Here is a 56763-nt window from a genome sequence, read left to right as displayed (position 1 = left end):
ACCTGACGTCGGAGGGCACGCTGCCTCGCGTCGACCTGTCGGCGATCGCCGTCACCGACACGGCCGCGGCGCTTGCCGACCTGGGCAGTGCCGCTCGCGACCGTCTGCCCGACCGTGTCGTCGGCATCACCGGGTCGGTGGGGAAGACCTCGACGAAGGACCTGCTCGCCGGGGTCCTCGCCACGACCTACCGGACGACCGCCAGCGAGAAGTCGTTCAACAACGAGCTGGGCCTGCCGCTGACGCTGGTGAACGCCGCCGAGAACACCGAGGCCGTCGTCGTCGAAATGGGCGCCCGCGGGGTCGGGCACATCGACCTGCTGTGCGAGATCGCCCGTCCGACCGTCGGCATCATCACCCGCGTCGAGGGGGTCCACCTCGAGCTGTTCGGCAACATCGAAGCCGTGGCAAGTGCCAAGGGTGAACTCGTCGAGGCGCTCCCGGTCGACGGTCTCGCGGTGCTCAACGCCGACCACAAACACGTCGCCGCGATGGCGGACCGCACCGACGCCGCTGTGCTGACTTTTGGACTCTCCCCGACCGCGGACGTGCACGCCTCCGACGTCATCCTCGACGAGCAGCTGCGCGCGTCGTTCCGCCTGCACAGCCCGTGGGGTGAGGTCGATGTGCGCCTCGGTGCGCGCGGCGAACACCAGGTGCCCAACGCCCTCGCGGCGGCCACGGCGGCCGGGTGGCTCGGGGTTTCCGTCGAGAAGATCGCCGACGGGCTGCTCAACGCGTCGTTGAGCGGGCTGCGGATGGACCTGGTGACCACCACCGACGGGGTGACGATTCTCAACGACGCCTACAACGCCAACCCGACCTCGATGTCGGCGGCGCTGCAGTCGCTCGCCGCGCTCGACGCCGGACGGCGGATCGCGGTGCTCGGCACGATGGCCGAGCTGGGGCACGACTCCGCCGAGCAACACGCCGCGATCGCCGCGCAGGCCCACGACCTCGGCATCGAGTTGATCGCGGTCGACGAACCCAGCTACGGCCCGACCGCCACCCACGTCGTCGGCGTCGACGGTGCGCTCACCGCCCTCGGCGACCTCGCCAAGGGCGACGCGGTGCTGGTCAAGGGCAGCCGGGTCGCCGCACTCGAACGGGTCGCCAACGCACTGCTCGCCTGACGCACCCGAACCTCGCCGACAGCACCCTAAAACCCGCCGACGGCACCCGGAATCTCGGCGACGGCACCACGACCTCGATGCTCTCGGCGAGAAATTGGCTGCTCTCGCCGCGAAACCGGGTGCTCTCGGTGAGAAACCGGGTGCTCTCGGCGAGAAACCGGGTGCCTCGGCGGACTACTGCCGGGCTGCGTTGGCGACGATGATGTCGTGCACGAACTGCGCGAGTCCCTCGGCGACATCCTCGTAGTGCTTGGTGAACCGAGCGTCCGCGAGGTACATCTCGGCGAGGTTGGTGTGCATTTCGTACCCGCAGTCGTAGAAGCGGGCGATCGACGCCCGGTGCTCCTCCGCCAGCACGTTCGCCTCCGAAGATCCCGGTGTCACACCCGCCCGCAGGGCGTCGGCGAACTTCGCCTCGAGCGCGTCGTTCTCGGCCTTGATGCGCTGCCAGTCGTCCTTGTCGAACCCCGCGGTGCGGTCCTGACTCTGCTGCCACGCCTTGGTGTCGCCCCAGCGTTCCTCGGCTTCGGCGGCGTACTCCTCGCCCTTCCAGTCCTGGCCGAAGATCTCGGCCTGCTCCTCGGCGGTGAGCTGGATGCCTTTCTTCTTGGCGTTCATCATCTCCTCCACAGCTGCGACCATCCGGTGCAGACGACCGATCCGCTCGATCAGCAATTCGTGCTGATCACGAAGATGCGCGATCGCATCCACTCGCGGATCGTCGAGCAGGGTCGCGATCTGCTCGAGAGAAAAGCCCAGTTCGCGGTAGGTGAGAACCTGATGCAACCGTTCGACGTCGGCGTCGTCGTAGACTCGATACCCCGCCGAGGTGCGTCCGGACGGGACAACAAGGCCGATCCGGTCGTAGTGGTGCAGGGTCCGCACGCTGATCCCGACCAACCCGGCCACGTCCCCGACGGTCCGTCCGTGTGCCACCTGGTGCCTTCCCTCGTTCACACCGGTCACTGTGCTCCCTGACGTCGCGTCAGGGTCAAGCACTCACGGCGCCAGCCCGAACTCCTGACCGTCCTTGCTGCAGGTGGCCAGGACGCCCGGTGTCTCCGACGGCCCGCAGTCCCATCCCGACACCGTCTGCGGCCGCCCGGTCGCGATCATCGGCCCGTACTCCGCAGCGATCTGCTCGGCGGTGTCGCAGGTCAGGTCTCCGGCCAGGATCAGGATGCGCAGCGCCCCGTCGGGGCCCGGGGTCTTACCGCACTCGGTCTGTCCGGTCGCCTCGTCGGCCACCGAGGTCGTCGGTGACGCCGGCTTCGGTCCGCCGATGACGGACGCGCTCGGGTTCTCCGACACCGCGGCCACACCGCTCGCCGCCGACGACGACGAGGACGACGGTGCCTCCGCCTCGCTACCGCACCCGGCGAGGGCGAACCCATAGCATCCGACGACGGCGGCGACCACGATCCGATTCAGGCTGCGCGACATGGTGATCACCGTACCGGGTTTGGGTTGCGCGGCCGCGACCTGCGAAGATGCACCGGTGAGTTCCAGCAAGACCCCTCTGACACCCGACCACTCGTACACCGTGGGCACGCCGCTGCCCGGCACGATGGGGCGCACCGGCGTCATCGAGACGCCGCACGGACGCATCCACACCCCCGCGTTCGTCCCGGTCGGCACCAAGGCGACGGTCAAGACGGTGCTGCCGGAGTCGGTCGCGGCGCTCGGTGCGCAGGCCGTGCTGGCCAACGCATATCACCTCTATCTACAGCCGGGGCCGGAGATCATCGACGAGGCCGGCGGGCTCGGCGCATTCATGAACTGGCCCGGCCCGACCTACACCGATAGCGGTGGATTCCAGGTGATGTCGCTGGGGGCGGGGTTCAAGAAGGTCATCTCCATGGACGTCGCCGGTGAACAGGATGACGAGATCACCGCCGACGGCAAGGAACGTCTGTCCGCAGTGGACGACGACGGCGTCACGTTCAAATCGCATCTGGACGGCTCGGCGCATCGGTTCACTCCCGAGGTGTCGATGCAGATCCAGCATCAACTCGGCGCCGACATCATCTTCGCCTTCGACGAGCTCACCACCCTGATGAATACCCGTACCTACCAGGAGAATTCGCTCGAACGCACTCGGTTGTGGGCGATTCGCTGTCTGGCCGAACACAATCGGCTGTCCACCGAACGAGTCCATCGGCCGCCGCAGTCGCTGTGGGGCGTCATCCAGGGCGCCCAGTACGAGGACCTGCGTCGCAAGGCGGCACGCGACCTCGTCGCGATGAGCAACCGCGACCAGGCCGAGGGCGGACGGGGATTCGGTGGCTACGGCATCGGCGGCGCGCTCACCAAGGACGACCTCGGCACCATTGTCGGCTGGGTCAACGAGGAACTTCCCGAGGACACCGCCAAACACCTCCTCGGCATCAGCGAACCCGACGACATCTTCACCGCGATCGAGAACGGCGCGGACACCTTCGACTGTGTCTCGCCCACCCGGGTGGCCCGCAACGGCGCCATCTACTCCCTCGACGGGCGTTACAACATCACGAATGCGCGCTACCGTAAGGACTTTCGTCCGCTCGATCCGGAGATCGAGAACTACACATCCCAATACAGCCGGGCCTACCTCCATCATTTGTTCAAGGCGAAGGAGGGCCTGGCCGCGACATTGGCCACGCTGCACAACGTCTCGTTCATCGTGACGCTCGTCGACCGGGCCCGCCAGGCCATCGAGGACGGCAACTACGTCGAGTATCGTGACGAGTTCCTCGCCCGCTACTACGCGGGAGTACGTGCCTGACATAGGTGGCGGCGTCTGGCGAGACCCAGGGGAGGAACCCTACGTGCCGGCGCCGAGCCGCTGCTGCGCCCAGGACCAGTCGATCCGTTCCTGTTCGAGCCGGACGCGTTCTCCGAGTACGTCGCTCACGAGGTCGGCGTAGAGGTCGCGCTCAGCAGGCGTCAGCCGGGTCAGGCCCGACGACGTCGGCCGATCTTCGGTGACCCACCGATCCCGATGCGCGTCAAGGGTGGTCCGATCCATCAGCACCGACTCGGTCTGCGGAAGCCAGGCCCGCAGCCGATCCAGGATCGCGAAGCCGTGGGTGTCGAGGTCACCCCAATAGTGGAGCGGCACGTCGGCCAGCCAGGGGAGCCGTCCGATGCGATCCACTTCGAACCCCTTGCCCCACAGCACCATACCGTCATCGGGGATGTCGACACTCAGGTAGGTGATCTCGTTTTCGATGACGAGCGCGGAGTGCGGCCGTAGATCGAATTGCGCGAGTTCGTCTGCGCGAACCGAGATCTCGGTGAGCGGTGTCGGCAAACCCAGCGACGATGACGGGCGTAGCCGCACGAACTCGGGCTTGCCGTGCAACCCCAGCCCGGAGAGAAACCCGGACGCGGTCGACGGCACCCCGAGCATTGCCGCGAGCACCGACCGATGACGTTCGGCGAACTTGGTGTCGACTCCGGGCGCGCTGATCTCACGCAGATACCGATCCGATCGCCGATGCGCGTCCAGCCACGTGTAGGCGGCGATCAGACGAGGCATCTCCGGAGCCAATTCGATTGCACGCAGCGGATTGTCGACGACCCAGTTGCGTATGGCAGGTCGGGTGGCGGCCAGGTCGAGAACCTCCTCGAATCGACGGACGGACGGACCCACCCCCAGTAGCGTCCACGCCTGCTCGAACGACGACACCACCGCCCGCGTGGGGAGCCGGTTGCGTCCGACCTGACGGCCCCCGACGGTCTGCCACTGAAGTGTGTAGCGCCGGTCGTCACGACGGCCCGCGTCGAGCGCGGTCACCCAGTCGCGTGCGGCGCCGAGGTCCTCACCTATTTGTGACGGTGTCGGTCCGCGTAGCGGAACCTCGATGGGTTCGAGAGCGGAGCCGGTCGCGTAGGCGCGCAACAGCGATCCGTCCTCCCATCGGCGCCGTACCTTCGTAGTGACGTCGTCGGGAACAGTCCAGCGTCGACTCACTTCAGGCGTCCGTCGCGACGCGACCGGTACTCCTCGATCGTCATCGTCTGCAGCCGCGAGAACGTACCGGTGGGGTTGTCGACGAACCCGATCGCCTTCACATACGGTTCGATGACGTGCACCTTCTGCAACGGTGTCACGATGAGCAGTTGTAGACCGAGCTTGGCGAAAAGGTCAAGCGCATAGCGGGTCGACACGTCTGATCCTCGTCCGAACGCCTCGTCGATCACCGCGAACCGGAAGTCGCGGGATTTCTCCACACCCCATTCCAGCCCGAACTGATAGGCCAGGGACGCCGCCAGGATCGTGTAGGCCAGCTTCTCCTTCTGCCCGCCGGACTTGCCGTCGGAATCGCTGTAGTGCTCCCACTCGACGCCGGTGTCGACGTCCCGCTCGGACGCGGAGAACACGAACCAGTTGCGCACATCGGTCACCCGGCGCGTCCAGTTCTTGTCGGAGTCGGCATGCCCATCGCGGCCGCGGAACCGTTCGATGATCCGCTTCACGTCCAGGAAGCGCTGCTCGGAGTACTGATCGCCGTCGACGGCGAGGCTGTCGTTGGTCAGGTTGCGCAGATCGGCGCGGAACTGTGCCACATCCTGATTCGTGGTGGATTCCCGCTCGAGCCGGATGTAGCGGCCCGGGTTGTAGGGCACCGCACCCAACGCCTCGTTGATGCGCGCGACGCGTTCGTCGATCGAGGCGGCCTGCCGGTTGAGCCAGTTGTTGAACCCGGCGAGTTCCTGGATGGCGTTCTTGTTCAGTTGCTCCTTGAACTCGAGCTCGAAGCGCGGCAGGTCGTCGGTGGCGACACGTTCGCGGAACATCACGAAATCGGCCCGTGCGTCGACGTGGGCGTCCATGTCGGCCCGCAGGTCCGGCCAACGCCGCAGCACGTCGGCCATGTACTGGGCCAGACTCTGCCCGAAACCACCGAGTTCCCGTGTGAGCCGCTCGATCCGTTGATGAAGGGTCGATGACAGCGAGTTCTCGGCTGCCGCGCAATCGGTCGCCCGCGTCGGCAACGTCCCGGTGAGACGTTGTGTCAGTGCGGCATACGATGCACGAGCGGTGGCGAGATCTGCATCGGAGTGTTGCGCGATGAACTCGTCGTCGCGCTTCTTGAGTTGTTCGGCCTGATTCGCCTCCGCAGCCGTGGTGGCAAGCTTGCCGGTGAGATCGTCGATCACCTCTGCCGCCGCGGCGGAGAGTTCGGCATTGCGTTCCAGCGCGGTCGTGATCTCCTGCAGGCGTGAGGAACCCGACTCCAGCCGGACGCGTTCGGCCTCGTACTCGTCGGCACGGCGCTGGGCCTCCTCGACGTCCAGATCGGCCCACGAGTGGAAGCCGTCGAGGCGGGCGAGCGCCTCGCGCCGGGTCTGCAGGGCGTCCCGTTCCTCCGACAGCGCGGCCACATCGGCTGCCGCGACTGCGCGGTGTCGGTCGAGATCGTCGAGATCCTCACGCAGCGCGGCGATCTTGCGTTCATTCGCCCAGCCCAGCACCCACCGTCGGGGATCGTCGACGCGGTGTCGGTCGTCCTTCTCGTGCCGCCCACCAGAGCGCACCTGACCCTCGCGGGTGACGGCCCGCTTCGCGGCCCGGAACTCCTCGAGCGTCACCGCGCACTGGTGATCGGCGCGCTTGATCAGTTCGTCGCGCAGATAGTCCTCGAACGGACCCTCTTTGATCTCCAGACAGTCGGCCAGCACCATGACGCCGGAGTCCTGTCGCTGCAACGGAACCCGACGTGCCGGCACCCGTTCGTACACGAGTTTCGCGCCGACCGTCCGGCCACCGGCCCCGTGAAACGTGAGCCGACGACCATTGACCCACTGCGTGACGGCCTCGTAATGCTGCTGCGGCACAAACAGCGACAGCGCGAACCCACGCAGCACCCGTTCGGCCGCGCCCCGCCACTGTGCATGGTCCTCGTCGACGTCGAGAAGCTCGCCCGCGTAGGGCAGGTCCTCGTGTGTGAGACCCAGATCGGTGCAGAGCTGATCGCGCAGCTGCACCTGGTCGGGCGGCAGGTTGCTCGTACGGTTCTGCAGGTCGTCGAGTTCGGCGCGGATGGCGTCACACCGTCGGGCCGCTTCCTTCTCACGCCCGATGGCATCGGCCGTCGACGAGTCGAGCGTGCGCTTCGCGTCGTCCAGCCGCGGCCGTTCATCGGTGATGAGTCCACGTAACGCGGTGAACTGCTCACCGGTGGTGACCGGATCGAATGCGGCGTCGGCCACGGTTGCGTCGAACAGGGTTCGGCCGTGGCGGCGTTTGGCGACATCGTCACGGGCAGCGGCCGCGAGCCGTTCGAGTTCGCCCACCCGATCACCGCCGGCCCGGGCGCGCTCCTCGATCAGGGACTCGCGTTCGCGGCTCAGATTCCGTTGTCGGGCTTTGGCGTCGTCCTGCTCGCGCAGCAGCCGTTCGCCCTCGGCGGTCAGGGTGGTGATCTCGTCGGCGAGCAGGCCCGACCGATGCTCGGCGATGAACAACCGCACCGCCGCTCGCTGCAGGTCGAGCGCGTCACGTTCGGCCAGCGCGGCATCGTATTTCGCGGTCGTCGAGACGATCGGATCGAGCGCCTCGAGCTGTTCGCGGGCACGTTTGACCGCGTCGTAGGCCTTGGTGAGGTCGTCGAAGTGGGCGATGATGTCGCGGACCCGGTCGGTGGCGTCGCTGGGCTCGAGCATGTGCCCGCGGACGAAGTCGTTGAGGTTGCCGACCGACTTCATCGACACGGTCTGATGCAGCAGTTCCAGGGCCTGCTCGGACCGGATACCGAGCAGACGCCGGAGCGATGTCGAGTACTTGGGGAACTCGTCGACGACGTCCGCGCCGCCGGCGCGCAGTCGTTTGCGCAGGTCACGCAGATCGGAACCGAAGTCGGCGAAGTCGGATGCGATGGCGAGCTGTTTGGTCGCGGTGACGTAGAACCGGTACGGCTGCCCGGCGCTGTCACGCTGCTGGAAGACCTGCGCCAAGGTGACGGTCTCGTCGTAGCCGGGGTTGTTGAAGACTCCGAGGATCACCGAGTAGGTGCTGCGATCCTGACGCAGACCCTTGGCGCGTGATCGTCCGGTCGCCTCCTGACGTTCGGACTTGTAGTGACCCTCGACGTAGGAACGCAGGGTGCGTTCCTTGGCTTCGGCGCCCGCGGCCTTGTTGTAGGCGATCTTGTGCGCGGGCATCAGCAGGGTCGTCACGGCGTCGACCAGGGTGGACTTGCCCGATCCGATATCGCCGGTCAGCAACGTGGTGTCGGTGTTCGGCGTCAGGCGCCACACCTGGCGGTCGAAGGTGCCCCAGTTCAGGACCTCGACGTGCTGGAGCCGGAAACCGGCTCCGCCGCCTGCGGTTCCGAGTTCGACCGACGAGAACAATCCCTCACTCATCGGTGGCCACCGCCCCGGCGTATTCCCGTAGCTTGCCGGCGAAGTCCGACAGGGTCTGCGCGTCGATGTAGGCCTTGATGATGCGCCGGACCTCCCACTGATCGGTCTGTCCGCGCAGTTGCCGCAGGAATCCCAGCTCGACGGCCTTCTTGATCGTCGACTCGGCCTGGTCGACGAGCCGGGCCTCGTTGGTCGAATCGGCGTGGAAAAGCCGGAGCATCTCCACGATCTGGTCGGTCGACAGGACGAGTCGTCCTTCGCCGCCGGTGATCTCGAACTCCAGCAGCCGTTTGCGCAGCAGGACCAGCAGCAGACTGACGTTGTAGGTGAGCGCGCGGCGACGCACCAGCCGCGGAAGGGGTTCGTCGCCTTCGGATTCCGGGCGCGACCGCAGGTAGGCGTAGCCCTCGGAGTCGTCGACGACCACGTCGACGCCGATGGTGGCGAAGTGATCGCGCACGCCTGCTCCGGACCGCTCGAGCGTGGCCCAGGTGTCCTCGTCGGACTCGCGATACACCACACCCTGCATCAGCCGGATGATCGCGCTCGCTATGGCTCGTTCGTCGGTCATCGTCGTCTCACCGTGACTCTCGGTAGCCGGGCCCGCTTGGTGGTGTCCGGGTCGTCGGGGTCGGGGTATTCCAGCAGCATCTCGTCGGTGTCGTCGATGTCCACGCTGACGTCGTCGTCGCCGAGCGCGAGGTAGCCGACGATCTCGGCCGCACCCTGCTCGATCGGGTACATGGTGACCACGTCGGACAGCAGCGCCGACGACCTCTCCGGGAGGATGTTGCGGATGTTGGCGGCCAGCCGGGCCTGGTCGACGAAGGTCTGGGTGAACAGGAGGTCGGCATCGACCTGTTCGGTCGCGTCGTCGACCCTGCTCTCGACGGTCACCACGGCGGGCTGCTGGTAGAGCGGCCGTTCGAACGGCAGGCTGATCTCGATGCCGGGTTGGTCCACTTCGAGGCCGAACCCGGGTTCCTCGCCGCGTATTTCGAGGGCGGTGCTCTCCACCGAGCGGACGAGGTCGAGGACGCGTCGGTTCTCCAACCACACCTGGTCGTCGAGGAACTGGCGGAGTTGCTCCGAGATCTGCCGGACCGTGCGTTGGGTGCGGTCGGCGGCCTCCGACCAGTCGTGGTGGATGCCGCGGATACGTCGGTCGGCGTCCACGATGTCGAGCGACGACACTTTGGCCAGCAGATCCGACAGTTCGGTTTGCCTGGCGTCGGACAGCAGGAACTCGTAGAAGGACTGGAAGCTACGGCCCTGGTCGGAGCCGGCGATCTCCGAGCGGCTGCCCACCAGCTCGGCGAGAAGCTCACCCTTCGGACCGTCCCAGGACGCGATCTTCTCCCGGGCGGTCCGGTCGAGGAGACGGAAGTTGTCCTCGACCTCCCGAAAGTCGGAGAGCAGGTCCCGTGCGGTCGATGCCAGCTGCTGATAGCGGTCACGGACGCCGGTCGAATCGAGCACCGCGACGTCACCCGACTCGACGGCGGCGATCTCGGCATCGATCTCGGCACGGCGGCGCCGCAACTCGGCCAATCGGATCTCCGGGTCGGCCTCGGTGCCGTGCACGATCTGTCTGAGCAGTTCGACGACGGTGTGGAGCCGCGACTCGGTGCCGACGAACGACCGTCCCTGCAGGGAGACGACAAACGCGTAGGCCTTCTCGAACGCGGGCGTCACCTCGTAGTGGACCTCGTCGTCGCCGGGTGGGTAGAAGCGGCGCAGGAAGCCGGCCTCGGTCGCCGACCAGTCCTCGAGGTAGGCGCGCGGCTCCTTCGGAAACCTGGCCTGCCCGTCCTCGGTCGGTACGGCGATGTTGAGGTCGTAGAGCAGGTCGTCCAACGCCGTGGCCAGGTCACTGGCCGAAGTCGCGCCGCGATTGCCCTCGACAAAGAAGTTACCGAGAAAGGCCAGGATGAGCGGGGAGTTGTGGGCACGCAGGAGCCGCCACGCGGGATGCCGCTCCCACAGGCTGCCGAACGCGTCGAAATCCACGGGTCAAGGGTAGGCAACAGCCCTGACAGAAACACGTAACCCCCAGGTGTCGAACCGGGTGTTGTGCTGCCGCTCGCGGAGCTGGTGGCGGGTTGACGCGCATTGTGCCCGGCTGCGACCGATCTGTGGCGAACTCGACAGAATCCCGTGTCCACTCTGGCGATGTATGTTCAATTCATATATCACCAATATGGAGGTTGCTGGGCTCTGCTTCCGCTCCCCAACCGTCCCACCGCCGAACGTCCGGCTATCCCCACGGAACTCGGCGACCACGTCGTCGCCGCAGCGGACCGTGACATCGTAGATCCCGTTGCGTCCGAACCGCCCTCGCGCCACGGACTCCGCGACGAGGACATCTCCCTCGCGCGTCGGCCGCAGGAAGCGAACGCTGAGGACGCCGTCACCGTTCTTGGATCGCGCCACCGCGCCGACAACAGTTCCGGTCTCGCGGTACTCGTCGCCCAGGCCGACGGCCACGGTCTGGAGAACCTCGTGGACCTCGGTCTCGTAGGTTCCGCCCTTGATCGGGGACACCTTGCTCACCGGCGCCTTCGCCTCGGCGATCTGCAGCGCGGTGACCACCTGGTCGAGTCGGCCGGTCAGTTCGGTGTGCTGCTTCGTCAACTGTTCGGTGAGCGACTCCTGGCGCTTGGCCAGGTCGGCCGAGCGCTTGGCCATCGGTGATGCTGGGTCGTTCGGGTCTAACTGCTTGGCGGCCTGCGTCAAGAGTTCAGTGGTGTTCGCCGCGGATCGTTTGTCCAGATTGGCTGCGAACTGTTCGAGGAGCGGTGCAAAGCGGTCGATCACCTCCGGATTGGCACCGCCGAAGTGACGCTTGAGCTCAGCCTCGCTCTCCCGACGCATCTTGTCGATCGACTCCGTCAGTGACTTCCGCGTCGCCTCGTCGGCTTCCCGGAACGCCTTCTGCGCATCGGCGGCGCCTTGGTCACGGCTTCCGACGCCGCCTTCACCCTGCGGTCGGTGAGTGCGGCCGCCTCTGCGGTCGACGTCGTGGCCTTGTCGCCGAGTTCGGTGATCATGCGCTCCAACGCCCCGGGACTCCTGCGGCCTGGCCGGTCGGTTGCAGGCAGCCGATCCCCGGCCGCCACGACCGTAGGAGGCCGACATGACCGAAGGCCATCGCTGAAATCCTCGGCGCCCTCGACGACAAGATCGCGGCGAATGACGAAGTGATCACGCGAAGTCAAGAATTGGCTGCATTGACTTGGCTCCGAGCAGCTCAGGACAGCGGCACGCGATTGCGTGCCGCTGTCCAGCCTCGCTCGCTTCGTTGATGGGCGTGCCTATACGAAGGGTGCGGCAGGGACTGGTCGCGTGGTCATCAGGATCGCAGAGCTCAATTCCGGTATCGGCGGTTCAACGGTCTACAACGACATCGAAGCTCCTGACGACAACGTGGCGAGGCCTGGAGACCTCTTATTCGCGTGGTCTGGATCGCTGACGGTCGCGCGGTGGCACCGGCCGGAGGCGATCATCAATCAGCACATCTTCAAGGTCGTCCCGGTCGACGGTAGGCCACAGTGGCTGGTTGAGCATGCTCTGCGAGACAAACTGGCCGAGTTTCGGGCCGTGGCAGCGGACAAGGCGACCACGATGGGACACATCCAGCGCCGACATCTCAATGAACCCGTCTCGATTCCAGGAGGCGCCGAGGCCAGGTTGATCGGACCGCAGCTGGAAGCGCTGACCGACCAGGTCGCTTCCTTTGAGTCAGAGAACCTTGTTCTCGCGCAAACCCGCGACCAGTTCCTCCCGCTGCTCATGTCCGCCAAGGTGACGTCAAGGACGTCGAGAACGAGGTCGGCGGGATGGTCTGACGCCCCAGAATCGCCAAACCAGTCAGAGTGTCAGAGTCGCGTGTCAGAGTGTCAGAGTCGGAGGAGGTGAGATGAACACAGTCGATCTCGTCGCACGTTTGCGCAGGTTGGGGACCGACCTCGCCCAGGTGGAGGTCAAGTCGGCGGCGGGTGGCCTGCCCAAGGACGTCGTCGAGTCACTCAGCGCTTTCGCCAACGGCGACGGCGGAGTCCTGCTCCTCGGGCTGTCAGAGGCGGATGGATTCACCCTGGCTCCTGGCTTCGATGCCAAGTCGACTCGTGACGCACTGGCCACTGCCTGCGCCGACCAGATGGAGCCACCGCTGCGACCCTCGATCGACATCGAGGAGTTCGAGGGGGCACTCATCGTCCGGGCAGACATCGATGAGATCGACCCGGTGGACAAGCCGTGTTACGTCAAGACGCGCGGCCACCATCAGGGGTCCTTCATCCGTAGCGGTGACGGTGATCGGTTGCTCTCCGCGTACGAGGTCGCTCAGCTGCTCGCCAACCGTACGCAGCCAAAGCATGACCTCGAACCGATCACCGATGCCACCGTGGATGATTTGGACGCTGACCTCGTCGACCGATTGATCCGGCGGGCGCGGGACCGGCATCCCAGAACCTTTCGCAACCTAAAAACTGAGGAAGCGCTTGCGCGACTCAACGTCCTCACCCACGTCGACAGGCAGTATGTGCCGACACTCGCCGGCATCATCTCGTTGGGCAGCTACCCGCAGCAGTTCCTTCCACAACTCTTCGTCGCGGTGGTCGTGTCACCTGGGACGGAGATCGGGGACCAGGCACCCGACGGAGTGCGATTCCTCGACAACGTGACCGCGGACGGACCGATCCCCGACATGGTGGCCACGGTGGAGGAAACCTTGCGGCGCAACATGCGTAAGGCGGCGGTAGTCAAAGGCCTGTACCGGGAGGACCGCTACGACTATCCGCTCGATGTGATCCGGGAGCTTGTCGTCAACGCCATCATGCACCGGGATTACAGCCCGGCGTCGCGAGGTATGCACGTGCAGATCGAGCTGTACCTCGACCGGCTCGTCGTCAACAGCCCAGGTGGACTGTTCGGTGATGTATCAGCTCGGTCACTCGGTACATCGGAACAGCGTTCGTCGTCGCGCAACGCGGCACTGGCAAAACTGCTCGCAGACATTCCCGTCGATGCGCACAGCAACGAGTCCATCGGAGAGAACCGGGGCAGCGGCCTACCGAATGCGATGCGGTCACTACGGCAGGCGGGTATGAGTCCGGCGCGGTTCGACGTCAGCCCCGGCCACGTGCGGGTCACGGTGCCTGGACATGCACTTCTGGGCGTGGATGTGACCGAATGGATCAGCGATCTGGGCGAAGCCGACCTGACCTCGACCCAGGACCTCGCATTGGCCATGGCGCGGGTGACGGGAAGGGTTACCAACGCGATGCTGCAAGCATGGGGTGTCGACCGCCTTGCGGCCGGCGCTGCGCTCCGTGACCTGGTCGACCGCGACCTGTTGGTCGGGACAGGTGGGAAGCGCTACGCCAGCTATCAATTGGGGGATCGCGCATTCGCGATGGCCGACCGGCCCGCTGTGGCGAGCTCCGGCGATACGTCTGCGACTGGCACCGAAGGGATAGCCGCCGATCTCGACGCCGTCGAACAAGCCATCGCCGCGGGGCACGTCACTGCGCGTGCCATCGAGGTCGCATTGGGCATGAACTATCGCGCCGTACTCCGCCGCCTTGCCAAACTCATCGACGCGGGCCGTGTCCAACGAATCGGGCAACGGCACAGCAGTCGCCAGACATACCGACTCACGAAGAGGGACACCAAATGAGCACCTTTACCGAAGCTGACTGGGAAACCTTGGCGCTGGAATGGCTGGGTGACCAGGAATGGCGGCCACTGACCGGTACCGACATCGCACCCGGAGCCGACAACGGCCGCACCGCATGGGACGACCGAACTTGCCCATCCATACTCGAACTTCTTCATAGAACTGGGCCGTCGGCCGAAGCTCCTCCAGTGTCGACTTCCCGTCGGCACGTGCCCACGCTCGCGCAAGATTTCCTGCCAGTGTTCGGTAACGCGAGCCGAGTGTCTCCTCGCCCTCGTCCACCTGATTTCCCGTAGTCTCAGGCGATCTCAGGTAGTCGGTCAGCCCGACCGCCGCTCTCATCCAGCCTCGATCGGACTCCTTCACCTTTGCGCGCCAGTCGTTGACGGACACGCCCGGCACCTCGCCGACGCGCTACCGAACCAAGCGGCTGCTGGTGGAGTACAAATATCCCCCGGACAAGCAGCCGGCAGCCATCACCACTGTGTTTGAGCAGATGGAGATGATGGCCCCACGGTTCGCCGAAGAGAACAGGCAGGTGGGTGCTGATGCCTGAGTAGTGGATCGACGAGCCCAACCGTATGGACTCCACCACGTTCGCCCGCATCACCGCACAACTGCACGAGAGTCATCGGGTGTTGCCGAAGCTGCAGGCCGAGGGGTGGGATTGCGAGGCTCCGCTACCGCTCCCCAACCGCCCGACCACCGAATGTCCGGCTGTCCCCACGGAACTCGGCGACCACGTCGTCGCCGCAGCGGACCGTGACATCGTAGATCCCGTTGCGTCCGAACCGCCCTCGCTCTACGGACTCCGCGACGAGAACATCTCCCTCGCGCGTCGGCCGCAGGAAGCGGATGTCCGCGCGGGCGGCCACCGCCGCATCCGCGTGACTGTTGCAGGCCAGCGCGAAGGCGGTGTCGGCGAGGATGAAGACGTACCCGCCGTGCGTGATCCCGTGTCCGTTGACCATCAGTTCGGTGATACGCATGGATGCCCGCGCGTACCCGGGGCCGAGTTCGTCGAGGGTGATGCCGAGGTTCTTGGAGGCGACATCATCGGCGAACATCTTCCGCGAAATCGGATGATCGTCGATGTCGGCAGGGGCCGAGGCGGTTTCGGTCATGACAGCACCGAGGTCTCGTCCTGGGTGAACATGGTGACACCGCCGGAGGCGAAGGTCGGCACATCGGCCGCGGCGGCCTTCATTTCCGCCGAGCGCAGGCCCGCCTTCAGTGCGGCGGCGTCGGCGAAGTAGAGGCTGGCGATCGCGTAGTACGGCGGCGGTGAGCCGTCGAGCGAGGCGACCTTGCCCCAGGTGAAGTCGACGAGTCCGGGCACGGCCTTCGCCAACGGGATGTGCACCCGCTCGTAGTGGTCGTCGAACACCTCGGGATCGTCGGGCTGCCCGTAGCAGACACTGACACGAAATGCCATGTGAATCAGTCCTCCTCGGCCTTGGCGACAAGCGTCAGCACGTCGTAGGTGGCGACCGGGTCGTCGTTCTGGTTGGTGACCACCGCATCCCAGCGCACCTCGCCGTAGTCGGCACTCTGCCGCGGCGTGATCTGCTTGGCGGTCAGCGTCACGGTGAGACTGTCGTCGGCTTTCACCGGGGTGAGGAACCGCAGTCCGTCGACACCGAAGTTGGCCAGCACGGGCCCGGGTGCGGGGTCGACGAAGAGGCCGGCCGCCAGGGAGACCACGAGGTATCCGTGCGCCACGATTCCGCCGAACAGCGGATTGGCCGCTGCCGCTTCCGGATCGGTGTGCGCATAGAAGGTGTCGCCGGTGAACTCGGCGAAGTGGTCGATGTCGGCGCGGGTCACCTGACGGGGCCCACCGACGATGGTGTCGCCGAGCACGAGCTCGGCCAGGTTCTTGCGGAACGGGTGCACATCGCCCTGGACCCGATCGGCACCGGTCACCCAGCGTCGTCCGACGCTGGTCAGCACGTTCGGCGTGCCCTGAACGGCTGTGCGCTGCATGTGATGCAGGACGCCGCGGATACCACCGAGTTCCTCGCCGCCACCGGCTCGGCCGGGACCGCCGTGGACGAGGACGGGCAACGGCGAGCCGTGGCCGGTCGACTCCCGCGCATCTTCGTTGTTGAGTACCAGAACTCGACCGTGATACGGGGCGAGGCCGCGGACCACCTCACCGGCGAGTTCGGCGTCCTTGGTGACCAGTGACGCGACCAGGCTGCCCTTGCCGCGGGCCGCCAACTCGACGGCGTCGGCGGCATCGCGGTAGCCGATCACCGTCGACACCGGCCCGAATGCCTCGATGTCGTGGGGTTCGGGTGCGGTCTTGTCGTCGGCGCGCAGCAGGATGGGGGACAGGAACGCACCCTTGGTGGCATCGGCACCGACGACATCGACATGGTCGGGGTCGCCGAACACGATGCTCGCCGATTTCGTCAGCCCGCGTAGGGATTTGAGGACCTCGTCACGCTGCTCGATGCTGGCGAGGGCGCCCATGCGGACGCCGTCGGATGCGGGATCGCCGACGGTGATCGTCGACAGCCGCGCCGACGCGGCGGCGATCACGTCGTCGACGAGGGGTTCCGGGACGAACGCGCGCCGGATGGCGGTGCACTTCTGTCCGGCCTTCACGGTCATCTCGGTGACCAGTTGCTTGACGTAGAGGTCGAATTCCGGGGCCTCGATCGTGACGTCGGTGCCCAGGATGGACGCGTTGAGGGAGTCGGCCTCGGCGGTGAAATGGAGTCCGGAGGTGACGACCTGCGGGTGGGCGCGGAGTCGGGCGGCGGTCTCGGCCGATCCGGTGAACGCCACCGAGTCCTGGCCGTCGAGGTGGTCGAGGAGGTCTCCGGCACTGCCGCACAGCAATTGGACGGACCCCTCGGGGAGGATGCCGCTTTCGATGATCCGGCGGAACACCAGCTCGGTGAGATAGGCCGTCTGGCTGGCGGGCTTCACGATGGACGGGACGCCGGCGATGAACGCCGGTGCCAGCTTCTCCAGGAAGCCCCAGACCGGGAAGTTGAAGGCGTTGATCTGTACGGCGACACCGCGTCGCGATGTGTAGATGTGCTGGCCGAGGAACGTGCCCTTCTTGCCGAGCTGCTCTGTCGGTCCGTCGAGATAGACGGTGTCGTTGGGGAGTTCGCGGCGGGCCTTGCTCGAGTAGGACAGGATCGTCCCGAATCCGCCGTCGATGTCCACCGCCGAGTCCCGCGTCGTCGCACCGGTGTGCCGCGACACCTCGTAGAACTCCTCCTTGCCGGCCATCAGGGTCATGCCCAGCTGCTTGAGGAGGGCGGCGCGCTCGTGGAAGGTGAGCGCGGCAAGGGCGGGAACGCCGACCGTTCTCGCGTACTCGACCATGCCCGCACGGTCGAGACCGGTGGCCGAGATCCGCGCGACCTCGTGGCCGTCCACGGCACTGGCCAGTGGCGTGCCCTCGTCCGCCGCGGTGAACCAGCGGCCCTCGGTGAAGCTCTGCAGCAAATTGGTCACGATCGCCTCCGTGTACCCGTCGAATCCCGATACCGTCTATTCGGTCGGTAATTACGATCGCCTGAGCCGGCCCCGATTGTCAAGGCTCGAGTCGGGGCTAGGTGCGCCGGAGGCCGTCGAAGGTCATCGAGATGACCGTGTCGGCGAGGTCGTCGGCCGTGATTCCGGCCCGCGGCCGATACCACTCGATGAGCGAGTTGACGGTGCCGAACAGCAGGCGCGCGACCAGGTCGGGGTCGAGGTCGGGGGCCAGGTCGCCCTCCTCGGCGGCTGCGGCGACCAGGCTGCTGACGAACGTGTCGAACTCGCGTCGACGGGCCAGGGCGCGTCGTTCGACCGCGGTGTTGCCGCGCACCCGCAGTAGCAGGGTTACATAGGGGAGTTCGGCGACCAGGATCTCGACACTACGTCTGACCAGGTATTCCAGTCGGTCGATGTAGCGGCCCTCGGTGGCGCCGGCCTCGGTGGTGACGGCGAACAGGGCGTTGAGTGCGCGGTTGAGTGCGAGCTCGAGCAGTTCTTGTTTTCCGGACACGTGGTGGTAGATCGACGACTTGCTCAGGCCGAGTCGTTCGGCGAGGACGTCCATGCTGGTGCCGTCGTACCCCTTGTCGTTGAAGACTTTGACGGCGACGGCGAGCAGCGAGTCGAGGTCGTATCCGGGACGTCCGGGGCGCCCGGTCCGCCGGATCGCGGGGGTTCTCGTCATGGGTTCATCTTTGCAGTCGTGTCCCGGGCCGTGCAGGGTCGTTCGGCTCATCTCTTGCCAACCGACCAAAGAGTCGGTTATTAATAGAGCGTGATGGCAAACACCACCTGTGTGGACGAGCGCGACGACCGCTACGTCGTGTGGCTCGACCGACCCGAACAACGCAACGCGATCAACGCGGCGATGATCCGTGAACTCCACGACGTCTGCACCCGGATCGAATGTGCGCCCAAGCCGGTGCTCTTGACCGGCCGTGGCGATCACTTCGCCGGGGGCGCCGACATCACCGAACTGCTGGAGCGGGGTCGCGACGAGGCGCTCGCCGGGATCAACCGCACCCTCTTCGACCGGATCGCCGCCCTGCCTGTGCCGACCGTCGCGGCAGTGTCCGGCTACGCCCTCGGCGGCGGAGCGGAGCTGTCCTATGCCTGCGACATTCGCATCGTCACGCCGACCGCGATGTTCGGCAATCCGGAACCGGGCCTCGGCATCCTCGCCGCGGCCGGCGCCACCTATCGTCTGCCGGCCCTGGTGGGCCAGTCGGTGGCCAAGCAGGTGTTGCTCGCCGGCCGCACGCTCGACGCAGACACCGCGCTCCGGACCGGACTCGCGATGTCGGTGGTCGACGACGCGGTGGCCGAGGCCCACACCGTCATCGACCGCATCACCCGGCAATCGCCGCTGGCGCTGCGCCTCATGAAGCGGATCGTCGACGAGCCCGGGGCCCATCCCTGGGTGGACGACATCGCGCAGGCCGTGCTGTTCGAGACCGACGACAAACGAGAGCGGATGACCGCCTTCCTGGAGAGGAAACGATGACGACAATCCCACGAGCAGTCGCGGTGATCGGCGGCGGACGGATGGGAGCGGGGATCGCGCAGGTCTTCGCCACCCTGGGGTCGGCAGTGACGATCGCGGAGAGCCATGATCCACAAGCCGCGCACACTCGAGTCGCGGACGGCCTGTCCCGTGCCCACGAACGCGGCAAGCTCGGCGGCGCCGATCCGGCGGAGATCCTCGGTCGCGTGACGGTGGTGCCGTCCGTCGACGCGCTTGCGGGCGACCTCGACCTCGTCGTGGAGGCGGTTCCCGAGGACCCCGCGCTGAAGGCCGAGGTACTCGCGGCCGCGGAGAAGGTGGCCGGCGGGGCGACCGTGCTCGCGTCGAACACCAGCTCGCTGTCCATCACCGAGCTCGGTGCTGTGCTGAGTGATCCGAGCAGGTTCGTCGGCATGCACTTCTTCAATCCGGTGCCGGCGTCCTCGCTGGTGGAGATCGTCCGCGCACCCGCAACGACCGACGACACGGTGACCACCGTCCGCTCCTGGGTGACGCAACTGGGCAAGTCCGAGGTTCTCGTCAACGACGCCCCCGGCTTCGCCACCAGCCGCCTCGGCGTCTGCCTCGGGCTGGAGGCCATCCGCATGGTGGAAGAAGGTGTCGCGGCTCCGGCCGACATCGACCGCGCCATGGAACTGGGCTACCGCCACCCCATGGGACCGCTCCGTTCGACCGACCTGGTCGGCCTCGATGTGCGGCTCGCCATCGCCGAACATCTCGCCGAGACCCTCGGCGACCGCTTCGCACCACCGAAACTACTGCGCGACAAAGTCTCCCGTGGCGAGCTGGGACGCAAGGCCGGGCGCGGATTCTACGACTGGAAGGACGCTTCATCATGACCGTCACCATCGCCGTCGCCGACGGCCTCGCCACCCTCACGCTGGCTCGACCGAAGGCGCACAACGCGCTCGACGTGGCCACCAAGGTCGCCTTCGTCGACGCCGTCGCCTCGATCGCCGACGACGCATCGGTCCGGGCCGTGCTGCTCACCGCCGAGGGCAAAAACTTCTGTGTGGGTCAGGACCTCGGCGAACACGTCGCGGCGCTCGAAGCGGACCCGACCACCGCCATGTCGACGGTCGCCGAGCACTACAACCCCCTCATCCGGGCGCTGGCGTCGCTGTCGGTGCCGGTTGTCGTCGCGGTGCGTGGCGCGTGCGTCGGTGCCGGTTTCGGCATCGCACTCGCCGGGGACATCCGGGTCATCGGCGAACACGCCTCCTTCGGGACCGCGTTCACCGGCATCGGTCTGGCCAGCGACTCCGGACTCAGCCATGCGCTGGTGGCCGCGCTCGGCCCGAGTCGAGCGGCGGGACTCATGCTGTTCGGCGACAAGGTGACCGCCGCCGAGGCGGCCGACTGGGGATTGGTCCATCGGGTGGTTCCCGACGACGAGGTCGAGTCGACCGCACGCGAGCTGGCCCTCCGGCTCGCGGCCGGGCCCACGCTGGCGTTCGCGCGGGTCAAGTCGCTCATCGCGGCGTCGTCCGCGGGTCTCGACGCCGCGCTCGACCGCGAAGCCGCCGTGCAGTCCGAGTTGGGTGCGACCGTCGACCACAAGGCCGCGGTCAGCGCCTTCCTGGCGAAACGGAAGCCCACGTTCCTCGGGCGCTGATCCGGCGCATTTGCCTCTTGCATTGCGAGCGGTTTCAGCAGATACTAATTACCAACCGATCATTCGGTATTGAAAGTAGGGTATATGACCACGTCAAGTGCCATAAGCGCCGATGCGGGTGACCTTCCGTCTCAGTTCGACGAGACCATCGCGAGCGACCAGCGCATCGAACCGCGCGACTGGATGCCCGAGGGGTACCGCAAGACTTTGATCCGGCAGATCGCCCAGCACGCGCACTCCGAGATCATCGGCATGCAGCCAGAAGGCAACTGGCTGACCCGCGCGCCGTCGCTGCGGCGCAAGGCGATCCTGATGGCCAAGGTCCAGGACGAGGCCGGCCACGGGCTCTATCTGTACTCGGCGGCCGAGACCCTCGGCGCCGGCCGGGCCGACCTTACCGAGCGGCTCATCGAAGGACGGCAGAAGTACTCGTCGATCTTCAACTACCCCACCCTCACCTATGCCGACGTCGGCACCATCGGGTGGCTCGTCGACGGCGCCGCGATCTGCAATCAGGTTCCGCTGTGCCGCAGCTCGTTCGGCCCCTACGCGCGGGCGATGATCCGGGTCTGTAAGGAGGAGTCCTTCCATCAGCGGCAGGGCTACGAGCTGCTCACCACCATGATGCGCGGCACCAGCGAGCAACGCGAGATGGTGCAGGAATCGGTCAACCGGTGGTGGTGGCCCGCGCTGATGATGTTCGGCCCGCCGGACGACAAGTCGCCCAACACCGAGCAGTCCATGGCGTGGGGGATCAAGCGTCACACCAACGACGAGCTGCGGCAACGATTTGTCGACATGAGCGTCCCGCAGGCCGCGGCACTCGGGGTCACCTTCCCCGATCCGGATCTGGTCTGGAATGCCGACCGGGGCCACTACGACTTCGGCGATCCGGACTGGAGCGAGTTCATGGCCGTGGTCAAGGGCAACGGGGCGATGAACGTCGAACGCGTCGAAAGGCGCCGCGCAGCACATGAGAACGGGACATGGGTCCGCGACGCCGCCGCCGCGTTCGCGGCCCGCGGCCAGGAGGAGCAACGATGAGTGAAGTCAAGGCCGAGTGGCCACTGTACGAGGTGTTCGTCCGAGGCAAGCGCGGACTCAACCACGTCCACGTCGGATCGCTGCATGCAGCCGACGACGAGATGGCCCTGCGCCACGCCCGCGACGTGTACACCCGTCGCAACGAGGGCGTGAGCATCTGGGTCGCCAAGTCGGAGAACATCGTCGCGACCAGCCCGTCGGAGAAGGACCCGTTCTTCGCGCCGAGCGGCGACAAGGTCTACCGCCACCCCACGTTCTACGACATCCCCGACAACGTCCCCCACATGTGAGTACGAGGCCATGACTGATCACGACAACGCCTATCACGGACTGGCCGACGAGGAGAACCACGGACAGTGGGCCTTCGGGACCAGCTTCGATGATCCGCTGGCCGGCGTGGACACCACGGTCCCCGACGACGTGGATCTCGCCGCTCTCGGCACTTACTGCCTGATGCTCGGCGACGACGCCCTCATCAGCGCTCAGCGGCTGGCCGAGTGGAACACCCATGCACCCGAACTGGAAGAGGAGGTCGCGCTGGCGAACGTCGGCCTCGACCTGCTCGGCCAGGCGCGGTTGCTGCTGGCCCGCGCGGCCGCCGCCGATGCCACACTGGTTCCGTTCATCTCGGAGACCTCACCCGTTCCCGCCGAAGATGCACTGGCCTTCTTCCGGGACGAGCAGGACTTCCGGAGCGTGCGGCTCACCGAACTCGAGAACGGCGACTTCGCCACGACGATGGTCCGGCTGATGATCTTCTCGACGTGGCGGCTGGCCGTGTTCGACCGTCTGCGCACCTCCCGCGATCCGGTGCTCGCCGCCGTGGCCGACAAGGGCATCAAGGAACTGACCTATCACCGCGACTACGCCGCCCGCTGGGTCGTCACGTTGGGCTGTGGCACAACAGAATCCCGACGTCGCCTGAACGACGCGCTGGCCCGGGTGTGGCCGTACGTGGCCGAACTGTTCGAGCCGACCGCCGAGGAACTCGTGCTCGCGCAGGCCGGAGTCGGCGTGGACCCCCGCGACGTCCGTGCGGAGTTCGACGACGTCCTTGCGCAGATCCTGCACGCCGCGGAGACCGAGATCCCCGCCGGACCTCATATCGGGCGAGTGGGCGGACGCGCCGGACGCACCGGACTGCACACCGAGTGGATGGGTTTCATCCTTGCCGAGATGCAGAGCGTCGCGCGTGCTCATCCGGAAGGCGTGTGGTGAGATGACCGCCGCGACACAGCTTTCGCCACGTGAACTGGTGGGTTCGATTCTCGATCCGGAGATGCCGATGGTCACCCTCGCCGACCTGGGCATCATCCGCGACGTCGCCGACGACGACACCGGCGCGGTGATCGTCACCATCACCCCCACCTACTCTGGATGTCCGGCGATGGGGACCATCCGCGACGACATCACGGCCACGCTGAACGGGTCCGGATATCACGACGTCGAGATCCGCACCTCCCTGCAGCCGGCCTGGAGCACGGACTGGATCACCGACGAGGGTCGCCGCAAGCTCGTCGCGGCGGGCTACTCGCCGCCCGGTGCGGTACCGCGCCGGGCCTCGGGGCCGATCCCGCTGACCCTGACCGCACGTCCGCGCATCGTCGCGTGCCCGCAGTGCGGTTCCGAACGGACGCAACTGGTCTCGGAGTTCGGCGCCACGCTGTGCAAGGCGCATTACCGGTGCACCGCCTGCGGTGAGCCCTTCGACCACGTCAAGGAGATCTGACAGATGACCCCCAGCAGCCCCGCGGTCGTCGAGACGACGGCAACACCCGTGCGCACGTCGTCGCGCAACCGCGAGTTCCATCCGCTGACCGTTGCCGACGTCGAGTCGCTCTGCGACGACGCGGTCGCCGTCCGGTTCGACATTCCCGAGAATCTCACCGGCACTTTTGCTTTCCGGCCGGGCCAGTCGTTGACCCTGCGCCGCAAGGTGAACGGCGTCGAGCAGCGGCGCACCTACTCGATCTGCGCTCCGGTGGGTTCCTCGCCCCGGGTCGGTGTCCGCGAGGTCAACGGCGGACTGTTCTCCACGTGGCTCGTGCGTGATGTCCGCGCCGGCGATCGCATCGAGGTCCAGCCTCCCTCCGGGTCGTTTCACGCCGACCCCGAAACCGGCGGACGTCACCTGCTGATCGCGGCCGGGTCGGGGATCACCCCGATGCTGTCGATCGCGGCCTCGATGCTCGCCAACCCCGACGCCGAGGTCACTCTCATCTACGCGAACCGACGTACCCAGTCGGTGATGTTCGCCGAGGAGATCGCGGATCTCAAAGACGAGTACGGCTCGCGTCTCGACGTGATCCATATCCTGTCGCGGGAACCGCGCGAGGTGGAACTGTTCAGTGGCCGCCTCGATCGTGCACGACTCGACGAGATCCTCGACGACGTCGTCCCCACCGACGACATCGACCACTTCTGGCTCTGCGGGCCGCTCGGCATGGTCGAGGTCGCCGAGGAGTCCCTCCGCGTCCGCGGGGTCGGTTCCGACCGCATCCACCACGAACTGTTCTACGTCGAAGCGACCCCGCCACCGCTGGATCGTCACCGCGAACCCGGCACCACCGGACCGACCAGCGAGGTCACCCTGGTCCTGGACGGACGGTCGGTGACCGGCGCACTGTCACGCGACGAATCGATTCTCGACGCGGGTGAGGACCTGCGGTCCGACCTCCCGTTCGCCTGCAAGGGCGGCGTCTGCGGAACCTGCCGCGCCAAGGTCGTCTGCGGCGAGGTCGACATGCGCCGCAACTACGCGCTCGAAGAATCCGAAGTAGCCGACGGATTCGTCCTCACCTGCCAGACCTTCCCCCTCAGCGACGACGTGACCGTCGACTTCGACGCCTGACCCCGACCGACCTCCTGGAGCCCTCATGACCAGCATTCTGTCCTCCCAGTCCGAAGAGTCCGACACCGCCGACATCGAGTTCGCATCGCATGATCGCATCGCAGACCTGCAGTTGCGGCGCCTCCAATGGTCACTGCAGCATGCCTACGACAACGTTCCGCACTATCGGAAGTCCTTCGACGACAAGGGCGTCCACCCGAGTGACCTGAAGAGCCTCGCGGACCTCGCGCTCTTCCCGTTCACCGCGAAGAAGGACCTGCGGGACAACTATCCGTTCGGGATGTTCGCGGTGCCCCAGAACCAAGTGTCCCGGATCCACGCCTCGTCTGGGACGACGGGCCGCCCGACGGTGGTCGGCTATACGACGGGCGACCTGAACAACTGGGCCGATCTGGTCGCCCGGAGCCTGCGCGCCGGTGGCGTCCGGCCGGGCGACAAGGTGCACGTGGCCTACGGGTACGGGCTGTTCACCGGTGGGCTCGGCGCCCACTACGGCGCAGAACGTCTGGGCTGCACTGTGATCCCGATGTCGGGCGGCATGACCGAGCGCCAGATCCAGCTCATCGAGGACTTCGAGCCCGACGCCATCATGGTGACGCCGTCCTACATGCTGACCATCGTCGACGCGATGATCAACAAGGGCATCGACCCTTCGACCACGTCGCTGCGCACCGGTATCTTCGGTGCCGAACCGTGGACCGAACAGATGCGCCGCGAGATCGAGCAGCAGCTGAACATGGACGCCGTCGACATCTACGGCCTGTCCGAGGTGATGGGTCCGGGTGTCGCGCAGGAATGTGTGGAAACCAAAGACGGACTGCACATCTGGGAAGATCACTTCTACCCCGAGATCATCGATCCGATGACCGGTGAGGTGCTGGAAGACGGTGAGGAGGGCGAGCTCGTCTTCACCTCGCTCACCAAGGAGGCGATGCCGATCATCCGCTACCGGACGCGGGATCTGACGCGACTGCTGCCGGGTACGGCACGCACGATGCGGCGGATGCAGAAGGTGACCGGACGCACCGACGACATGATCATTCTGCGCGGGGTCAACCTGTTCCCGACGCAGATCGAGGAACTCATCCTCACCGAGCCCGCGCTGTCGCCGCAGTTCCAGTGTGTGCTGGACCGGCCAGGCCGGATGGACACGCTGACGGTGCGCGTGGAACCGCGCCCGGACGTGACCGGTGACCAGCACACGGCGGCGATGGAATCGCTGCAGAAGCTCATCAAGAACCGGATCGGCGTCAGCGTCACCGTGGAGATCGCCGAACCGGGCACTCTGCAGCGATCGACCGGCAAGGCGAAGCGATTGGTGGACAACCGGCCGAAGAACTGACGTGACACCGACCATCGGGCAGGACCTCGCCGGCGCTGCGCCGTCGAGGTTCTGCTTGCGTGACGTCGGGTTCGACGTGTGGCGCGACGCCATCTCCGACACGTTCGTCCCGCTCGACGCGATACCGACATCCGGTCGTATCGGCGCGTTCCGCGGGACGCTGTCGAGCACGGGCGTCGGCGAACTCCAACTCTCCGAGGTCGCCGGGCAGCACGTACATGTCCGCCGGTCCACCTCGACGATCAGACGGGCCGACCCCGGAGTCATCAAGGTCGGCGTACAGGTTCGCGGGGGATCGACGGTCCGCCAACGTGATCGCGACGCGGTGCTCGGCCCGGGCGACATCGCTGTGTATGACACGAGCGAGCGCTACGAACTTGCCTTTGACGACACCTTCGCGATGCTCGTCGCGGTCATCCCGCGTGCATCGCTGCGTGTATCGGATACGGAACTGCACGACGGCACGGCGCGCAGGATCAGCTCGACGACGGGCGTCGGGGCATTGCTCGCGCCGATGCTGAGCACGCTCCGTGACCAGGCGGTGGCCGCAGCAGATGGATGTGCCACCCCGCTGGTGGCAGACGCCGTGGCGGATCTGGTGAGTGCCGCGCTGCGCGCCTCGGCTCCCGACGACCCCCTCGGCGCGGGGGAGACGGTGCTGTTGTCTGCGCGGTCCTACATCGAGAGCCACCTCGGCGATCCCACGCTCTCGCCGGCATCGGTGTCGGCCCGGCACCACGTGTCGGTGCGCTATCTGCAGAAACTCTTCGCCCACGACGGCCACACCGTCGCGGGCTTCATTCGTCATCGGCGGCTGGAGAGATGCCGTCGCGACCTCGCCGACCCTGCCCAGCAGCATCGCAGTGTCGGATCTATTTGTACCGCAAACGGTTTGGTCGACGCCGCACACTTCTCCAGGATCTTCAAGAACGCCTACGGCGTGACACCGCGCCAGTACCGGGACGAGTCGTCCCAGTTCGTCCCCCGGGTCTCGTCACGTCCTCCGCCTGCACGTGGAGAGTCTGGCGATACCCGGGGGACGAACAGTGGCGACCTCAGTACATGATCACGCCGCGCACGTTCTCCGCGTTGCGCATCGCCTCGTACCCGTCGTTCACCTGGTCGAGAGTATATGTGCGGGTGATCATCTCGTCGAGCTTGAGATGCCCCTCCATGTAGAGCCGGAGCAGGTGGGGGATGTCGAAGCGGATGTTGGCGTTTCCGAACCACGCACCCTTGAGTGTCTTCCGCATGGCTGTCAGGTCGAACAGGCTCATCGAGACATCGGTGGACGTGATGTCGCCGACCGAGACCTGCACGCACACACCGCCCTTGGCCACCAGGCTCATCGCCGGAGCGATCAGCTTGCCGTCGGCGACGTCGACGGTGATCAACACCTTGTCGGCGAGCTGGCCCCAGGTGATCTCCTGCAGCAGGGCCAGCGCCTCGTCGATCGTGGCGACGGCGTGCGTGGCGCCGAACACCTTGGCCTTTTCGCGTTTGAACGGCGACGGATCGACGAGGACGACGTGGCGTGCGCCGGCAAGTGCTGCACCCTGCACGGCACCGCAGCCGACTCCACCCATGCCCAGCACCACGACCGTCTCACCGGCCGACACCTCTGCGGCGTACACCGCGGAGCCCCATCCGGTCGTCACACCGCAGCCGACGAGTGCGGCCTTGTCGAGCGGGATGTCCTTGGTCAACTTGACGCACGACGCCTCGTTGACGACGGTGACCGGGGCGAAGGTACCGAGCAGACACATCAGTCCGGCGTCCTGGCCGTTCACATGGTGGCGCGCAGTGCCATCGGAGAGCTGTACCCCGGCAAGCAGATTGGCGCCCAGATCGCAGATGCTCGACTTGCCGGTCGCACACGACGGACACCGGCCGCAGGCCGGGATGAATCCGAGCGCCACATGGTCGCCGACCTCGACGGTCGTGACACCCGGCCCGATCTCGGTGACCACACCGGCGCCTTCGTGACCGCCGATGTACGGGTACATCCCGACCGGCACGCTGCCGTCGCGGACATGCTCGTCGGAATGGCACATGCCGGAGGCGGCGAGTTCGACCTTCACCTCGCCGTACTTCGGGGCGTCTAGGACGAGCTCCTCGATCTGCCACGGCTGACCGGGTTCCCACAGTACTGCTGCTTGAGTCTTCATGATGCGCTTTCCCTTTCGATCAGTGGTCAGAGGACGACGGTGACGACTCTTTCTTCGGTGTTGGCGACGATGCCGGCCCAGCCCAGCTCCCGGCCGACGCCGCTGGTCTTCATGCCGCCCCAGGGCAATGCGGGATCGATTGCGGCCCAGCCGTTGACCCATACGGCACCGGCGCGCACCTTGGACGCGAGCGAGTGTGCGTAGGAGACGTCGCGGGTCCAGATGCTCGCCGCGAGGCCGTAGTCGGTGTCGTTGGCGATGCGGATGGCATCGTCGACGTCGTCGAACGGGATGACCGTTCCGACGGGCCCGAAGATCTCTTCGCGGGCGATGGTCATCTCGTTGGTGGCGTCGGCGAAGATGGTCGGCTGGACGAAGAACCCCGTATCCGAACCCTTCTCGCCGCCCGCGACCAGTCGTGCACCCTCGCGGGTGCCGGTGGCGATGTAGTCGAGCACGGTGGCCTGCTGCTTGGCGTTGACCAACGCACCCATCGTGGTGGCCGGGTCCAGAGGGTCACCCAGCACCTGCGCGCTCGCCGCTGCTGCCAGACCGTCGACGACCTGGTCGTAGACCGACCTATGGACCAGGACTCGGGTACCGGCAGCGCACACCTCACCTTGATTGAAGAACAGGCCCATCGCGGTCCCGTTGACGGCGGCCTCGACATCGGCGTCGGCGAGGATGATCTGTGGTGACTTGCCGCCGAGTTCCAGCGTGGTCCGTTTGAACGTCTCGGCCGCCGCCTTGGCGATGTGCCGGCCGACCCGGGGGCTGCCGGTGAAGCTGATCTTGTCGACGTCCGGGTGTGTGACCAGAGCCTCGCCTGCGACGTCACCCAGTCCCGGGACGATGTTCACGACGCCGTCCGGCAGACCGGCCTCCTGCAGCAGCCGACCGAGGTGCAGGATCGACAGTGGCGCGTCCTCCGGCGGCTTGACCACGACGGTGTTCCCGGCGGCCAGTGCGGGCGCCAGCTTCCAGGCGGTGATCATCAGCGGCGTGTTCCACGGGATGATGGCGCCGATGACGCCGACCGGTTCCCGCACGGTGTAGGAGTGCGTGGGCTGCCCGAAGTAGCCGGCGGTGGGGATCGTCTGGCCGGTGATCTTGTCGGCCCAACCGGCGAAGTGCCGGAAGGTCGCTGCCGCATTGGGGATGTCGAGCATCGTGGGCTGGCCCACGGGCTTGCCGATGTCGAGGGCCTCGAGGCGCGCGAGCAGATCGCCGTCACGTTCGATGAGGTCGGCGACCCTGTTGAGGATCTTGCCGCGCACCACGCCGGGGGTGGCCGCCCAGTCGCCGGAGAGTGCCCTCCGCGCCGAGCGGACGGCGTCATCGATGTCCGCCGCGCTCGCGGCGGCGACCTCGGTGAGCAGTTCCTGGGTGGCCGGGTTGAGATCGGTGAAGACGCCGCCCTGATCGGCGGCTCGCCACCGTCCGTCGATGAGAAGTTCGGTCGCCGTCGATTCGGGCAGTGCCGCAGCGGCTCTCGTCTCGTCAATCGCTGTCATGGTTCTCCTTGCCTGGTCTGTGCAGACCGGTCACCGCCTCTCGGCTGTGACCGCTGCCACAAGTCTCGGCAACGAGCGGTGCGGATACTTGCACGAATGCGCATGGATTCTTGTCGGATCGCGCACGGCATGCCGATGCGCCGAACGCGGGCGAGGCGTTCGGCGCATCGGCATCGGCGCTACGCGGTTGTCCCGCCGTCTGCGGTGAGAATTGCCCCGTTGACGAACGACGCGTCTGCGGACATCAACCAGTCGACCGCCGCAGCGACCTCATCGGGTGTTCTGTAGCGGCCGAGGGGCGAGCACGCGGCGACGTGGGAGAGGGCTTCGGGTACGGCACGGCGTCCTCGAAGCTGGGATGGTCGTCGCGTCAGTCCACGCCTCGGGCCGTAAGACGTTGTGCTGTATCGAAAGCTCGCTTGGTCTCGTGGCGGATGTCGTCGGAACCCCCCGGTTCCTGCCAGTGCCAGAGTGCGGTCGAGAGGCATGACACGGTGAGCGATGCGAGCAGCATGTGGTCGAATTCCGGCTTGTCGCGACCATCCTCGACGCAGAACGCACGTGCCACGGCGTGCTCCCATTTGAGCCGCATCCGTAGGCTTCTGGCTTCGAGTTCACGTGTCGTCATGACCAGGCGCGTCAACCGTTGTGCGTCGGAATTGGCCTCGACGAGAAAGCTCTGTGCGAACATGGCCACCGGTTCGGCCACTGCGCCCAGTGTCTGCGATCTGTCTGATCGCTCCTGGACGAAGCGGGCCAGCTCAACGGCGGCAGCTTCGTCGTTGGCGAATAGGACATCTTCTTTTGACCGGAAGTGTCTGAAGAAGGTGGCACTCGAGCACCCGGCCAAACGCGTGATCTGCTCGACGGTTGTCGCGTGGTAACCCTGGGATTCGAAGAGCTCCAGAGATGCTGTCTCGATATCTCGGCGAGTTCGCGCCCGGTTTTTGTCGCGTTGCGACATCGGCTGCGTCGATGACGGACCTCTCATAGTGAGAGATCCTATCAGAATGAGAGAATCTCTCGAAATGCCATGCCCGCACTGCCACGGTCGTACGCGGTGTTCATCATCATGCCTTGGCGTACGGCGGGACGCCCCGATTCGGCACTTGTGAGAGAGTCTCTCGTAATGATATGTTCTCTCATGTCGAGCACGGCCTGATCGCCACTTGATCGAAACAGCCCGCGAGCTCAGCACCCCGATCCCGATTTCCGTTTCAGCCGAAGAATGAGGAGAACCGCGATGGCACTGATTGAGAACACGGTGGGCACCCTGCCCTACCTGATGACCGACTTCGACCAGCATTCGTACGAGGCGACCGACGCCTTCACGCGTTTCATGCCCACGAACAAGCTGCACACCGCAGTACGTCCGGTGCACGTGCCGGGTTACGACCGCAAGGTGCTGCTGGCCAACGACAAGATCGTCACCGCGCTCGAGAACGACCTCGATGAGGCGTACGTGCCGGGCTCCTTGGTTGAGATGCTCAAGCAGCGTGCATCGGGTGAGGCAACGGACTCCGGCCGGTTCTATGAGCCGATCCAGCCCGAATACCGCGACCGCGAGAAGCGGCTGATTCAGCTCGCCGAGCAGCAGATCGAGAAAGCGATCATGTATCCCGGCGGGTGGGCCCTCCTGGCCGAGGCGTACCTGGATGGCATCGATCCGCTGTACGACAACATCGAATCCTTCAACAAGTGGATCGACGAGGACTGGGGATTCGCCTATAAGGACACCATCTACGCGCCGGCGATGATCTCGATGCGTGATCTCGACCGTGCCTGCGAGGAACTGGATCGCGTACTGGACAAGGGCGCTCGGTTCGTCGTCCTGCCCGCCGGGCCCGCCTACGGGCGCTCACCCGGTGATCCGTACTTCGACCCGTTCTGGGCTCGCATCAACGAAGCAAGAGCTGTTGTGTGTTATCACATTTCGGAGTTCTACTATCAGGCCAACGTGTCCGCCGACTGGGGCTGGGGCCTGGTCCCACCGTTCCAGTTCTCGGCGTGGCAGTGGCAGAACGCGTATGGGGAACGGCCGATCACCGACACCCTGTCCGCGCTGATCTTCGACAATCTGTTCGGGCGGTTCCCGAACATCAAGGTCCTTGTCAGTGAATTCGGTTCCGAATGGGTTCCGCACTTCATCCGTCATATGGACAAGAGTCGTGGCATGGCCCGCAACGGCAAATGGCTCGGCGGTCAGCTCTCCGAGCGTCCGAGTGAGATCTTCAAGAAGCACGTCCGCGTGGTTCCCTACCCGGAGGACGATACGACCGCGCTCGTTGAAAAGCTCGGTTCGACCGAGACCCTGCTGATGGGTTCGGACTGGCCACACGCGGAGGGTTTGCGTGAACCTGCCGACTTCTACACCCGGGTCGAGGGCCTGGGCGAGGAGAAGCGTCGACTGTTCCTGCGGGAGAACGGACTTGATTTGATCGCGGGTCGGTGACCCGAGGTAGCCGTCGCGCCGGCGGTGGATCACCCCGGCTCGACGGTGGCCTCACGGACGGTGCGACCGACCGATGGCTCGGTGAGCGTGATGTCGGTTTCCAGGAATGTCACACCTGCCCCCGCCGGATGCACACGGATACGATGCGCCGCAAGCAGTGCCAGTTCCGGGATGGACTCAACCATCGTCGATACGCGCAGGAGGACGTCGACGAGGGCGTCGACGTCGACGGCCGGCCGATCGGCTGCGCCGTTCAGAACCGGATAACTTCGCAGGGATTGCACCATCAGGTGTGCATCGCGATCGGTGAGGGGAGTGATCCGATACACGACGTCTCCGAACAGTCGTGCATAGTGGTCGGCTGATCCGAGTGCGAGAACGGGTCCGAATATCGGATCGTCCAACACGCGTAGCGTCATGTCCTGGCCGGAAGGATCGTCAGACAGTGTTCGAATCCCGAAGCAAGACAGCAGTTTGTGTACCTGAGCTGCTGACAGGGGTCCAGGTCCGAAGGCTCGTACGAGAATTCGCGCCTCGGCTACCAATATGTTGGGCGGGACGCGGATCACACCTCCGGGTAGGCGCAGCCAATTGCCGTAGGAGACAGCATGACCGAGTGCGGTCGCGGCTGATTCGGGGAACCGATACGTCGGAATCGCGCGCGTGGCATCGATGCGTAATTCGTCGATGATGCCCTCGCGGGACAGGAAGCTTGCCAACACCGGCTTGGTGGGCATCGCAGAGCACTCGTCGACCAGGGCTTGGGCGATCGGGGCCGATTGTTCCACCAGCGGCGGGATGAACAGGACGATCACGGCGTCGACGCCGCGATCGCTGAGCAAAGCGCGGAGTGCCGTACCGTAGTCGCCGTTCGTTGCGTCGGGTGTGAGATCCACCGGATTGGCGGTCGGGTGGTGTCCGGTCTGTGACAACGCGTGGAGGGTTTCCGATTGCAGTTCGGCGAGAACGAGTCCCGCGGCCCGGCATGCCCCGGCGGCGAGCGCGCCGGGACCCTCCGCGTTGGTCAGAATCGCGATACGCGGTCCGGGTGGCACGGGCTGGTGGGCGAGCATGAGGGCGGTGTCGAACATCTCCTGCATGGTTCGAGTGCGGATGACGCCGGCCTGCGTGAACAGCGCGCCCAGCACAGCGTCGGATTCGGTCGGGGCGCCAGAGGGTGAAACGCGTGTTCCGGTTGTCTGAAAGGTTCCGGGGTGGACCGCGATCACCGGCTTTCTCACGGCCAGCCGGCGGGCCGCCCTGGCAAACTTGCGTGGGTTGCCGAACGTGTCCAGGTGGAGGAGCACGACGCCGGTGCTGCGGTCGGTTTCCCACCACTGCAGCAGGTCATTCGGGGAGACATCGAGTGAGTCGCCCAAGGATACGAACCCGCTGAATCCGAGACCCAGCCGACGTGCGTGATCGAGGACTGCGAGGCCGAGGGGGCCGGATTGGCTGGCCATCGACACCCGGCCGCGTGTGGGAATGGCGGGTGAGAAGGTGGCAACCAGGTTCACGTCGCTGCGAAGGCTGATGACGCCCATACAGTTCGGCCCGACCAGCCGCATGCCATGGCCTCGCGCATAGCGCAGCATTTCGGTCCCGCGGTCGCCCCCTGAACCGTCCATTTCGGTGCTGACCACGATGACCGCGTCGACATTGACAGATGCGCACTCCTCGAGGACCTGTGGCACAGCCGCCGAGGGTACGGTCACGACCGCGAGATCGAGGTCGTCCAGGCCGCTGACGCTGGGCACAGCCGGGATGCCATCCACCTCGGTGGCGTGCGGATTCACCGCGTGGAGAGTTCCCTGAAAGCCTCCGTCCCGCAGGTTGCGGATGACAGCGTTGCCCACCGTTCGCTCTTTGCGACTCGCCCCGACGACGGCGACCGATCGCGGTGCGAAGACGGGGTGCAGCGATGAGCGAATCGCGGTCCGCTGACGGCGTTCGGAACGGGCGAGGACCTGTCGACGTGGATCGACCGCGAGTTCGGCATGCTGGATTTCGGAATCGTCTCCGAACTCGACCAGGTAACCCGAGCTCTGCAGCGTTCGGATCATCGGCAGATTCTCAGCCAGGACGTCGGCCTCGAACACCTCGATGCCGCGGTCGCGGGCTGCGGCGGCGAGGTGTTCGAGGAGCAGGCCGCCGAGACCCATGCCCTGGTACGCGTCCTCGACCGTGAACGCGATGTCCGCGCGGTCGATCTCGGTCGGTGAGCGTGCATAGTCGGCCATACCGATGACGTTGTCGTCGAGCATCGCCAGCAGGACGACTCGCGAGATGTGATCAGCGTTGACGAACGTCTCGGTGGCCTCCCGGTTCATCGTGAACACCGGCCCGAGCGTCCGCATCGCCACACTGCGACGCGAGAGGCGTCCGTAGAACTGGAGCACCGTCTCCACGTCGTCAGAAGTGGCCGGCCTGATGAGAATGGACCGTCCGTCGCGGAGAAGGCCAGGGCGCTCCAGTTCATGTGGGTAGTCGGCCATGATGGAGAGATTACTGATTGCCGATTCTCGACATCGATTCTTCGCGGTGTCCGGCCTGTCCGGTCCGCGTCGCGGTTGGGCACGAACCACCGCCGGCCGCCATCGCGATGAGTTGCGTGTCAGGCCACCTCGCGCCGGGCCTGCATCTGCGACCACTCGGCGACGCGCTGCCACAGTAGCCGGCGGGTCGGTGCGAAGTTGTGCATGTGGGCCATCCGCGGCGCGATGAAGACCGACACATCGCTGCTGTTGATGAATGCTGTGGGTTCGCGCCGTGCATCGGGCATCACGTCGCGCTCACCGCCCGCCACCAGGACCGGCACCTCGATCCGAGCCGCATCGGGTGTCAGAAAGGCCGGCGACATCATTGCGACCGCGTAGGTGGGAGTGGTGGCGCTGCCGAAGACGGGCGCCTCCTGCCGCGCCGGATAACCGCCCTTCATGTCCTCGGCGACCACATCCTCGGGTTCCTCGGGCCAGTGGAAGGGGTACAGGAAGTCCGGGATGCGGTCGGACGTCAGCCTGATCGACAATTCGTTGAGCGGCGTCGTCCGGCTGAAATAGAAGATCGAGCGCTGCACATCGAACAGATCGAAGGTCGGTTGCGGTAGAACGCTGTGCAGTGCGCTCTTGCCGAGGGCCACGATCGCGTCGAAGGTGCGGTTCCGACTCTGCATGACGATCGTCACCCCACCTCCCATCGACTGACCGACACCCACGACGAAGGGACTGGCCAGGGGCGGTAGATCGGCTGCGACGCTTCCCTTCTCAAGGCGCGTGACCACTTCGCGTACGAACGCGTCGTTGGTATCCGCGGCCTGCTCGATGCTGAGCTGCTCCGTCAGTTCCAGGCTGCTCTCGCCCACGCCCAAGTGGTCCATGGTGATGAAGACGATGTCTCGTGCGGTGTGGTACTCCGCCTCCGAGTAACCCTCGTGCCCGTCGAAGTGCATGTTGTAGTAGTGCTGGCTGTAGCCGCCTCCAGGTGCGGCAAAGATGACCAGCGGGTGCTCGCCGGGCTCGAATTCCTCGGGGTAATAGACGGTTCCGGCGATCTGCTGCGGCACTGCCGCGCTGATGGTCGCACCGACTTCGATTCGTAGGCTCACGCTCTTCACGGGAATCACTCTCCATCGTCGAATGTATCTTCCGGCGCGCTCGACGATCCGACGCTTATCCGCAGGGCAGGTCTGCCCGTGGAGATCTTTATAGTGTAATCAGTCATCTGATTCAAGGGATTTTCAGGCTCTGTCGGCTTGACGGCGAGCGAGCTATACAGTTAAATAATTAATGAGGTTCGTGTCACAGGCCACCTTATTGGCAGGCTCACGCCGGAGGGGTCCGATGTCGTCGCCGACGACATGTCCAGCGCTCTCGCTGAATTGATCACAGACAGCCCGATGCCGTCGCCGCCGGACGCGGACCTCGACCACCACGAATCTGGACAATCGACCAAGGAGAACTCATGACGACAGCGCAGCCGGAGGGAAGGCTGTTCATCGATGGCGAATTCCGTGAGGCGAAGTCGGGGAAGCGCTATCCGGTCATCAATCCGGCCGATGAGTCGGTGGTCGCCTACGCTGCCGACGCCGGCCCAGAGGATGTCGATGACGCCATCGCGTCGGCACGACACTTCGCCGACACCTCGGACTGGGCGACCAATCGAGAATTCCGCAAGCGGTGCATGCTTCAGTTCCAGGAAGGACTGCGTGCTCGCGCAGACGAATTCGAGGAGCTGCTCATCGCCGAGGGCGGCATCTGCCGGAACAATCTCTGGACGCATGTGCGCTTCATGATCGACGGCATGGACTTCTTCAACGACCTGATCACCTCGTTCGGTTGGGAAGAGGATCTCGGTCCGTATGAGGTCCTCGGCAACCCGAGTGAGCGCCGTGTGTGTTACGAGCCCTACGGAGTCGTCGGAGCGATCACCCCGTGGAACGCGCCGTTCATGACCGCCATCTGGAAGGTCCACCACGGGCTCGCCACCGGCAACGCGGTGATCCTCAAGAGCGCCCCGGACACACCTCTGACCGCCGCACTGATGGCCAAGGTCATCTTGGAGGATACGGACATCCCCGCAGGTGCGTTCCACGCGATCAGCGCGGCGGACAAGGGCATCGTCGGCGACGCGATGACGGCCGATCAGCGTATCGACCTGTTCCACTTCACCGGTTCTCCCGGTGTCGGGCAGCGGATCGCGGAACGTGCCGCGAACGGGATCCGCCATACCGTTCTCGAGCTCGGCGGCAAGTCGGCCAACATCATCCTGCCGGACGCGGATCTGGACATGGCGTGCGGCGTCGGCGTCATGATGTGCATGAACAACAGCGGCCAGGGATGTGCCCTCGCCACGCGGATGATCGTGCACGCCGATGTCTACGACGAGGTGCTGCAACGGCTGGAGGCGATGGTCGGCGAATGGACCATCGGCGATCCGAGTGACCCCGCCACCCGGGTCGGTCCGATCATTCGTGAGGAACAACTCAAGCGCATCGAGGGTCTCGTCGACCGCGCGGTCGCCGAAGGTGCCAAGGTGCTCATCGGTGGAGAGCGCGCCGATCGTGACGGCCGCGGATTCTGGTATCTCCCGACGGTGCTCGTCGATGTCGACGAGAACTCCGAGATCGCCCAGAGCGAGGTGTTCGGGCCCGTACTCTCGGTGATCCGCTACGAGGGCGATGACGATGAAGCCGTGCGGATCGCCAACAACTCACGCTACGGTCTCTCGGGCTACATCCAGTCGACCAACGAGGAACGCGCCTGGGCCGTGGCGGGTCGGCTCAAGGCCGGCACCGTGAACATCAACAACTCGTTCTATCTTTCGCCCGATGCGCCTTTCGGCGGCTACGGCATCAGCGGTGACGGGGTTGAGCACGGCGTCGCCGGATTCCGGGAGTACCTGCGGATCAAGTCGGTCGCAAGCCCCTCCCACTGACGAGGTCAGGAGCACATCATGCGCATGAAGGACAAGGTCGTCGCCATTACCGGCGCCGGATCGGGCCTGGGTCGAGAGGGAGCGCTGCTGTTCGCTGCGGAGGGAGCATCGGTCGTCGTGAGCGACGTCGTGCCGGGCCGGGCACAGGCGGTCGCGAAGGAGGTCATCGAAAACGGTGGCACCGCTTCGGGAATCGACGCCGACGTGCGAATCGAGGCGGACATGTCGGCGCTGGTGTCGACCGCTGTGGACTCCTACGGCCGGATCGACGTCATGTGGGCCAACGCAGGAATCCCGGAACCGGGATTCGGAATGCAGCCGTTGGCCGACTCCTCGCTCGACGACTGGAACAACATCTTCGCGGTCAACACGACGGGGGTGTACCTCGCGTGGCGAGAGGCCGCGCGGTGGATGATCGCCAATTCCCGGCCGGGAACGTTGCTCGCCACGTCGTCGGCCGCGTCGTACAACGCCTACCCGGGCTTCCCGATGTACACGGCGTCGAAGGCAGGCGTCAACGGGTTGGTGCGTGCTGCGGCGCTGGAGTTCGGCAAGTTCGGTATCCGGGCAAATGCGTTGTGCCCCACGCACGGTATGTCGGTGAACTTCGCGTTGCCGGCCGATGCCGAGGTGCTCGGCAAGTCGTATGAAGAGATGCAGCCGTGGGACCCGGACCATCGAGCGATGCCGCTGCGGATGGACCGGCCACCGGTGCTCCGCGACAATGCCAATCTGGCGTTGTTCCTGGCGTCGGATGATTCGGCCTACATGTCCGGGCAGTCGATCCAGTCCGCAGATGGCGGACAGTTCGCCAGGACCTCGATCATCTTCCCGACCGACCTCGGGGAGAGCGCGGACATCACTTCCGGTTCGATCCCGGATGAACTCCGGGAACAGATCGACCGCTAGCCACGCCACGACCACGTCCTCCCCTGTCGGATTCGACCGAGAGGGGAGGACGTTGTCTGTGCCGACGGTGTGCGTCTGCCGATGGGCGAGGTGTTTCGCCGCCGCGGCCGGATCACTCGCGCGATCTGATGAGACCTTCTTGTACGACCGAAGCGACATGGCGACCGTCGTCGGTGTAGAACTCACCCCGGGCGAGGCCCAGGCCGCCATGCGATGAGGGCGACATGTGGTCATAGAGCAGCCATTCGTCCATTCGGAACGGGCGATGAAACCACACGCAGTGGTCGAGCGACGCCATCTGTACGGCCTTGTGGGACGGCAGGACACCATGGGGCAGAACGGATGCGGACAGAAGCAGGAGGTCCGAGACGCAGGCGAGCAATGCTCGGTTGGTGTTCTGATCGTCTGTCCGCAGGGTTCGTTTCGAACGCATCCATACCTGGGTTCGCGATCCGAGTCCGGTACTCGTCGGGGCCGCACTCACCTGTGATTGCGGGACGATCCGGACGTCGAGTGGCTCCCATTCGAGATAGAAGGTCGGCCAGGCGTCGGGGTCGGACTCGTAGAGTTCGACCCACGAGGGCAGATCGTGCGGAGACGGTACCGCCGGCGCGGCGAGCTGATGCTCGAAGCCCGTCTCCGGTCGATGATACGAAGCCCGAGCCGCAAGAATCTGCCTGTCGCCCTGGCAGGCGTTGATGGTGCGCGATGCGAACGAGCCGCCATCCCGATTCCTCTCCACCGCAAAGCGTATGGGTAGATCGGGACTACCCGGACGCAGGAACTGCGTCTGCACCGAGTGCACCGGCCAGTCCGGCGGGGTTGTCGCGGAGGCGGCCGTCAACGCCTGCCCGACCACCTGGCCGCCGAACACCCTCGGCAACGAGTATCTCGTCGGGCTGCCCAGGAATACCGATTCGCCGATCTGACGAACCGCGACCAGATCGAGAATGTCAGCTATCTGCACGGCCATTGCGTTCCCGTCGTCTCAGAAAGCCGGTATGCGAACGCCGTTCGCGTCGGCGCAGCGGTTGCGGTGGCGCGAACGGCGTGTGGTTCTTCCTTCCATGGTCCGCTCGATCACCCGACTGGCGTGCTGATGTCGACCCGTCCCGGGTACCCGCCACCACCGAAGGTGGCGTCGAGCGCGTCGTAGTCGGTGCGCCCGTCGACGGTCGGAATCTCGTCGACGAACTCGACGAACTTCGGCTTCTTGTACGAGGCGATGCGTTCGCGACAGTAGTCGCGCAGTTCGCCCTCGCTCACCGACGTGCCCGGTTCACGGACGACGATAGCCTTGACCGATTGGGCGAAGGCGGGATCGGGCACACCGATGATGGCCGCGGCCCGTACCGCGGGGTGGCCGGTCAGGCAGTTCTCGACCTCCGGCGGATAGATGTTCTCGGCTGCGGACTTGACCATCCGGGTCAGAGTGCCCAGGAAGGAGATCGTGCCGTCCTTCTCGCGGCGTCCGGCATCCGTGGTACGCCACCAGCCACCCTCGAGGAATCGGGCGGCATTGGTATCGGGACGATTCCAGTAGCCGAGGTGCACCGTATCGCCACGAATGACGATTTCGCCTACCTCTCCGTCGGCCACCTCGTGGCAGTCAGCGTCGACGATCTTGACCTGTGTGAAGGGCGAGGGCCGGCCGGCGTTGCCGATGCCGGGTTCACCGAAGGCCCGAAGGATGGGCATCCCGGTGACCTCGGTCTGGCCGAACCCGCCGGGCTGTTGGCTCCACAGCGTCGGGTCGGTCGGAAGCGCATCCCCCCAGACGGGTGCGTGGGCCCCGCCGCGAAGACGCGAGATATCAAGGCCTGCAGACTTGTTGAGCTCTCTGATAGCCATGATGGTGGGGGGCATCAAGAAGGCGGATGTCACCCTCTCGTCTGCGAGGATCTGAAGGACGTTCGCGGCTTCGACTCGCCGGACAAAGACATTCGTTCCGCCCATGAGGAACACCGGCAACGCCTCGAACTGGAAGTTGCCGATGTGGAACAGTGGTCCGGAGTTGAGGAAGACCGAGGTGTGATCGGACCCGGTCACACGACTGTTCGTAGCGGCCATCGTCAGTAGGTTGCGGTGCGTCAACAATGACCCACCCGGGCGATCGACGATGGCCGCGGTGTAGATGACCAGAAGTGCGTCGTCGGCCGAAACCTCTCCGACCACGACAGGTTCCGCCGACGTCGCGTCCACCAGCGCGTCGTATCCGTCCGCCTCTTTCGAGTCGTGCTGAATCCACAGGGCGTGCGAGTCCGCGATCTCACGCGCCTTGATGACCGTCGCGCCGATCTCCTCGTGCTGCCAGACGATGACGGCCGGATCGAAATCCTCGATGACGAAGGCCATTTCGTACGCTGATTGGCGCCAGTTGGCCGGGCAGATCATGGCGCCGAGCCGCGCCGCCGCGATCATCAGCTCCAGGAATCGGTGTGATGACTGCGCCAGCCACAGGATGCGGTCGCCCCGTTTCACACCCTGTGCGGCAAGAAGGTTGGCGACGCGGTCGACACGGCTGTCGAACTCGGGCCACGGGTAACGCAGCTCGCCGTCGACGACGGCGTCAGTGGTGGGATACCGCCGTGCGTTCTCGCGGCACACGTCGGACAGCGTGAGTTGGTGAATCATCAGTCACTCCAGTGTCAGGGGTTGTCGATGGGCTTGAATGCGGGCAGTGTCACGTCGTCGATCCGCTCGTAGGTGACCGTGACACGCATGCCGATGCTGACGGCGTCGGGATCACACCCGACGATGTTGGTGAGGTAGTTCCATCCCTCGTCGACCGCCACCACCGCGAGCACATACGGCACGTCGAAGTCCGCCGCGGGTGCGCGGTGGACAACGGTGAACGTGGTGACCGTACCCATACCGGAACTCTCGACGTAGGACCAGTCGGTGGACAACGTGCCCGGGACGCACCGTTCGGGGGGGAAGAAGTGGGTGCCGGTTCGGTTGCATCTGGGCACGACGAGGCGATGTTCGTCCGCGGCCTTCCAGAACTCGGCGGATATCACCGATGGTGTGATTCCGAGACGTCGCATCACAGTCCCTTTCCGAAGATTGCCATCTCGTAGTGACTTGCCGCCGAACCGGCATTGGCAGCGAGGGCTACCTCGACGTTGCTGACCTGATGCACCGCGTCTTCGCGCAACTGACGCACGCATTCAACGATTTTCAACGTCATCTGCTGCGTTCCGTTCCACGCGTAGGACAGGCATCCGCCATCGGGATTGATCGGCAACGACCCGTCCGGGCCGATCGTGGTGTCCTCGATGTACGAGCCGCCTTCGCCCTCGGGGCAGAATCCGAGCGTCTCGAGCTGACGGATGATTTCGAAAGAGTTGGGGTCGTAGAGGCTCAGCAGGTCGATGTCCGCCGGTCCCACCCCGGCCATGCCGAACGCCCGCCGGGCGGCCTTCTCGCCGAGTCGGCCGACCTCGGAGTAGGACGGCGGCATCACATAGGAGCCGCCGACGGCCTCCATCGCGCCCCCGAGAACCGACACGGGCAGGTGTGGCAGGTCGTACGCCCGGTCTGCGCGGGTGAGCACCACGGCCGCACCGCCCTCCCCGGAGAGGCAGACGTCCAGGCGGTGGAACGGAGTGGCCAGCATCGGGGACGCGAGGATGTCGTCAACCGTGTACGGACCTTTTCCGTACATGATCGCTTCAGGGTTGGTGGCGCCGTTGTTGCGGATCGCCGCGGCGACCGTTGCGAGTTGTTCGGGTGTGGTGCCGTACCGATGCATATGCTCGGCGGCGACAAGGGCGAAGAGGGGAATGACGTAGGCGCCCCACACATCGGTGAACTCGGCCGGATCTCCGACACCGACCGTGGACCCCGGCCCGAACGAGCCGGCCAGTCCGCCGCCGACCACGACGGTGTCGCACAGTCCGGCACTGATGGCCGCTGCGGCCTTGAGGACGCCGCGCGCACCCGACGTGTCGAGCAGCGAATCGGCGACCCAACCGACCGGTCCGCCGAGTGCTCGTGCCCATGATGCCCCGTCGGTGCCATGGCCTCCGGGACCGGCCCAATCCGCGGCGACGCCGTCGATGTCCGATGGTTCCAGGCCGGCGTCGGCGATCGCTCCGAACACCGCTTCCTGCGCCAGATCCAAGGAGGTTCGATGCGGGAGTGATCGAGCTTGTTCGGTCGCGTAGACGCCCACGACGGCCACGTCTGCGAGTGTCATCGCGCACCTCGGGGGGTGCGTAGTGGAGGTTTCACCTGTACAGGCTCCCTTCGGACGAAGCATTTCTCTCGGATCTGACCGTAGTCTATACCGCTAAATAGTTGTACTGTTATAGTGTGTAGCACGTCACGTTACAGTGTAAAGTTGCGGGCGGCGACAGGCGAAACATCCCGACATGGACATACCTGCGAGCTGTGTAGATGGAGGACCAATTGACCACGCATTCTGGACTCGATCCAGACACACGTCCGGCCGAGTCGGCCGTCGAGGAGTACGAACTTCTCGAACCGGATCTCGAGCGTGCACCGCGCGACGAGATCCGGGCACACCAGGAGAAGGCGGTTGTCGAGCTCGTCCACTATGCGTGGGAGCGTTCGCCTCTCTATCGATCACTGTGGGGAGCGGCGGGCGTCACGCCCGACGATGTCACGAACCTGGCTGAATTCTCCGAAAGGATCCCGACCCTCACGAAAGCCGATATCGGCGCGTTCCGGGAGAAGACCGGCGATGTCTATGGCGGGCTGCTCTGCGTCGACCCGAGCGAACTGGTGTCGGTGACGTCGACGTCGGGTACCACCTCGGCGCCGGAGCTGCTCCCCGAGATCTGGACCGACGCCCCGCCGTTGCCGGCGATCTCCGCGCGTGACCTGTATGTGCACGGCCTGCGGCCGGGTGATCGTGTGGTCGTGGCGGTCGGCACATTCCGGAACTACTTCGACGAGTTCTATCAGGCGATGGGTCTGATCCCGGTATTCGCCGATAGCTGGCTCGGGCAGGGAGAGGGCATCCTGCGTGCCATCAAGGAGAACCGGGCCGCCTACATGCAGGTCCACCTGCCCGCGATCATGGAACTCGAGAAGCTGGAGGCGAAATACGATCTGCGTGAGGCGCTTTCGTCGATCAAGTTCCTGTCCTTCGCCGGGCAGCCGATGGGCGCCGCGCTCAAGCGCAAGGTCACCGAGGACTGGGGTGTCAAGGTCGTCACCTACACCAGCGCCGGGGATACCGGGACAGCTTGGGAAGGGCCGGGGTTCGATGGATTCCAGCTCTGGGAGGACACGGTCTACCCAGAGGTCGTCGATGTCGGGTCCGGGAAACCGGTCCCTGAAGGGGCCATCGGTGAGCTGGTGGCCACCGACATCGACAACCGTGCCGCCCCGTACATCCGCTTCCGTTCGGGTGACCTGGTGCGCATGTCGACCGAGCCGTCATCGATCGGGCGCACCCATGCGCGGATGTGGGTGTCGGGTCGGGCAGGCGACGAGACGATCGTCGACGGCAAGGCGATCGTCGTCGGTGACGTCTGGCAGATCGTCGAACGGCAACCCGAACTCAGCGACGGCATGTTCCAGATCCTCCGATCGCGAGGACCGATGAATCGCCTGCGACTGCGAGTTGGGTACGCCCCCGAACGCACCGCAGATATCGGTGAACTCGAGCAGCGCGTGACGGGTGAGCTCGAGGCCGGGCTCGGTGTCGGCGTCGAGGTCGCGATGCTGACGCTCGAAGACATACTCCAGTACAGCTCCAGTGCGGCCAAGTTCCCCAGGACGGTGAAGGTATGAGTCGACAGACAATGCTCGAGGCGGCCCGGCGCATGCCACGCGCCCCGATCTTCGGTATCGCCACCTATCAGGTGGACGGCCGGTTCGTCGACTTCACCGTCGGGTGGGCGGATTTCGACCGCGATATCGACTGGGCGTATGAGCAATTGCTCGCCGCGGGTGTCAGGAGCGACGATCACGTTCTCGTCACGGCGAGCAATCACGAGGGCCCGTGGATCAGCCCGATCATCCGAGCGCTGCGCCGCATCGGTGCGACATACACGCCCGCCGAGGTATACGGCTGGGACGCGACTCGCTTCATTTCGTTGATCGACCGGCTGCCGATCACCGTGATCATCGGTGTCGCCGAGGAGTCGCTCGATGCGGTCGCCGCGCAGAAGCCGGACCTGCCGGAATTCTTGCGCGACGTCCGGACCATCTGGGCTCGCCCCGGCGCCTACGACCGCCTTGTCGAGGAGGGGGTGGAGTGCCTGCCGATGGTGCTGCTAGGACCCGCGCTGGGTCTTGGCCATACGCCCGCGGTCAACGAGGTCCTGATCGACGGTGCGGGATGGGATGTTCGTGAGGTCGGCGGCGAACTCAGCGTCTCCTCGACCTCGGCTCGCCACGACGACGTGACCGACGCACCGACGGGGGTCGCCGGGCGAGTGATCGAGACCGGAGCCACCACGCGCGTGCAGTTGTAGACGAGTCATAGAACGGTCACTGCGGACCGGGATCGGTGCGAGCAGCCTCGATCCTGGCCCGCAGTCCGTCGATGAGGGTGTCGATCCCGAAGTTGTAGTAGTCGGCCCCATGGAGCTCGTCGAGGTGCGTGGTCACCTTGGCCAGAGTCGGTGGCAACTGGTTGTCGCTGTTCTCCACCGGCGCGAGCGTGACCTGGTAACGCCCGAACAGGTAAGTGTGGATCATGGCGTAGGCCAAGACCACCTGCCGTTCGGGCAGTCCTGCGCTGTGCATGATCTCCATCATCGCGTCCATGATGTGCTGGTCGGAATGCAGCATGCGCTGCAGGAGCAGCCCCGCGATCCCGGGCTGCTGACGTAGCCGACGGTCGATGTTGTCGATCAACCCACGGAGGCGAACGTCCCAGGCACCCTCTTCGGGAACCTCGACGCCGGCCAGCGTGCGACGTGCGACGAGGTCGAGCAGTGCTTGTTTGTCGGCAACGTAGGAGTACACGGCCATCTGTGAGCGGCCGAGCTCGCGGGAGAGCCGGCGCATCGACAACGCGTCGAGACCTTCACTGCGGATGACTGCCAGGGCTGCGTCGACGATCTGGTCTTCACTGAGCGTCGGCGGACGGCCCTTGGTGCGGCGGGGCGGGGAAGGGTGCTCGGCGACCTCTCGCTGGTCACGTGCAGTCACAGCGGCAGTGTACTCATCTCCTGATCGTGCCGGGGCGCTCCGGCCCGGCACGATCAGCGAGACAAGCGACACCACCGGTCTCAGATGCCCAATCGCTCCAGTAGGCGCTCGTGTGCCAGTGCGGGGCCGCCCATCAGCAGATCGGTGGCGCGCGCCCGAACTCGCAGTGTGTTCACGAACGCGCCGTCGAGGTCCCCCACCACAGTGTTGATGCGCAGCGCCACCTTGCGCACAGCCGCCGAGCACCCGACGTGCGCCATGGCCGCGGCGACCGCCGCAGCATCGAGGTTGTCACTACTGTCGTATTTGACGGCCCGATACCAGAGTGCCGTCGCATACTGACGCAGCAGTTCGAGTTCGGCGACATCGCGGGTGAAGCGTCGCCACGCATCGCCATCACTGCACGACGGGGGCAGTGCGCACAGCGTCTTCAGGGCGCGATCCACCATTCCCATCTGTTCTCCGGCGAGTACGGTGGTGGCCTTGTCGACGGTCCGATTCATGATGCGGCCGCCGGCGCCTTCCCTCCCGATCGCGGTGGCCGGGGTGCCGGTGAAGGTGATACGTGCCAATGGCCGCGACTCATCCAGGGTCGGCAGCGTTTCGACCGTGAGCCCCGCGGCCGCCCGGTCCACCCGGTAGAGCGAGGGACCGCCCGTCGTGCGGGCGATCACCAGTATCGTGTCAGCGTCCTCGGCACCGGGTACGTACCACTTCTCGCCGGTGATGCTCCAGCCGTCGGCGGTGGGGACGGCACGCGTCTTCACGAGCGCCGGATCCCACGACCCGGTCGTCTCGGCGGCGGCGAGGGTGCAGTGCCGCACGTCGACCGAGTCATCGGTGGGCGAGGTGGCGGTCGCCAGCGCCTGAGCACCGAGGCCGGCCGCCGCGAAGTACTCGGTGTCGCTGAGGGTGAAACCAGCCGAATAGGCGACCTTGGCAGCTCCTACCGCCCCCTCGAAGGCCGTGGTCTTCCACTGTTCCTCGGGAACGATCGTCGCGAGGTCCTCGTTCCGCTCGATCACATGACCGGTGATGTCGACCGCGAGTCGATCGAGCTCCCGGTCGGCGTCTGCGGTCAGTTCGGCGGTCGCCGCGGTGAGAGGCAACAGGCTCTCACGGAACGGATTTCCGGTCTCCGCGAGCAATCGTGGGCCCAGGACATCCGTGATGAACTCGCCTGCGCCGGCCAGGACCCGGGCCTCCGCCGCGTTCACCACATGCGGTGAACAGTCGATGTTTCCGCGTCGCAACTCGCGAACCGCGGTCAGGCCGACCAGCACCTCGCTGAGCTGCCGTCGCAGGGCGCGGTCATCCCAGGTCCAGGTCGAACGCATCAAAGCCGACAAGGTCTCGGCATTCAGGCCGTCGACGAGTTCGGTGCGCTCGGCCGCGTCGAGTATCGGTGCGTCGGTTCTCGGTTCCACGATGCCTCCCGGGCAGGTCGAAAAGGTTGTGGTTAATATGATGCCGGTAATACGTTACAGTGTAAAGTATGTCGTGCGGGCCACTACCCGGTCGACGAATCGAATCCCGTCACCAATCGAGGAGGACACACCATGACGAAGGCGATGCCTGCCGAACGCACCCACGTCGAGGACGAGAAGATCTGGGCACATTCGGGCGATTCACACCTGATGGAGCCGGAGGATCTGTGGACCTCTCGGCTGCCCAAGCGCTTGGCGGACCGAGCCCCTCGATCGGAGCGCGGCGAGAAATACGAGATTCTCTACATCGACGGCCAACAGTTCGATCGCCAGCTCAACGACTTCATGGATGCGATGCGCCCCCCGGGCTTCAAGGATCTCAAGATCCGACTCCAGGATCTCGATCAGGAGGGAGTGCGATCTCAGCTGGCCTTCCCGTCGATGGGCTTCTGGACGTGCAACATCCGCGACCCCGAGCTCGAGAAAGCCGTTGCCCGGGCATGGAACGACTGGGCGATGGAGGACATCATGGGCGTCCAGAATCGGATCTTCGCACCGGCGATCGTGCCGCTGATGGACGTGAAGAACGCGGTCGCCGAGGCTGAGCGTGCCGCCGAAATGGGTTTCAAGGCACTGTACTTCCCCTGCGGGATCGATGACGACCGGGCGTGGGGCCTCGACATCTGGGAGCCGCTGTGGGCAACCGCCGAGGAACTCGGGCTGCCGCTGACCTTCCACATCGGAACCGGCGGCGAAAACGTCGTCTACCGCGGACCGGGTGGTGCCGTGGTGAACTACATGGAGACGACCTATCCCGGCATGCGCGTCATCACCCATCTCGTGGCCGGTGGGGCGCTCGATCGCCACCCCGATCTGAAAGTGCTTGTCGCCGAGGGTGGTGCGGGGTGGGTCCCGGCCATCGGTGACCGTATGGACGAGGCCTACCGACAGCACGGCATGTTCGTTCGGCCGCGCCTGTCACGCCTGCCGAGCGAGATCATTCGCCAACAGGTCTACGCGTCCTTCCAGCATGACATCAGCGCGGTCCAGATCATCCAGGACACCGATTACCACAACGTCCTGTGGGGTGACGACTACCCGCATCTCGAAGGGACGTACGGCCACACTCAGGAGACCTTGCACACCATCTTCGACGGTGTCGACCAGGCCATCCGGGACCGTGTGTTGCGCGGCTCCTTCGAGGAGCTCTTCCCGACGATGGCTGCCTGACGGCGGTCACGCCGATACCCCGACCGCCACATGAACGCATCTCGTCAGCGGTGCCGCTCGAGGCACCGCCGACGAGATGTACCCGGGCTGCACGCACCGCGGTGGGCGGCGGGCCGCTGAGTCCACCGAATCCTCGAAAGTTGTTTCCCACCAACATGAATCAAGGTCATCAACCATTGTCAGCTCACGGGCAACGCACCAGCGATCGTCGGCCCACCGCCTCGATCGACCGCACCGATCCATCGAGTCCGTTCTACTCCCCACCATCTCGGACCGGCGTCAGCCTCTGCCACGGATGCCGTGCCATCGACCGATGCAGGTTCGGTATCCACGCCGAACAACTCGGTGATGATGGCGTTGTGGTGAGCGAGGTGGTCTGCCCGCCCGAGGAGGAAGGCGGACCCGATGTCGCGCACGGCGGGTGGACGGCGTCGGTGATGGACGAACTGGTGGGGCACACGCTGGTGCTCCGCAACGAGCTCGCGGTCACCGGCACGCTGACGGTCAAGTTCGTCAAGCCCGTCCCGGTGGGTTGGGATCTCGTGGGTCGTGCGTGGATCACCGCACGCGAGGGTCGCAAGGTGTTCGTCTCCGCAACACTGGAATTGAAATCGTCGGGCGCGATCCTCGCCTCGGCCGATGCGGTGATGGTCAAACGGCCCGCCGACCATTTCACCGATCACTACCGCTGGCTCGAAGAGCAATAGGCGCATGACGAACAGCGGCCCAGATAGATCGAACTCGGAGCAGGCGCTCCCGTTGAAGAGAGGTACTCAGATGACACAGTCGGTGATCGTCTCCGGAGGAAGCGGCGGTCTCGGAGTCGCTGTCGTCGAACGTCTGGTCGCAGACGGCTGGCGGGTGATCGTGCCGTGGATCGCGGAACGTGAGCTGTCCCGGCTGCCCGACCATGAGCGCGTCGAACTGTGCCGGGCCGACCTGTTCGACGAACAACGGGTGGGCGACGTGGTTTCGGTCGCCACCGCCCGTAGTGATGCCCCGTTGACCTCGGTCGTCAATCTGGTGGGTGGTTTCGCGATGGGTGAGCGCATCGACGGTACACCCGTCGGCGACTTCGAGCGCCTTATCCAACTGAATTTGCGACCGTTGTACCTGCTGTCGCACTTCGCACTTCCGCACATCGTCGCTTCTGGCGGCGGGTCCGTGGTGGGCGTGTCGGCCAAGGCCGCGTTCGCTCCGTTCTCCGGGGCTGCGGCCTATGTCACATCGAAGGCCGCGGTCTGGGCATTCCTGTCGGCGCTGGCCGTCGAATATCAGCAGGACGGCATCCGGGCCAACGCGATCCTCCCGTCGGTGATCGACACTCCGGCGAACCGTGCGGCGCAGCCGGATTCGACCCGCAAGGGTTGGGTGACGCCGGCTCGGATCGCCGACACGATCTCCTTTCTGCTGTCCGACGCCTCCCAGGCGATCACCGGTGCACAGATACCGGTCCCCGGCGTGGGGTGACGCGGTCGGGTAGGGCTGTTGCGACCGGTTACGCTCCGCCGGTCAGCATGATGCTCTCCCCGGTCATGTACCCCAGATCGGAGCTGGCCAGGGCGACTACTGCCCGCCCGATATCAGTTTCCGGGTCTCCGACGCGGCCCAACGGAATCCCCTTCAGCATCCGTTCGAACCGTTCCGGTTGCGCGGTACGGAAGTCGGCGGCCGCGGGGGATAGTGCGTTGGGTACCACCACGTTGACCCGGATCCCGTAGCGGCCCCATTCGCGGGCCGCCACCCGACTGGGCCCGCGGATGGCCTCCTTCGCCATCGGCGTAGGCACCGAATCCCGAAGCGCCGTCGATGGCCGTGCTCGAGCCGAAGTTGACGACGATCGCGTCGGTGCCGTCCTTCAGATGGGGCAGGGCCGTCTGCATCGTGCAGAAGGTGGCCAACGCGCCGCTCTCCCAGTTGGCCACGACGTCGCTGAGGGCGGTTTTCTCGATGAGCCCCCGGGTGGACGTCTCTGCATTGTTGACCAAGATGTCCAAGCCACCGAATTCGGCGACGGTGCCCTGATCGGATCGTGTTGGTCGTGTGGTGGGGTTTATCCGGCCCACATGCGCCGACGGACCCCACGCCGCGTGCAGGGGCGTGGGGTCCGCGGGCGTGGCGATCAGAATCCGAGCTTGCGTCCGATCAGATCGAGCATGATCTCGTTGGTGCCGCCGTAGATGCGCTGCACACGCGAGTCACGCCAGAGTCGCGCGATCTCGTACTCGTTCATATACCCGTATCCGCCGTACATCTGCAGGCAGCGATCGATGATGCGCCACTGGGTTTCGGTCGCCCACCACTTCGCTCCGGCGGCTTCCTCGGCGGTCAGTTCGCCGGCATTGACCGCAATGATGCACTGGTCGATGTAGTTCTGCATGATGTCGGCTTCCACGTGCATCTGTGCGAGGGCGTGTCGATTGACCTGGAAGGTACCGATCTGCTGTCCGAACGCCTTTCGTTCGCGCGCATAGTCGGTGGCGAGGGTGACCGCGCGTCGCGCCTGTGCCGCGGCATGGATCGCGATACCGAGACGTTCGGCTGGGAGATTGCGCATGAGGTGGTAGAAGCCGCGGTTCTCCTCGCCGATGAGATTCTCCACCGGCACGCGGACGTTCTCGAAGAACAGTTCAGAAGTGTCGGCCGCCTTCTGCCCGATCTTGTCGAGGTTGCGGCCGCGGGTGAATCCCTCCGTGCCGGTTTCGACCACGATCAGGCTGAGTCCCTTGTGAGGCTTCTCGGCATCGGGATCGGTGCGGCACACGACGACAACGAGATCGGCGAGCATACCGTTGGAGATGAAGGTCTTGGACCCGTTGATGACGTAGTGGTCGCCGTCGCGTCGTGCCGACGTCTTGACGTTGGCCAGATCGGAACCCGCGCCGGGCTCCGACATGGCGATCGCGGTGATGTAGTCGCCACTGATGTACTTGGGCAGCCACCGTGCCTTCTGCTCGTCGGTGGTCAGTTCGCGGAAGTAGCCCGACAGAATGTCGTTCTGCACGCCGAGTCCGATGCCGACCGCGCCGCTGGCGTGGTACTCCTCGTTCAGGATGGCGTTGAAACGGAAGTCCTGGATGTCGGCGCCGCCGTACTCTTCGGGCATCTCCCAGCCGAGCAGTCCGAGCTTGCCGGCCTTGACCCACGCCTCCCGGTCAGCGTATCCGCGCTGCTCCCATTCGTCGGCGTACGGGACACATTCGGTCTCGAAGAAGGCTCGAGCGGTGGCCCGGAACTCGTCGTGTTCCGGTTCGAAGATCTTGCGTTGCATGGCTATGGCTCCCGATGAACTAGTGGCTGAAGGTTCTGAAATGTATTCAAATAGTACAATACACTATCTAATTAAGCGGATTATCCGATGCGAGCGTGCTCGGTCGGTGGCAGGGCCGGCTCGCACGAATCATCACGACGACTGGGCCGTATCGGGCCCGCGGTCTGCCAGTCCTCGATGTCCGGTCCGGGTTTGGCCGCGGGGAACTTGTCGTCGTGCATGGCGGTCCAGTGTGCGTGTCCGAGTTGGTGGAGATAGAAGCTGTGTTTGAGGGATTCCTGAAAGCCCATCGCATCCACCGCACCATTGATCGACTCCTTGACCAGCATGCGAGCCATCGCGGGGCGTCGGGCGATGCGTTCGGCAAATGCCAGTGTGCGTTCGGCGAGTTCGTCGTCTGGGAAGATCTTCGACACCATGCCGAGCCGGTAGCCTTCCTCGGCATCGATCGAGTCTCCCGTGAGCAGAAGTTCTTTCGCCTTGCGCGGACCGAATTCCCAAGGATGCGCGAGGTACTCGACACCGGGCATTCCCAAGCGGGTGGCAACGATGTCGGCAAAGGTCGTGTTCTCGGCGGCGACGATCAGATCGCACGCCCACATCAGCATGAGGCCCGCCGAGATGACGTTGCCATGGACCTGCGCGATCGTGATCTTCCGGATGTCGCGCCATCGACGGTTGCATTCGAAGTAGTATTGCCACTCCTGCAGCGTCCGGCGCTCGACGTGGGACGCCGCCGTTCCGCCGTCGATCTGGAACGTCGGATGCTGGTTGGGGCCGGGCAGTTCTTCGTCGGCGACCACCCGTGATCCCATGTCGTGGCCGGCCGAGAAACTCTTGCCGTTGCCGGCGAGGATGATGACGGCGACGGTGTCGTCCTGCTCGGCCCGGCGAAAGGCGTCGTCGAGTTCGACGAGCATGCCGCGGTTCTGAGCATTGCGTGTCTCCGGGCGATTCAGGCTGATTCGTGCGACACGCCCGTCATGGAGGCGTTCGTCGGTGATGTATTTGTACTCGGGCACAGGGTGTTCCTGCCTTTCTCGAGGTCGGGGACTACGGCGGCCTGCGGGCGGGGTTCCGCCGGACGCGCACGACGGTTATAGTACAATTAGTTAGCGAATTGATCCAGTGTGTGCGACGGAAGGATGAAAATGAGCAAGCTCGACGGAACGGTTGCGCTGGTCACCGGGGGTGCCGGTGGTCTCGGGGAAGCTGCGGTGCGCACGCTTCATCGCGAGGGGGCGTCGGTGGTGATCGTCGATCTCGCCGATGAGCGTGGTGAGAAACTGGCCGCGGATCTGGGGAGTCGGGCCGTGTATGCCCGCGCCAGCGTCCTGGAGGATGCCGAGTTGCGGAGTGCTCTCGATGCGGCTGCCGGGCTCGGTGACCTGCGCACAGTTGTTGTCGCGCATGGTGGTTGGGGAGTCGCGGAGCGGATGGTCGGGCGCGACGGGAGTCCGGCGACCCTGGAGGGATTCACCAAGACCCTCGATCTGTACTTGTCGGGCACGTTCAATGTGGCGCGGTTGGCGGCCGCGCACATGGCCGGACTCGAGCCGCAAGAGAACGGCGAGCGGGGCGCGATCGTCACAACGGCGTCGATCGCCGGCTACGAGGGCCAGATCGGTCAGGCCGCCTATGCCGCGGCCAAGGCCGGCGTGATCGGGTTGACCCTGGCGGCAGCACGTGACCTGAGCGCCACCGGTATCCGGTACAACACGATCGCTCCGGGCACCATGCGGACGGCGATCATGGAGAGCGTCGGCGATGACGCCCTCGCCAAGTTCACCGCGAATGTGCCGTTCCCCAAGCGACTTGGCGAGCCCGCGGAGTTCGCGGATGCCGCCCTGTTCCTGGCCACCAACGGATACGTGAACGGTGAAGTCCTTCGGCTCGACGGCGCTCAGCGCTTCGGTCCCCGATGAGCTGAGCTGCGACCGGAAGCGACCCTCGCGCGATTGCTCCGAGGCGCCCGGTCGTCGCAGCGATGACGATGGCCGGCGTGGCGGTTCACAAGCCGTCACGCCGGCCGATCTGTCTGGGTACGCAAAGGAGGCCCCGCCGGCCGGCGGGGCCTCCTTTGCGTCGGGGTCAAACGCCGCGCCACTGCGGAGTCCGTCTTTCGGCGAACGCCAGCGCCCCTTCCCGTGCATCCGCCGAGGTGAACACAGGATGTACGAGCTTGGCCTGTTCATCGAACATCACCTCGGTGGACCAATCCTGCGACTCGACGATGACCCGCTTCGACGCAGCGATCGCGAGCGGGCCGTTTTCGGAGATCTCCTGTGCGAGTGCCATCGCTCCCGCCAGCGCCTCCCCGTCGTCGGTCACTCTATTGACCAGCCCGAGTTCGTGCGCGCGGTCAGCGGTGAGATGCATACCCGTGAGCACCATCTCCATCGCGAATTGTCGCGGAATGCGCTGGGGTAGACGAAGGAGCCCGCCACCACCCGCCACCAACCCGCGCTTGACCTCGGGGAGGCCGAATCGTGCGGTGCGCCCGGCGACGATCATGTCGGCCGCGAGAGCGAGTTCGCAACCACCGCCGAGTGCGTATCCCTCCACGGCGGCGATCATCGGCTTGATCGGTGGCTTACCGGTGAAACCTAGGCCGCGCTCACCGGCCATCATGTCTTCGCCGCGCGCGAAGGCCTTCAGATCCATGCCCGCGCTGAACGATCCGCCCGTACCTCCGATCACTGCCACCGACAGGTCTGGATCGTCGTCGAGCCGGTCGATTGCGGCGGCGAGTGCGAGGCTGACCGCCCGGTTGATCGCGTTGCGCGCCTCGGGACGGTCGATGATGATCTGCAGCACTCGTCCGTGCTGCTCGATGTGGACGTCGGGTTGAGTCATGTCTTCTCCATTGATCTGGATGTGATCCGCTGCCGATTGCTCAGAGCGCTTCGTAGATGGTGGCGTTGGCGGTGCCGCCGCCTTCGCACATTGTCTGCAGGCCATAGCGGCCGCCGGTGTGCGTGAGATGGTGGACCAGGGTCACGGCGAGTCGTGCGCCGGAGGCGCCGAGCGGATGGCCGAGTGCGATCGCGCCACCGAGCGGGTTGAGTCGCTTGCTTGCTGCACCGGTCTCGATCTGCCAGGCGAGGGGTACCGGTGCGAATGCCTCATTCACCTCGAAGGCATCGATGTCCCCGATCGACAGGCCGGAGCGCTTCAATGCCAGCGCGGTCGCCGGGATCGGCCCGGTGAGCATCTTGACCGGATCGTCTCCGGTGACGACGGCGGTGTGCACCCGGGCGATCGGGGTCAGGCCCAGCGAGGCCGCCTTCTCAGAGGTGGTCATCAGCAGTGCGGCTGCGCCGTCGGAGATTTGCGAGGCGTTGCCGGCGGTGATGACGCCGTCGTCGAGGAATGGTGTCTTGAGGCCGGCGAGCCTGTCCACGGTGGACCCCGGCCTGATGCCCTCGTCGGCGGTGAAGGTGGAGTCATCGATCGTGACGGCGGCGATCTCGGCGTCGAACATGCCGGCGTCGCGAGCGGCTGCCGCACGTTCGTGGGATTCGACCGAGTATTCGTCGAGTTGGGTGCGGGACAGACCGTAGTCGGCGGCGATCTTCTCTGCGCCGGCGCCCTGGTTGAATCGGCCACCGAATCCGGGAAATCGGTTGAGTTCGTCCGCGTACCGGGTCACCGCGGGACCGCCCAACTCGCCAGTGCCCTCGACGTTCGCGGCCTGCATCGGCACATTCGACATCATTTCCACACCGCCGGCCACGACCACATCGGCCTGGCCGGAGATCAACGCCGCCGCAGCCGTCGAGATGGCCTGCTGCGACGAGCCGCATTGGCGGTCCACCGTGAAACCGGGAATCGACTCGGGCCAGCCGGCACCCAGGACCGCCATCCGGCCGACGTTGCCGGACTGCTCGCCGATGCTGATCACGTTGCCCCAATGCACGTCGTCGATGAGGTTGACGTCGATACCTGAGCGGGCGGCCAGCGCGTTCAGGATCTGAGCCGAGAGTTCGACGGCGTGAACCCCCTTCAGTGAGCCGTTCCGCTTGCCGATCGGGCTGCGTACGGCTTCGACGATCACGGCGTCGCGCATGTCTATCTCCTTCTGTGGGTGGTTCTGCCTGCCGATTCGCTCGGCATCGGTCACACATATGACGTGGACCAGAACGTCAATAAGTACAATACATTAACTATTAACAGTCAATCGCGCGTGATGCTGTGAGTCGGCCCGAGTTGCCGGAGCGGCGTTCGTCCCGGGGGCTGGATCGCGTGGTAACCTACCAATAGGTAAATTCATTAAACTAATTAAGGAGGATGCGTGGCAGACGAACTGGCCGGTCGGATCGCACTTGTCACCGGTGCTGCGGGCGACGGCATCGGCAAGGCGTTGGCGATGCGGCTCGCCGCGGACGGGGCGACCGTGGTCGTGACCGACTCACACCCGCGACGAGTGGTGGCCGCGGCGGAGGCCATCGCCGAGGTGAACGGCGGTCGGGCAGTGGCGAAACAGCTCGACGTCGGTGATCGAGAGCAGATCGTCGAGGTCGCCAGTTGGGTCCGTAACGAAATGGGTCCGATATCCATCCTGGTCAACAACGCCGCCTACAACGTTCTCGGTCCGATCTTCGACTACGACCCGGCCGACTGGGACCGCGTTCTGTCGGTCAACCTCAGCGGTCCGTGGATGCTGTCCAAGCTCGCGATGACCCAGATGCGCGACGCGAAGGTACCCGGCGTCATCCTCAACATCTCCACCTATGCCCCCGACGTCGGGGGCGAGGGCATCGAGGCTCCCTACGCGGTATCCAAGGGTGGCCTCAACGTCTTGACCCGTAGCTGCGCCCACGAGGGTGGGCCGTACGGGATCCGCGCGAACACGCTCTCGATGGGTGTCGTCACCGGAACGCGATTCGTCGATGCCCTACACCCCGAGCTGAAAGAGAGCGAGCTCCCGAAGTCGCCACTCGGGCGCCTGGCCAACGTGACCGACATCGTCGAGGCGGGCGCGTTCCTGATCTCCGATCGTGCGGCCTCCATCACCGGAGAGATCGTCAACGTCGCGGCGGGCATCCACATGAGGTACTGAGGAGATGCGGTTGAAGGTTCCGAATGGTCTAGATCTTCTTATGAGTATGGCTGATCTATAATCACGAACTATTCCGCGGTCTGCGACGAGCGGAAAGGGTCGGCCCGGACAGTGGG

At 65.5% G+C, this 56763-nt stretch carries 53 protein-coding genes and 2 pseudogenes (1 of these 55 only partly in view); 25 read left to right on the top strand and 30 right to left on the bottom strand.

Going from position 1 to position 56763, the window contains the following annotated elements; translation table 11 throughout:
* Nucleotides 1-1133 carry the 3' portion of a UDP-N-acetylmuramoyl-tripeptide--D-alanyl-D-alanine ligase gene (locus GORHZ_RS20980; RefSeq protein ID WP_006336598.1) on the top strand. It extends 187 nt beyond the left edge of the window, so only the last 1133 of its 1320 coding nucleotides appear in the window; the start codon falls outside the window, past its left edge; the stop codon is at nt 1131-1133.
* Between the two features lie 174 nt (nt 1134-1307).
* Here the strand turns inward: GORHZ_RS20980 and GORHZ_RS20975 are convergent, their stop codons facing one another.
* Both GORHZ_RS20975 and GORHZ_RS20970 read right to left on the bottom strand, forming a co-directional pair.
* Nucleotides 1308-2099: a MerR family transcriptional regulator gene (locus tag GORHZ_RS20975; protein WP_006336597.1), complete on the bottom strand. Its 792-nt coding sequence runs from the start codon at nt 2097-2099 to the stop codon at nt 1308-1310.
* A 33-nt stretch (nt 2100-2132) separates the two neighbouring features.
* Nucleotides 2133-2576, bottom strand: coding sequence for a hypothetical protein (locus tag GORHZ_RS20970; RefSeq protein ID WP_006336596.1), 444 nt, complete (start codon nt 2574-2576; stop codon nt 2133-2135).
* A gap of 124 nt (nt 2577-2700) precedes the next feature.
* Here GORHZ_RS20970 and tgt point away from each other — a divergent pair, with 124 nt between their 5' ends.
* The gene (gene tgt, locus GORHZ_RS20965; protein WP_373279624.1) at nt 2701-3897 is read left to right on the top strand and encodes a tRNA guanosine(34) transglycosylase Tgt; all 1197 of its coding nucleotides are present in this window, start codon (nt 2701-2703) and stop codon (nt 3895-3897) included.
* 39 nt (nt 3898-3936) lie between these two features.
* Here tgt and GORHZ_RS20960 read toward each other — a convergent pair whose 3' ends face one another.
* From GORHZ_RS20960 to GORHZ_RS30980, 6 genes and pseudogenes are all read right to left on the bottom strand, one after another.
* On the bottom strand, nt 3937-5088 hold the full coding sequence (locus tag GORHZ_RS20960) for a Wadjet anti-phage system protein JetD domain-containing protein (protein WP_006336594.1): 1152 nt from the start codon (nt 5086-5088) through the stop codon (nt 3937-3939).
* Nucleotides 5085-8486 carry an ATP-binding protein gene (locus GORHZ_RS20955; protein ID WP_006336593.1) on the bottom strand — a complete coding sequence of 1134 codons (3402 nt, stop codon included), beginning with the start codon at nt 8484-8486 and terminating at the stop codon, nt 5085-5087. Before GORHZ_RS20955 ends, GORHZ_RS20960 begins: the two co-directional genes overlap by 4 nt.
* Complete coding sequence (locus tag GORHZ_RS20950; protein ID WP_006336592.1) at nt 8479-9057, bottom strand: DUF4194 domain-containing protein; 579 nt, start codon at nt 9055-9057, stop codon at nt 8479-8481. Before GORHZ_RS20950 ends, GORHZ_RS20955 begins: the two co-directional genes overlap by 8 nt.
* Entirely contained in the window at nt 9054-10496 is a 1443-nt protein-coding gene (locus tag GORHZ_RS20945) for a DUF3375 domain-containing protein (protein WP_006336591.1), read from the bottom strand. The genes GORHZ_RS20950 and GORHZ_RS20945 overlap by 4 nt, the downstream gene beginning before the upstream one ends.
* A 243-nt stretch (nt 10497-10739) precedes the next feature.
* Nucleotides 10740-10883: pseudogene (locus GORHZ_RS20940) on the bottom strand (hotdog family protein); the annotation flags it as partial.
* A gap of 494 nt (nt 10884-11377) precedes the next feature.
* Complete coding sequence (locus GORHZ_RS30980) at nt 11378-11545, bottom strand: hypothetical protein (RefSeq protein ID WP_169330686.1); 168 nt, start codon at nt 11543-11545, stop codon at nt 11378-11380.
* A 286-nt stretch (nt 11546-11831) separates the two neighbouring features.
* Between GORHZ_RS30980 and GORHZ_RS29650 the strand changes: the two genes are divergently transcribed.
* From GORHZ_RS29650 to GORHZ_RS30975, 3 genes are all read left to right on the top strand, one after another.
* Nucleotides 11832-12404, top strand: a complete 573-nt coding sequence (locus tag GORHZ_RS29650) for a restriction endonuclease subunit S domain-containing protein (protein WP_051999015.1) — start codon at nt 11832-11834, stop codon at nt 12402-12404.
* A 1-nt stretch (nt 12405) separates the two neighbouring features.
* Nucleotides 12406-14166 carry an ATP-binding protein gene (locus GORHZ_RS20930; RefSeq protein WP_006336586.1) on the top strand — a complete coding sequence of 587 codons (1761 nt, stop codon included), beginning with the start codon at nt 12406-12408 and terminating at the stop codon, nt 14164-14166.
* Between the two features lie 382 nt (nt 14167-14548).
* Nucleotides 14549-14722, top strand: coding sequence for a type I restriction enzyme endonuclease domain-containing protein (locus tag GORHZ_RS30975; RefSeq protein ID WP_006336585.1), 174 nt, complete (start codon nt 14549-14551; stop codon nt 14720-14722).
* Nucleotides 14723-14846: 124 nt separating this feature from the next.
* Here GORHZ_RS30975 and paaI read toward each other — a convergent pair whose 3' ends face one another.
* The 4 genes from paaI to GORHZ_RS20910 form a co-directional block, all read right to left on the bottom strand.
* Entirely contained in the window at nt 14847-15290 is a 444-nt protein-coding gene (paaI, locus tag GORHZ_RS20925) for a hydroxyphenylacetyl-CoA thioesterase PaaI (RefSeq protein ID WP_040532761.1), read from the bottom strand.
* Nucleotides 15287-15601 carry an EthD family reductase gene (locus GORHZ_RS20920; RefSeq protein WP_006336581.1) on the bottom strand — a complete coding sequence of 105 codons (315 nt, stop codon included), beginning with the start codon at nt 15599-15601 and terminating at the stop codon, nt 15287-15289. Before GORHZ_RS20920 ends, paaI begins: the two co-directional genes overlap by 4 nt.
* Nucleotides 15602-15606: 5 nt before the next feature.
* A complete protein-coding gene (gene paaZ, locus GORHZ_RS20915) occupies nt 15607-17646 on the bottom strand; it encodes a phenylacetic acid degradation bifunctional protein PaaZ (protein ID WP_006336579.1) in 2040 nt (679 codons plus the stop codon).
* 97 nt (nt 17647-17743) lie between these two features.
* Entirely contained in the window at nt 17744-18355 is a 612-nt protein-coding gene (locus GORHZ_RS20910) for a TetR/AcrR family transcriptional regulator (RefSeq protein WP_006336578.1), read from the bottom strand.
* A 93-nt stretch (nt 18356-18448) separates the two neighbouring features.
* On the opposite strand from GORHZ_RS20910, the gene GORHZ_RS20905 reads away from it, so the two are divergent.
* The 10 genes from GORHZ_RS20905 to GORHZ_RS20860 all read left to right on the top strand — a co-directional run bounded on the left by GORHZ_RS20905 (nt 18449) and on the right by GORHZ_RS20860 (nt 27113).
* Complete coding sequence (locus GORHZ_RS20905) at nt 18449-19174, top strand: enoyl-CoA hydratase/isomerase family protein (protein ID WP_006336577.1); 726 nt, start codon at nt 18449-18451, stop codon at nt 19172-19174.
* Nucleotides 19171-20034, top strand: a complete 864-nt coding sequence (locus GORHZ_RS20900; protein ID WP_006336576.1) for a 3-hydroxyacyl-CoA dehydrogenase family protein — start codon at nt 19171-19173, stop codon at nt 20032-20034. Before GORHZ_RS20905 ends, GORHZ_RS20900 begins: the two co-directional genes overlap by 4 nt.
* Nucleotides 20031-20810 (top strand): enoyl-CoA hydratase/isomerase family protein, encoded by a 780-nt coding sequence (locus GORHZ_RS20895; RefSeq protein ID WP_006336574.1) that lies wholly within the window; start codon nt 20031-20033, stop codon nt 20808-20810. Before GORHZ_RS20900 ends, GORHZ_RS20895 begins: the two co-directional genes overlap by 4 nt.
* 84 nt (nt 20811-20894) lie before the next feature.
* Nucleotides 20895-21854: a 1,2-phenylacetyl-CoA epoxidase subunit PaaA gene (gene paaA, locus GORHZ_RS20890; protein ID WP_006336572.1), complete on the top strand. Its 960-nt coding sequence runs from the start codon at nt 20895-20897 to the stop codon at nt 21852-21854.
* The gene (gene paaB, locus GORHZ_RS20885; RefSeq protein ID WP_006336570.1) at nt 21851-22144 is read left to right on the top strand and encodes a 1,2-phenylacetyl-CoA epoxidase subunit PaaB; all 294 of its coding nucleotides are present in this window, start codon (nt 21851-21853) and stop codon (nt 22142-22144) included. Before paaA ends, paaB begins: the two co-directional genes overlap by 4 nt.
* 10 nt (nt 22145-22154) lie before the next feature.
* A complete protein-coding gene (paaC, locus tag GORHZ_RS20880) occupies nt 22155-23072 on the top strand; it encodes a 1,2-phenylacetyl-CoA epoxidase subunit PaaC (protein ID WP_006336569.1) in 918 nt (305 codons plus the stop codon).
* A 1-nt stretch (nt 23073) separates the two neighbouring features.
* The gene (paaD, locus tag GORHZ_RS20875; RefSeq protein WP_006336567.1) at nt 23074-23583 is read left to right on the top strand and encodes a 1,2-phenylacetyl-CoA epoxidase subunit PaaD; all 510 of its coding nucleotides are present in this window, start codon (nt 23074-23076) and stop codon (nt 23581-23583) included.
* Between the two features lie 3 nt (nt 23584-23586).
* Nucleotides 23587-24705 carry a 1,2-phenylacetyl-CoA epoxidase subunit PaaE gene (gene paaE, locus GORHZ_RS20870; RefSeq protein WP_006336554.1) on the top strand — a complete coding sequence of 373 codons (1119 nt, stop codon included), beginning with the start codon at nt 23587-23589 and terminating at the stop codon, nt 24703-24705.
* 25 nt (nt 24706-24730) lie between these two features.
* A complete protein-coding gene (paaK, locus tag GORHZ_RS20865) occupies nt 24731-26047 on the top strand; it encodes a phenylacetate--CoA ligase PaaK (protein ID WP_006336553.1) in 1317 nt (438 codons plus the stop codon).
* A gap of 55 nt (nt 26048-26102) precedes the next feature.
* On the top strand, nt 26103-27113 hold the full coding sequence (locus GORHZ_RS20860; RefSeq protein ID WP_006336552.1) for an AraC-like ligand-binding domain-containing protein: 1011 nt from the start codon (nt 26103-26105) through the stop codon (nt 27111-27113).
* On the opposite strand, the gene GORHZ_RS20855 is transcribed toward GORHZ_RS20860, so the two are convergent.
* The 4 genes from GORHZ_RS20855 to GORHZ_RS20845 all read right to left on the bottom strand — a co-directional run bounded on the left by GORHZ_RS20855 (nt 27103) and on the right by GORHZ_RS20845 (nt 30693).
* Complete coding sequence (locus GORHZ_RS20855; protein ID WP_006336550.1) at nt 27103-28215, bottom strand: NDMA-dependent alcohol dehydrogenase; 1113 nt, start codon at nt 28213-28215, stop codon at nt 27103-27105. The genes GORHZ_RS20860 and GORHZ_RS20855 overlap by 11 nt on opposite strands.
* A 26-nt stretch (nt 28216-28241) precedes the next feature.
* Nucleotides 28242-29729, bottom strand: a complete 1488-nt coding sequence (gene styD, locus GORHZ_RS20850; RefSeq protein WP_006336548.1) for a phenylacetaldehyde dehydrogenase StyD — start codon at nt 29727-29729, stop codon at nt 28242-28244.
* Nucleotides 29730-29908: 179 nt separating this feature from the next.
* Nucleotides 29909-30217, bottom strand: a complete 309-nt coding sequence (locus GORHZ_RS31800) for an SDR family oxidoreductase (protein ID WP_245551482.1) — start codon at nt 30215-30217, stop codon at nt 29909-29911.
* Entirely contained in the window at nt 30100-30693 is a 594-nt protein-coding gene (locus tag GORHZ_RS20845; RefSeq protein WP_051999014.1) for a TetR/AcrR family transcriptional regulator, read from the bottom strand. The genes GORHZ_RS31800 and GORHZ_RS20845 overlap by 118 nt, the downstream gene beginning before the upstream one ends.
* Nucleotides 30694-30972: 279 nt before the next feature.
* Here GORHZ_RS20845 and GORHZ_RS20840 point away from each other — a divergent pair, with 279 nt between their 5' ends.
* Nucleotides 30973-32181, top strand: coding sequence for an amidohydrolase family protein (locus GORHZ_RS20840; protein ID WP_006336544.1), 1209 nt, complete (start codon nt 30973-30975; stop codon nt 32179-32181).
* 29 nt (nt 32182-32210) lie between these two features.
* On the opposite strand, the gene GORHZ_RS20835 is transcribed toward GORHZ_RS20840, so the two are convergent.
* Both GORHZ_RS20835 and GORHZ_RS20830 read right to left on the bottom strand, forming a co-directional pair.
* Complete coding sequence (locus tag GORHZ_RS20835; protein ID WP_006336542.1) at nt 32211-34676, bottom strand: bifunctional acetate--CoA ligase family protein/GNAT family N-acetyltransferase; 2466 nt, start codon at nt 34674-34676, stop codon at nt 32211-32213.
* A gap of 119 nt (nt 34677-34795) precedes the next feature.
* A complete protein-coding gene (locus GORHZ_RS20830) occupies nt 34796-35794 on the bottom strand; it encodes an alpha/beta hydrolase (RefSeq protein WP_051999013.1) in 999 nt (332 codons plus the stop codon).
* A gap of 347 nt (nt 35795-36141) precedes the next feature.
* Between GORHZ_RS20830 and GORHZ_RS20825 the strand changes: the two genes are divergently transcribed.
* Together GORHZ_RS20825 and GORHZ_RS20820 are read left to right on the top strand one after the other, a co-directional pair.
* A complete protein-coding gene (locus GORHZ_RS20825) occupies nt 36142-37614 on the top strand; it encodes an aldehyde dehydrogenase family protein (protein ID WP_006336539.1) in 1473 nt (490 codons plus the stop codon).
* An 18-nt stretch (nt 37615-37632) separates the two neighbouring features.
* The gene (locus tag GORHZ_RS20820; RefSeq protein WP_006336538.1) at nt 37633-38523 is read left to right on the top strand and encodes an SDR family NAD(P)-dependent oxidoreductase; all 891 of its coding nucleotides are present in this window, start codon (nt 37633-37635) and stop codon (nt 38521-38523) included.
* Between the two features lie 112 nt (nt 38524-38635).
* On the opposite strand, the gene GORHZ_RS20815 is transcribed toward GORHZ_RS20820, so the two are convergent.
* The 4 genes from GORHZ_RS20815 to GORHZ_RS20800 all read right to left on the bottom strand — a co-directional run bounded on the left by GORHZ_RS20815 (nt 38636) and on the right by GORHZ_RS20800 (nt 42724).
* Entirely contained in the window at nt 38636-39490 is an 855-nt protein-coding gene (locus GORHZ_RS20815) for an acyl-CoA thioesterase (protein ID WP_157205292.1), read from the bottom strand.
* 113 nt (nt 39491-39603) lie between these two features.
* Nucleotides 39604-41157, bottom strand: a complete 1554-nt coding sequence (locus GORHZ_RS20810; RefSeq protein WP_006336536.1) for an AMP-binding protein — start codon at nt 41155-41157, stop codon at nt 39604-39606.
* A gap of 14 nt (nt 41158-41171) precedes the next feature.
* A complete protein-coding gene (locus GORHZ_RS20805) occupies nt 41172-41570 on the bottom strand; it encodes a Zn-ribbon domain-containing OB-fold protein (RefSeq protein WP_006336535.1) in 399 nt (132 codons plus the stop codon).
* Nucleotides 41570-42724, bottom strand: coding sequence for a thiolase family protein (locus GORHZ_RS20800; protein ID WP_006336533.1), 1155 nt, complete (start codon nt 42722-42724; stop codon nt 41570-41572). Before GORHZ_RS20800 ends, GORHZ_RS20805 begins: the two co-directional genes overlap by 1 nt.
* A gap of 212 nt (nt 42725-42936) precedes the next feature.
* Here GORHZ_RS20800 and GORHZ_RS20795 point away from each other — a divergent pair, with 212 nt between their 5' ends.
* Together GORHZ_RS20795 and GORHZ_RS29645 are read left to right on the top strand one after the other, a co-directional pair.
* Nucleotides 42937-44289: a phenylacetate--CoA ligase family protein gene (locus GORHZ_RS20795; protein ID WP_157205291.1), complete on the top strand. Its 1353-nt coding sequence runs from the start codon at nt 42937-42939 to the stop codon at nt 44287-44289.
* Nucleotides 44286-44975: a hypothetical protein gene (locus tag GORHZ_RS29645; protein ID WP_157205290.1), complete on the top strand. Its 690-nt coding sequence runs from the start codon at nt 44286-44288 to the stop codon at nt 44973-44975. The genes GORHZ_RS20795 and GORHZ_RS29645 overlap by 4 nt, the downstream gene beginning before the upstream one ends.
* 16 nt (nt 44976-44991) lie before the next feature.
* Here the strand turns inward: GORHZ_RS29645 and GORHZ_RS20785 are convergent, their stop codons facing one another.
* The gene (locus GORHZ_RS20785) at nt 44992-45657 is read right to left on the bottom strand and encodes a TetR/AcrR family transcriptional regulator (RefSeq protein WP_083877386.1); all 666 of its coding nucleotides are present in this window, start codon (nt 45655-45657) and stop codon (nt 44992-44994) included.
* 80 nt (nt 45658-45737) lie between these two features.
* Nucleotides 45738-47084: an acyl-CoA dehydrogenase family protein gene (locus GORHZ_RS29640; RefSeq protein WP_006336529.1), complete on the bottom strand. Its 1347-nt coding sequence runs from the start codon at nt 47082-47084 to the stop codon at nt 45738-45740.
* A gap of 132 nt (nt 47085-47216) precedes the next feature.
* Here GORHZ_RS29640 and GORHZ_RS20775 point away from each other — a divergent pair, with 132 nt between their 5' ends.
* The 3 genes from GORHZ_RS20775 to GORHZ_RS20765 all read left to right on the top strand — a co-directional run bounded on the left by GORHZ_RS20775 (nt 47217) and on the right by GORHZ_RS20765 (nt 49784).
* A complete protein-coding gene (locus GORHZ_RS20775; RefSeq protein WP_006336528.1) occupies nt 47217-48314 on the top strand; it encodes an amidohydrolase family protein in 1098 nt (365 codons plus the stop codon).
* 362 nt (nt 48315-48676) lie between these two features.
* Nucleotides 48677-49021: a PaaI family thioesterase gene (locus GORHZ_RS31795; RefSeq protein WP_245551481.1), complete on the top strand. Its 345-nt coding sequence runs from the start codon at nt 48677-48679 to the stop codon at nt 49019-49021.
* A gap of 70 nt (nt 49022-49091) precedes the next feature.
* Nucleotides 49092-49784: an SDR family NAD(P)-dependent oxidoreductase gene (locus tag GORHZ_RS20765; protein WP_006336526.1), complete on the top strand. Its 693-nt coding sequence runs from the start codon at nt 49092-49094 to the stop codon at nt 49782-49784.
* 28 nt (nt 49785-49812) lie between these two features.
* On the opposite strand, the gene GORHZ_RS31425 is transcribed toward GORHZ_RS20765, so the two are convergent.
* From GORHZ_RS31425 to GORHZ_RS20750, 4 genes and pseudogenes are all read right to left on the bottom strand, one after another.
* A complete protein-coding gene (locus GORHZ_RS31425; protein ID WP_006336524.1) occupies nt 49813-50091 on the bottom strand; it encodes an SDR family oxidoreductase in 279 nt (92 codons plus the stop codon).
* A 61-nt stretch (nt 50092-50152) separates the two neighbouring features.
* Nucleotides 50153-50380, bottom strand: a pseudogene (locus GORHZ_RS32285) (hypothetical protein); the annotation flags it as partial.
* A gap of 56 nt (nt 50381-50436) precedes the next feature.
* On the bottom strand, nt 50437-51585 hold the full coding sequence (locus GORHZ_RS20755; protein WP_006336512.1) for an acyl-CoA dehydrogenase family protein: 1149 nt from the start codon (nt 51583-51585) through the stop codon (nt 50437-50439).
* 80 nt (nt 51586-51665) lie between these two features.
* Nucleotides 51666-52607 carry an enoyl-CoA hydratase gene (locus tag GORHZ_RS20750; protein WP_006336511.1) on the bottom strand — a complete coding sequence of 314 codons (942 nt, stop codon included), beginning with the start codon at nt 52605-52607 and terminating at the stop codon, nt 51666-51668.
* A gap of 129 nt (nt 52608-52736) precedes the next feature.
* On the opposite strand from GORHZ_RS20750, the gene GORHZ_RS20745 reads away from it, so the two are divergent.
* A complete protein-coding gene (locus tag GORHZ_RS20745) occupies nt 52737-53510 on the top strand; it encodes an SDR family oxidoreductase (protein WP_006336510.1) in 774 nt (257 codons plus the stop codon).
* Nucleotides 53511-53676: 166 nt separating this feature from the next.
* On the opposite strand, the gene GORHZ_RS20740 is transcribed toward GORHZ_RS20745, so the two are convergent.
* Nucleotides 53677-54441 carry a crotonase/enoyl-CoA hydratase family protein gene (locus GORHZ_RS20740; protein WP_006336508.1) on the bottom strand — a complete coding sequence of 255 codons (765 nt, stop codon included), beginning with the start codon at nt 54439-54441 and terminating at the stop codon, nt 53677-53679.
* 40 nt (nt 54442-54481) lie between these two features.
* Complete coding sequence (locus tag GORHZ_RS20735) at nt 54482-55654, bottom strand: thiolase family protein (RefSeq protein WP_006336506.1); 1173 nt, start codon at nt 55652-55654, stop codon at nt 54482-54484.
* A 225-nt stretch (nt 55655-55879) separates the two neighbouring features.
* Between GORHZ_RS20735 and GORHZ_RS20730 the strand changes: the two genes are divergently transcribed.
* Nucleotides 55880-56647: an SDR family NAD(P)-dependent oxidoreductase gene (locus tag GORHZ_RS20730; protein WP_006336505.1), complete on the top strand. Its 768-nt coding sequence runs from the start codon at nt 55880-55882 to the stop codon at nt 56645-56647.
* The last annotated feature ends 116 nt before the right edge of the window (nt 56648-56763 follow it).

The sequence above is a fragment of the Gordonia rhizosphera NBRC 16068 genome (assembly GCF_000298195.1).
Taxonomy (GTDB): domain Bacteria; phylum Actinomycetota; class Actinomycetes; order Mycobacteriales; family Mycobacteriaceae; genus Gordonia; species Gordonia rhizosphera.
This window is presented reverse-complemented; position numbering and strand designations above follow the sequence as displayed.

Bases quoted from the DNA above. Each gene is read 5' to 3' on its own strand.
- GORHZ_RS20970 (WP_006336596.1), bottom strand. From the start codon at position 2,576: ATGTCGCGCAGCCTGAATCGGATCGTGGTCGCCGCCGTCGTCGGATGC.
- tgt (WP_373279624.1), top strand. From the start codon at position 2,701: ATGGGGCGCACCGGCGTCATCGAGACGCCGCACGGACGCATCCACACC.
- GORHZ_RS20955 (WP_006336593.1), bottom strand. From the start codon at position 8,486: ATGAGTGAGGGATTGTTCTCGTCGGTCGAACTCGGAACCGCAGGCGGC.
- GORHZ_RS20950 (WP_006336592.1), bottom strand. From the start codon at position 9,057: ATGACCGACGAACGAGCCATAGCGAGCGCGATCATCCGGCTGATGCAG.
- GORHZ_RS20930 (WP_006336586.1), top strand. From the start codon at position 12,406: ATGAACACAGTCGATCTCGTCGCACGTTTGCGCAGGTTGGGGACCGAC.
- paaI (WP_040532761.1), bottom strand. From the start codon at position 15,290: ATGACCGAAACCGCCTCGGCCCCTGCCGACATCGACGATCATCCGATT.
- GORHZ_RS20920 (WP_006336581.1), bottom strand. From the start codon at position 15,601: ATGGCATTTCGTGTCAGTGTCTGCTACGGGCAGCCCGACGATCCCGAG.
- GORHZ_RS20910 (WP_006336578.1), bottom strand. From the start codon at position 18,355: ATGACGAGAACCCCCGCGATCCGGCGGACCGGGCGCCCCGGACGTCCC.
- GORHZ_RS20905 (WP_006336577.1), top strand. From the start codon at position 18,449: ATGGCAAACACCACCTGTGTGGACGAGCGCGACGACCGCTACGTCGTG.
- GORHZ_RS20900 (WP_006336576.1), top strand. From the start codon at position 19,171: ATGACGACAATCCCACGAGCAGTCGCGGTGATCGGCGGCGGACGGATG.
- GORHZ_RS20895 (WP_006336574.1), top strand. From the start codon at position 20,031: ATGACCGTCACCATCGCCGTCGCCGACGGCCTCGCCACCCTCACGCTG.
- paaA (WP_006336572.1), top strand. From the start codon at position 20,895: ATGACCACGTCAAGTGCCATAAGCGCCGATGCGGGTGACCTTCCGTCT.
- paaB (WP_006336570.1), top strand. From the start codon at position 21,851: ATGAGTGAAGTCAAGGCCGAGTGGCCACTGTACGAGGTGTTCGTCCGA.
- paaC (WP_006336569.1), top strand. From the start codon at position 22,155: ATGACTGATCACGACAACGCCTATCACGGACTGGCCGACGAGGAGAAC.
- paaD (WP_006336567.1), top strand. From the start codon at position 23,074: ATGACCGCCGCGACACAGCTTTCGCCACGTGAACTGGTGGGTTCGATT.
- paaE (WP_006336554.1), top strand. From the start codon at position 23,587: ATGACCCCCAGCAGCCCCGCGGTCGTCGAGACGACGGCAACACCCGTG.
- paaK (WP_006336553.1), top strand. From the start codon at position 24,731: ATGACCAGCATTCTGTCCTCCCAGTCCGAAGAGTCCGACACCGCCGAC.
- GORHZ_RS20855 (WP_006336550.1), bottom strand. From the start codon at position 28,215: ATGAAGACTCAAGCAGCAGTACTGTGGGAACCCGGTCAGCCGTGGCAG.
- styD (WP_006336548.1), bottom strand. From the start codon at position 29,729: ATGACAGCGATTGACGAGACGAGAGCCGCTGCGGCACTGCCCGAATCG.
- GORHZ_RS31800 (WP_245551482.1), bottom strand. From the start codon at position 30,217: ATGCCTCTCGACCGCACTCTGGCACTGGCAGGAACCGGGGGGTTCCGA.
- GORHZ_RS20845 (WP_051999014.1), bottom strand. From the start codon at position 30,693: ATGTCGCAACGCGACAAAAACCGGGCGCGAACTCGCCGAGATATCGAG.
- GORHZ_RS20840 (WP_006336544.1), top strand. From the start codon at position 30,973: ATGGCACTGATTGAGAACACGGTGGGCACCCTGCCCTACCTGATGACC.
- GORHZ_RS20835 (WP_006336542.1), bottom strand. From the start codon at position 34,676: ATGGCCGACTACCCACATGAACTGGAGCGCCCTGGCCTTCTCCGCGAC.
- GORHZ_RS20825 (WP_006336539.1), top strand. From the start codon at position 36,142: ATGACGACAGCGCAGCCGGAGGGAAGGCTGTTCATCGATGGCGAATTC.
- GORHZ_RS20820 (WP_006336538.1), top strand. From the start codon at position 37,633: ATGCGCATGAAGGACAAGGTCGTCGCCATTACCGGCGCCGGATCGGGC.
- GORHZ_RS20810 (WP_006336536.1), bottom strand. From the start codon at position 41,157: ATGATTCACCAACTCACGCTGTCCGACGTGTGCCGCGAGAACGCACGG.
- GORHZ_RS20805 (WP_006336535.1), bottom strand. From the start codon at position 41,570: ATGCGACGTCTCGGAATCACACCATCGGTGATATCCGCCGAGTTCTGG.
- GORHZ_RS20800 (WP_006336533.1), bottom strand. From the start codon at position 42,724: ATGACACTCGCAGACGTGGCCGTCGTGGGCGTCTACGCGACCGAACAA.
- GORHZ_RS29645 (WP_157205290.1), top strand. From the start codon at position 44,286: ATGAGTCGACAGACAATGCTCGAGGCGGCCCGGCGCATGCCACGCGCC.
- GORHZ_RS20775 (WP_006336528.1), top strand. From the start codon at position 47,217: ATGACGAAGGCGATGCCTGCCGAACGCACCCACGTCGAGGACGAGAAG.
- GORHZ_RS20765 (WP_006336526.1), top strand. From the start codon at position 49,092: ATGACACAGTCGGTGATCGTCTCCGGAGGAAGCGGCGGTCTCGGAGTC.
- GORHZ_RS31425 (WP_006336524.1), bottom strand. From the start codon at position 50,091: ATGGCGAAGGAGGCCATCCGCGGGCCCAGTCGGGTGGCGGCCCGCGAA.
- GORHZ_RS20755 (WP_006336512.1), bottom strand. From the start codon at position 51,585: ATGCAACGCAAGATCTTCGAACCGGAACACGACGAGTTCCGGGCCACC.
- GORHZ_RS20745 (WP_006336510.1), top strand. From the start codon at position 52,737: ATGAGCAAGCTCGACGGAACGGTTGCGCTGGTCACCGGGGGTGCCGGT.
- GORHZ_RS20740 (WP_006336508.1), bottom strand. From the start codon at position 54,441: ATGACTCAACCCGACGTCCACATCGAGCAGCACGGACGAGTGCTGCAG.
- GORHZ_RS20735 (WP_006336506.1), bottom strand. From the start codon at position 55,654: ATGCGCGACGCCGTGATCGTCGAAGCCGTACGCAGCCCGATCGGCAAG.